The organism is Streptomyces sp. NPDC028910, assembly GCF_055564955.1.
The window spans coordinates 55,004-110,824 of the sequence record NZ_JBVHVF010000017.1; the positions used below are offsets into that span (position 1 = coordinate 55,004).

Sequence of the window (55,821 nt, forward strand, 5' to 3'; positions counted from 1 at the left end):
GGCCGAGGCGAGGGTGAACAGGGCCATTCCGGCGGTGAACACCGTCCGCCGTCCTATGCGGTCGGAAAGTGCCCCCGCCGTGAGCAGCAGCGCTCCGAAGGCCAGTGAGTACGCCGACACCGTCCACTGCACCCGGCCGAGACCGGCCTCCAGATCCCGGGCGATGTCGGAGAGCGCGACGTTCACGACGGTGACGTCAAGGGTCATCATCACGCCACCGGCGCTGACCAGGGCGAAAGTCCACCGGGGAGTGCGATGGCAGGAAGGCACCGCTGATCACCTCGAAGAAGAAGCCCGAAGGAGAAGGTTTGGTGAGCCTAGCCTAATCATATAAGTGACGAAGTGTCATGCCGCATCTCTGGCCGGAAGTTGCACTTGTGAGTTAGGTGAGCCTTACCTAATCTGTCTTCGCTCCGGTTGTTCCTGCCGGGGCGAGCCGATCCAGCCAGACATCGGAGCTCTTTGATGCGCATCCGCCCCGACCATCCCGTACCCGCGGTATCCGAAGTGGGCCCCGCCGCCTGGCGGGAAGCCAATCGACGGCTTCTCGCGAAGGCGATAGGCGAGTGGTGCTTCGAGGACATGCTCAAAGCGGTCGAGACCGGCGACGGCGGCTACCGCGTCGACCTCGAAAGCGGCACGACGTACGCCTTTTGCGCCGCGCCCGGCGCCTTCGGATGGCTGCGGGTCGACCCGGCCTCGATCACCCGCACGGCCACCAGCATGCTCGGCAACTCCGTGGCCGAACCGGCCTGGGACGCCCAGCAGTTCCTCCTCGAGGCCGCCTCCACCCTCGGCAGCGACGCCTCGACGATCGCCACGTACTTCACCGAACTGTCCGCCACGCTCGCCGTCGACGCCGCCCGCACCGCGCACGGCGGCGAGAGCGTCGCAGAGCTGCGCGGGCTCGGCCATACGGAGCTGGAGTGCCGCATGACAGGGCACAACCTCCTCGTCGCGAACAAGGGCCGCATCGGCTTCTCGGCCACCGACGTACGGCAGTACGCCCCCGAATCGGCCCAGTCGCTCCCGCTCCAGTGGGTGGCCGTGCACCGCGGTCTCGCCGAATTCCGGGGCACCTCGGAGCTGTCCGAACAGGAGATCCTGGCCCGCGAGCTCGACGAGGTGACCCGGGCCCGTTTCACCACGGTCCTGGAGGGGGCCGGAGTCGACCCGCAGGGCTACGTGTGGATGCCCGTGCACCCCTGGCAGTGGGACCACGCCGTCCAGATCCTGCACGCGGCCGACGTGGCGCAGCAGCGCATCATCCCGCTGGGCGACAGCCCGGACGCGTACCTCCCCGGCCAGTCCATCCGCACCATGGCCAACGTCACCACCCCCGACCGGTACGACGTCAAACTCCCGCTGAAGATCCTCAACACCCTCGTCTGGCGGGGCATACCACCGCACTGCACCATGGGCGCGCCCGTGGTCACGCAGTGGCTGCGCGGACTGGTGGAGCGCGACGCGTTCCTTACCACGGAGTGCCGCACGGTCTTCCTCGGCGAGGTCGCCTCCGTCACCGTCCGCCACCCCTACCTGTCCAAGCTCGAAGAAGCGCCGTACCAGCACCTGGAGACCCTGGGCTGCATCTGGCGCGACTCGGTCACCGCGCGCAAGGACCCCGACGAGAGGGTCCGTACCTTCGCCTCGCTGCTGCACGTCGACCACACCGGCGACGCCTTTGTGGCCGAACTCGTCCGCGCCTCGGGCCTCGACCCGCAGGAATGGCTGCGCCGGCTCTTCGACACCCTGCTCGTCCCGCTGCTGCACGTGCTGTACCGCTACGGGGTCACCTTCAACCCGCACGGACAGAACACCCTGATCGGGTACGACGAGAACGACGTCCCGACCCGCCTGTACCTGAAGGACTTCGTCGACGACGTGTGCGTGTCCTTCACCGACGTGCCCGAGCGCGGACCGGAGCCGGACGGACACGACCACGTCCTGCCCCGCAAGCACCCGTCGATCATCCGCCAGCACGTGATGGACCAGGTCTTCGTCGGCCACTTCCGCTACCTCGCGCCCCTGTGCGCCGACCAGCTCGGCGTGCCCGAGAAGACCTTCTGGCGCATGGTCCGCCAGTGCATCCTCGACTTCCAGAAGCGCTTCCCCGAACTGTCCGAGCGGTTCGCGGAGTACGACCTGCTCACCCCCCAGATCCCGCGCTACGGCCTGAACCGCGACCGGATCGTGGTGACCCGCTACGGCGACCGCGCCCTGCGCCACGCGCTGTATCCGAACGGCACGCACCCGAACCCGCTGGCAGAGGCCTGAGGAGGCAGGGCGTGATACCGCTCGTACCGCTCACCGAGGCACCACCCGTCACCGAGTCCTACCCTCCGTCCCTCCCCTTCCCCACGTCCCTCCTGGCCGGATCCCGAGAGGGCCTCGCCGAGGTCTCCGACGCGCTGGCCGAAGCGATCGACACCGCGCTGACCGCCCGCCGCCCCGACGGACCGTTACCGGCCGGCGCCCCCTCCGGCGTCCTCGCGGCGGCCGCCCGGGTCCTGGGACCCGCCCGCCTTCCCGCCGAGGGGCTCGGCGCCAAGGCCGCCCTCCAGCGGCTGGCCACCCTGCTGGTGGAGCAGGGCATCGACCTGTCCCACCCCCGGGCCGCGGCCCACCTGCAACCGCCGCCGCTGGCGGTCGCGGTCGCCGCGGACACCCTGGCGAGCGCGAGCAACGCCTCGCTGGACACCTACGATTCCGGCCCCTCGGCCATCGCCGTCGAACGCTGGCTCATCGGCGCACTGACCCGCCTGGCGGGACTGGGGGAGCGTGCCGACGGCGTCCTCACGCCCGGTGGCTCGCTGTCCAATCTGCTGGGCCTGCTGCTGGCCCGGGACGCCGCCGCCGCGCGGGCCGGTGTCAACGCCCGCCAGGAGGGGGTCGCCGCCCTGCCCGGCCCGGTCGTGTTCTGCTCCGAACTCGCCCACTTCTCCGTACAGCGGGCCTGCGCCGCCCTCGGGCTCGGCGAGGCGGCGGTCCACCTCCTGCCCACCGACGAGCGGCGGCGCATGAGGCCGCGGGCGCTGGCCGAGGCCCTGCGCGGACTCGGCCCCGGCCGGACGCCGCTGGCGGTCATCGCCACCGCCGGGACCACGGACTTCGGCTCCATCGACCCGCTCCCCGAGATCGCCGAGATCGCCACGGAGCACGGCCTCTGGATGCACGTGGACGCCGCCTACGGATTCGGCGCCCTGTTCTCCGAGCGGCTGGCCGACCGGCTGGCCGGGCTGGAACTCGCCGACTCCGTCACCCTCGACCTGCACAAGATCGGCTGGCAGCCCGCCGCCGCCAGTGCCCTCCTGGTGTCCGACACGTCGGCCTTCACCGCCCTCGACCGCGAAGTCGCCTACCTCAACCCGGTCGACGACTCGGAAGCGGGGTACGACGGACTGCTCGGCCGCAGCCTGCAGACCACCCGTCGCCCGGACGCGGTGAAAGCCGCCGCCACCCTGCTGACCTACGGCCGCACCGGAATGGGCCGCATGGTCGACGCCTGCCACGACCTCGCCCGGCACGCCGAGCGCCGCATCCTCGACGAACCGGAGCTCGAACTGGTCGCCCCGGCCGAACTGACCACCGTCGTCTTCCGCTACCGGGGCGCGGACTCCCGGTCCGGCGCGGACTCCCGGTCCGGCGCGGACCCCCGGGCCGCCGACAGCCTCAACGCCGCACTGCGCCGACGCCTGCTGGAGTCCGGCGACGCGCTCATCGGACGTACGGAGGCCGGCGTCGGCGGCGTACCCGGCTCCCCGAAACGGGTCTGCCTGAAATTCACCCTGCTCAACCCCACCGCCACCACCGACGACATCGACGGCCTCGTGGACCTCGTCCTCGACGCCGGCCGCACCTGTGAACGACAGATCGAGGAGGGCGCCGCATGAGCGTCACCGCCACGGTTTCCACCCCCGGCGCCCCGACCACCGTCCCCGCCGACCCGCTGCACACGCTCGACTCGCGCGGGGCCGCCGAACACGCCCACGTCGAGGCGCTGTTGCGCTGCTGGCTCCTGGAGACCGGAACGCCGGTCGCGCCCGGGCCGCTGCGGATCGAACTCCCCACCGCCGGCCTGGCCCTCGTCACCGAGGTGACCCACCGATCGCCGACCGGCCTGCACCGCTTCGGCCCCACCCGCCTGGAGGGGCCCGGAGGCCCGCTGGGCGCGAGCGCCGACCCCGTCACTGCCGTCGCGCTGCTGTCCACCGAGGCGGCCGTACGGGGCGGCAGCCGCCCCGGCGGCGTCCCGGCCGGCGAGGTCGCCGATCTGGTGGAGCGCACCGCGGAGTCCGTACGCCGCGTCGCCCGCTTCATCTCCGACCGCCGGGCGAACCCGCGGCCGCCGTCCGGGGTGGACGGCTTCCTCGACGCCGAACAGGCGCTGATCCTGGGCCACTTGAACCACCCCGCGCCCAAGAGCCGCGACGGCATCTCGGACAATGACGCGGCCGCCTTCTCACCCGAACTGCGCGGCTCCTTCCGGCTGCACTGGTTCGCCGCCGACGAGTCGGTGGTCTCCCACGACTCCGTGGACAAAGCGCCCGCCCTCGCCGGACGGGACACCGTCGCCCTCCTCGCAGACCTCGCCGAACGCCGTCCCGACGACGGCCGGGTGCTGGTGCCCGCCCACCCCTGGCAGGCCCGCGACCTGCTGCACCGCCCGCGCATCGCCGCCCTGATCGCCTCGGGCGCACTGGAACCGCTCGGCGAGCTGGGCCCCGAGTGGTGGCCCACCTCCAGCGTGCGCACCGTGTACCGGCCGGACGCCGACGTGATGCTGAAGCTCTCGCTGGGCCTGCGGCTGACCAACTCCCGGCGCGAGTCCACCCGTACCGAACTGCGCCGCGGCCTGGAGATCAACCGGCTCCTCGACGCCGGGTACGCGCGGAGCACCCTCGCGGCCCACCCGGGATTCGCCATCACCCGTGACCCCGCCTGGATCGCGGTGGACGAACCGGGCCGCGCGGACGGGCCGGCGGTGACCGGCCTCGACGTCGCCGTACGCGAAGTGCCCGACGGCATCGAAGACCTGCGCTGCCTGGTCGGCCTGGTCGCACCGCGCCCCGGACTCGGCCGCAGCGCCCTGGGCGAACTGGTCGGCGGCCTCGGCGCCGGAGCCGCCGAGCAGTGGACGGCCGACTACACCGACCGGGTGCTGGTCCCGATGCTGCACCTGTACGCCGCCACCGGCATCGGCCTGGAAGCCCACCAGCAGAACACCCTGGTCCGGCTGGACGCACGGGGCCGCGTCACCGGCGGCACGTTCCGCGACAACCAGGGCTACTACCTGGCCGCCTCGTACCTGCCCGGACTGCTGAAGCAGCTCGGAGCCGGCTCCTCCACCCTCGCCGTGGTGGACGACGCCCTCGTCGACGACCGGCTGTCGTACTACATGCTGCGCAACCAGGCCCTGTCGGTCGTCGGCTGTCTCGCGGTCGACGGCCTGGCGGACGAGCGCGCGCTGCTCTGCGTCCTCGCCGACCGGCTGCGGGCCGCGCTGCCGGCCCTCGCCGAAGCCGGCCCCGACGGCGACCGGCTCGCCCGCCGCTGGCTGGAGGCCGACACCCTGCCCTGCAAGGGCAACCTGCTGACCCGCCTGCACGGCATCGACGAGGTCCTCGCGCCCCTCGACGCCCAGTCCGTCTACCTCGACGCCCCCAACCCCCTCCAGGAGACGAGCGCATGACCCCGGCACAGCCGTTACATCAGGACGACGCGGCGCAGTTGAGCGGCACCGTCCCCGGTCCTCCCCTGCCCCGGCTGAGCAGTCCGTGGTCGGCCCGGGTGGCGCGGGCCGAAGGCGCCGACCTGGACGTGGTGCACGGCTGGATGCAGTCACCGCACATCGACGCGTTCTGGCACCAGGCGTGGCCCCGCGAGCGCTGGGCCGAGGAGATCGCCGGACACCTCGCGGGCGACGCCATCCTGCCCGTGGTGATCAGCCTGGACGGCCGCCCGTTCGCGTACGTCGAGGTGTACCGGGTGCTGCGCGACCGCCTCGCCGAGCACTACGCGCACCACCCGAGCGACCTGGGTCTGCACATCGCCATCGGCGACGTGAACCGCACCGGCAAGGGCCTGGGGCGGAGCCTGCTGCGCGCGCTCGCCGAGGGCCTGCTCGCCGCCGACCCGCGATGCCCGCGGGTGGTCGCCGAGCCGGACGTGACCAACCTCCCCTCGCTCAAGGCGTTCGCCGCCGCCGGGTTCCGGCACGTCAGGGAGGTCACCCTGCCCGAGAAGACGGCCGCCTTCGTGGTGCGCCCCCGCAGGGAGGAGGACATGCCCCGATGAGCGAACTCACGAGCGAGCACGACGTGGTGGCCATCGGCTGCGGCCCGTTCAACCTGGGGCTCGCCGCCCTGGCCTCGACCGTGGACGGTCTCGACCTGGTGGTGCTGGAGGAGCAGCCCGAACTCACCTGGCACCGCGGGATGATGTTCGGCGACGCCTCGATGCAGGTGAACTTCCTCGCGGACCTCGTCACCCTCGTCGCGCCCGGCCACCCCCTTTCGTTCCTCACCTACCTCCACGACATGGACCGGCTCTACACCTTCACCGTCCGCGAGAACTTCTTCCCCTCCCGGCGCGAGTACGAGGACTACCTGCGCTGGGCGGCGGCGAAGCTTCCCTCGGTGCACTTCTCGCACCGTGTCGAGGAAGTCCGCTGGGACGCCGCCGAGGAGCGGTTCACCGTGCTCGCCGCACGCGGTGACGGCGCCCGCCTGCGGATGCACGCCCGTGACCTCGTCCTGGGCATCGGCACCGCGCCGTACGTTCCGCAGGCCCTGGCGGGCCTGCCCCCGTCGAGGCTGCTGCACACCTCCGACTACCTGTACCGGGCGGCCGACGTGGCCGGGGCCGGGAAGGTCACGGTGGTCGGCTCCGGCCAGTCCGGGGCCGAGGTCACCGTGGACCTCCTCGGCCGCAACGTCGAGGGCGGCCCCGCCGTGAGCTGGCTGACCCGGACCTCGTCGTTCGCCCCGCTCGACTACACCAAGATGGTCCTGGAGATGACCACGCCGGCGTACATGCAGTACTTCCACTCGCTGCCGCAGGACGTACGGGACCGGCTGACCGGCGAGCAGTGGCAGTTCTACAAGGGCATCTCCACCGACACGCTCGAGGAGATCCACGAACTGCTCTACCGACGCCAGCTGGAACACGGGCTGGCCGAGGTGGAACTGCGGTTCGGCATCACGGTGCGGTCCGCGGCGCTGGACGCGCAGGGCCGGGCCGTCCTGACCTGCGTGCACCGCGACACCGGCCAGGTCTTCGAGCACACCACGGACCTCGTGGTCGCCGCGACGGGCTACCGCAATCGCCCGCCCGCGTTCCTGGAACCGGTCGAGCACCTGCTGCTGCGGGACGGACGCGGCCGCCACAGCGTGCGCCTGGACCACTCCGTGGAGCTCGCCGAAGGCGTCACCGGCCGCGTGTTCGTGGCCAACGCCGAGACCCACAGCCACGGCGTCTCGGCACCCAACCTGGACATCGGTGCGGTACGCAACGCCACGATCCTCAACGCGATCACGGGCCGTGAGACCTACCGCCTGCCGAAGCGGAGCGCCTTCACGAGCTTCGAGGCACCGCCCGGGCGGACGTCGTGACGGCAAGGCGTCGGTCGGCGCCGCTTGAGCGTTATGAACGTATAGAGCTATATGATTGATGGATCTTGACGATCGGAATCTGGCTCCCTAGAGTCGGCGCGGCCTCACTCAGCCGCAAGGAGCACCCAGATGCCCGTTCGCCGCCCGCGAACCCTGCTCGCGATGGTCCCCGAGCTCCGTCCCCGCCTGCTGGACGATGCCGCCGTCCACCGGCTCCGCGAAGTCGCCGAACTCGACCCGGAGTTCGTCGTCGACGACTTCGGCAGACCGGCGGTGGCGGCCGCGCTCGCGGAGGCGGAGGTCCTCCTCACCTTCTGGGGAGCGCCGACCGTCGACGCCCGGGTCCTCGCGGCCGCGCCCCGCCTCAAGGCCGTCGTGCACGCGGCCGGCTCCGTCAAGCGGCTGGTCACCGACGCCTGCTGGGAGCGCGGCATCGCCGTCTCCTCCGCCGCGCTGGCCAACTCCGTACCGGTGGCCGAGTACACCGTCGCCATGGTCCTGCTCTCCAACAAACGCGTGCTGCAGCTGCGCGAGGAGTACCGCAGCGTGCGCGGCACCCCGCACGACTGGCACCTCCGATACGGCCACGCGGGCAACTACCGCCGGACCGTCGGCATCGTCGGCGCCTCCCGGATCGGCCGCCGGGTGATGGAACTCCTGCGCCCGTACGACCTCGAACTGCTTGTCCACGACCCGTACCTGACGCATGATCAGGCTTGGATCCTCGGCGCCCGCGCCGTCGGGCTCGACGAGCTCTGCCGGATCTCCGACGTGGTCAGCCTGCACGCACCGGAACTGCCGGAGACCCGGTCGATGATCGACCGCCGGCGGCTGGCGCTGATGCGCGACGGCGCCACCCTGATCAACACGGCCCGCGGTTCCCTGGTCGACGCGGCCGCGGTCACGGACGAGCTGGCCTCCGGCCGATTGCAGGCGGTCATCGACGTCACCGAGCCGGAGGTGCTGCCGGCCGACTCCCCGCTGTACGACCTGCCGAACGTGCTGCTCACCCCGCACATCGCGGGCTCCCTCGGCAACGAACTCCACCGGATGGCCGACTCCGCGATCGAGGAGATCGCCCGTTACGCGGCGGGCTTGCCCTTCGCCCACGGGGTGCGGCGCGAGGACCTTGACCGAACGGCCTGAGAGCCGCGGCCGCCGGGGAGTCAGGTGGGAGTTGATCGTATTGATCAATAGTTCACATGGCCTTGACGTTCAAAGTCGCTGGAGCGAATGATTCGACTCGTTCAGCCCACTCGCCAAGGAGCAGTCCACATGAAGGTTCAGTCCTTGCGTGCCTACGGCGCGGTGGCCGCAGCGGTGTCCCTCGCCCTGCTGACCTCCGCCTGCGGTTCCGACTCCACCAACTCGTCCGCCGCCAAGGACGACGGGAAGCCCGTCACCCTCACGTACTGGACCTGGACCGGCGGCGCCGAGGCAGCGGCCGCCGCGTTCAACAAGACGCACACCGACATCCAGGTGCGGTTCTCCCAGATACCGGGCGGCGCCGACGGCTACAGCAAGATCAGCAACGCGATCAAGGCGGGTGACGCACCGGACGTGGCGACCATCGAGTACAGCATGGTCCCCGAGTTCGCGAGCCAGGGTTACCTGGAGGACCTCACCGCCTCGTCCGGCGAACTGGTCAAGAAGAGCTTCCCGGCGGGAGTCCAGAACCTGGTGACCTTCGGAGGCAAGACCTGGTCGGTCCCCTTCGACGCCACCCCACAGGTGTACTTCTACCGCAAGGACCTCTTCGAGAAGTACGGCGTGAGCGTGCCGAAGACCTGGGACGAGTACCGCGCCGCCGCCGAGAAGATCAAGGCCGCCGACCCCGAGGCGCGCATCGGCTCCTTCCCCACCGACGCCCCGCTGCAGGCGGCCCTGTCCTGGCAGGCCGGCGCGAAGTGGTTCCAGATCGAGGACGGCGCCTGGAAGCCCGAGATCGACGACGCCCCCTCGCGGAAGGTCGCCGACTTCTGGCAGGGCATGCTCAAGGACGACCTGGTCTTCAACTACGGCGCCGGCACCCCCGAGGAGAACAAGTCCAAGGCCGACGGTACGACCGTCAGCATCCTGGGCGCCTCCTGGAGCGCGGGAGCGATGATCTCCACCATGCCCGACCTCAAGGAGAAGTGGGGCGTCGCCCCCGTCCCCCACTGGGGCACTGCGGCCAGCGGCATGTACGGCGGCACCAGCTTCGCCGTGACCAAGGGCAGCAAGCACGCCGAGGCCGCAGCCGAGTTCATCAAGTGGGTCACCACGGACCCGGCCTCGATGGAGGCCCGGATCAGCGCCCTGAAGAACCCGAGCAGCGCCCTGCCCGCGAACCCGGCCATGGCCGCGGTGGCCGCGAAGGCCTTCGACACCTCCTACTTCGGCGGCCAGGACCTCTACAAGCTGACGGGTGAGCAGGTCGACACGATCCTCCCCGGATGGACCTGGGGCCCGGTCTGGGGCAAGGTCAACGCCGACTTCAAGGACGAGGCGGCCAAGAACGGCCTGGCCAGCGGCCTGGTGAAGGCCCAGGAGTCGGCCCGTACGGCGATCGAGAGCCGCGGTCTCAAACTCGCCAAGTGATCCGGCCGGGGGTGGCCGCCCGATCCGCCGGGCCGCGCCACCTCCCTGGGAACGGAACCACCCGCACCGCCAAGGAGTCTCCCGTGGCATCACCCCCCATCACCCCGCCGCGCACCGCCGGCACGTTGCGCCGCAACCAACGCGGCGCCGCGACCCTGTTCCTCACCCCGTTCTTCGCGCTCTTCGCCCTCGTCATGGTGGCGCCGGTCGGGTACGCGGCATGGATGAGCCTGTACCGGGAGCAGTCCTCGGGGCTCGGGTTCGGCGGCGTCGAGCGCACCTTCGCGGGCCTGGCGAACTATGCGGCGGTGCTGGCCGACCCGGCGTTCCGCGCGTCCTTCCTGAACGTCGCCGCGTACTGCCTCGCGTACATCCCGGTCGTGATCGGCGGGGCGCTGGGCCTGGCACTGCTGGTCGACTCGGCCTACGCCCGGGCCAGGCGCTTCTTCCAGCTCGCCTTCTTCCTGCCGCACGCCGTGCCCGGACTGATCGCCGCGATCGTCTGGATCTACCTCTACACCCCCGGACTCAGCCCGGTGATCGAATGGATCGAGGGCGCGGGCGGCGGCTGGAACTTCTTCTCACCCGGCAACTCCCTCTCCTCGATGGTCAACATCGCCGTCTGGCAGTGGGTCGGCTACAACATGGTGATCTTCTTCGCCGCGCTCCAGGCGGTGCCCCGCGAGGTCATCGAGGCGGCCACCGTCGACGCAGCCGGGGCCTGGCGCATCGCCCTCGGCATCAAGGTGCCGATCATCCGATCCTCGGTGGTCATGACCGTCCTGTTCACCAGTGTCGGAGCGATCCAGCTCTTCACCGAGCCCAAGCTGCTCTCCGACAAGGCGCAGGCCCTCGGGAACGACTGGTCGCCCACCATGTACATCGTCAGCAAGGCGTTCATCGACCAGGACTACGCGAGCGCGGCCGCCGCGTCCCTGCTGCTGGCCCTGGTGGCCGGAGCGCTGTCCTACGCGGTGACCCGGATCGGGAAGCGGTGGCAGGAAGCATGACCACGCAAGGCCTGCGACCCCGCGCCGCCGGGCGGACCGCCGCGACCCCCGCCGACCCCGCCGACCCCGCGGCGCCGAGCAGCCCGCGGCTCCGGCCCCGGCCCCGGGTCCCGCGCGCCTGGGCCTCCAAGGCCGCCGTCAACGCCGTACTCATCATGCTGACGCTCTACACGCTGATGCCGATCAGCTGGCTGCTCGTCGCCGCCACCAAGAACCGCCGAGACCTCTTCGGCACCAGCGGCTTCAGCTTCGGAGAGTTCAACCTCCTCTCCAACATCCACGAGGTCTTCACGCACGACGACGGCATCTATGGCCGCTGGCTGCTCAACACGGTCCTCTACGCCGTGGTCGGCTCCGCCCTCTCCTCCCTGATATCGGTCGCGGCGGGCTACGCCTTCGACAAGTACGCGTTCGCCGGCAAGGAGAAGCTCTTCGGCGTGGTCCTCGCGGGCGTGCTGGTACCGGGAGCGGTCCTGACCCTGCCCATGTACCTGCTGGCCTCCCAGGCCGGGCTGACCAACACCTACTGGGCGCTGCTGATCCCCTCGCTGGTCAACCCGTTCGGCGTCTACCTCGCCCGGGTCTTCTCCGAGGGCTACGTCCCGTACGAGGTCCTGGAGGCCGCCCGGGTCGACGGCGCCGGCGAGGTGCGGACCTTTCGCACCATCGCGCTGCCGATGCTCGCCCCCGGATTCATGACGCTGTTCCTGTTCTCCTTCACCGCGAGCTGGAACAACTTCTACGGCGCGCTGGTCATGCTGAACGACAAGGACCTGTACCCCGTCAACCTCGGCCTCCACATGTGGAACATCTCGACGACGGAGAGCCCCGAGATGTACTCGCTCGCGATCACCGGCTCGCTCATCGCCGTGATCCCGCTGGTGATCGCCTTCCTCTGCCTGCAGCGCTTCTGGCGCTCGGGGCTGACCGCCGGCGCGGTGAAGTAGAGGGGTGCGCGCCCAACACCCGCACCACTGGACGCCGTCGTCGCCGCCGGCCGACCCGCGATCACAGCGCGACTTTGATCCGCTGCGTCGCGCCCGCCTGACCGGTGAGGTCTCCGAAGGAGAGGGTGAGGGCGGAGCCCGTGGTGGCGGAGGTGACCGTGGCCGGCTTGGCCAGTACGGAGGTCACCGGACGGTGCCACGTGACCGTGAGGCCGGTCCGCATCCGCATCGGGTCGCTGACGCACAGCGTGGCCGTACCGTCGCCGTGCTCCCGTACGAGGACACAGGCCGGGTTGTCGGCGCTCAGGCCGCCCACCGTCCCGGCGAACCAGAAGGCGACGGCGGTGAAGCCGAGCGAGGAGACCCTGATGCCCTGCTGATCGTTGTCGTTGGCGAGGACGGTGAGCCAGCCGGTGTCGGCGGCCCGGGCCGCGGTGGCCGCGGTGGTGGCTCCCGGCATCAGGATGTAGGAGCAGGCGACGCCGGCCGGGTCCACGCCGTGGTCGAACCAGAGGGTCAGATAGCGGCGCGTGATCGGGTCGGTGGCGCCACCGGTGTTGATGTCGTGCCAGGACCCGGTCCGGGCCTCGCGCAGCGCCTTGAGCGTGGCTCCGCCGGGGAAGACGTACCCGCCGTGGCCGGCTATCCGCGCCCAACCCGCGCCGGCCAGGGTGGCCGACCAGCCGAGGGCGGTGGACTGCGCGGCGCCGTTCACGGTGAGCGCCTGGGAGCCGGTGGCGCCGAGGTTGCGGTTGTCGACCACGGTCTCGACCGCGACGCCGTCGGTGGCCCGGACCGCGCCCGCCAGGCAGACGATCGAGTCGGCCAGACAGAACCACGCCTTCTTGGCGTAGAGCGTGCTCGACAGACCGCGGACGAACTGGCCTATGGCCGCGTACTCCCCGTCCGTGGCGCCGCCGACCCAGTTCACGTCCGGCCTCGGCAGGCCCCAGGCACCGCCTTCGGCGTCGGCGAGCGTCTTCTTCGAGACGGTGACGCCCGGCAGCCGGTACGGGTCGACGGTGGGCCAGAAGGCGTCGGTGTACTGGCCGTTGCCGTACGTGTTCCCCCACCACTGGAGCATGCCAGCGCCCGCGTGCCAGCCGCGCAGGTTCTCCCCGTTGCCGGTCTCGTAGAGGCCCATCCGCTGGGAGGCCATGCTGATCGAGGCCGCCCAGCCGGGGCGGCGGTGGACGGCCCGGTCCATGCTGGGGAAGAGCCTGTGCCCGGTCGGCTCCGCGAGCGCCGTGACAGCGTTGTCGTCCTGTACGGCCTTGAGCCGGGCCAGAGCCGCGACGCTCAGGTCGGTGTCCGAGAGCACGGGGCTGTAGTAGTCCCGCTGGATCCAGCCCTTGACCAGGCCGCGCCAGCGCTGGTGCTCCGAGCTGCTCGCGGCGGTGCCCAACAGGGCGATGGAGGCGAGGACTCCGTGCCCTCGGCCGTGGTCGCCGCCCTGGAAGCCGTAGGAGTTGGTCCTTGGATTGCCCCGGCTGGTGGCGCGCCCGGACACCGCGTCCATCATCAGGCCGTTGTAGAGGAACGGCGCGAAGGACTGCTCCACCGAGTCGAGGATGATCTGCCGGTTGGGGTCGGTGACCGCCCACGTCGAACCACTGAGCAGGGAGAAGAGTCCGGCCAGGCCGCCGATCAGCACCGCGCCGTAGGAGCCCGTGTAGGACAGGTAGGTGTGCTGGACGAAGGAGCCGTCGGCGTAGAAGCCGTCTCCGGCGGTGACGAAGGGGAAGACGGGGGAGAGGGCGTCGCGGGCGAGCGAGATCTTGGCCGCGTTCTTGCCGAGGATGCCGCGCAGGGCGAGCGAGCGGCACAGGTCCACGCGGTTGGCGCCGGTGCTGGTGCCGGTGTAGCGGGAGACCGAGGAGTCGGGGACGAACCGGTCGACGGCCGCGAGGTGGTTGGCGAGCTGGGTGGCGGAGAGCTGCCCGTGGAGGATCGTGCTGATGTCCAGCAGGATCTGCGGGGAACCGATCTGGAAGTCCCACCAGTTGCCGAACTGGCTCTTCGCCGGGTTGTAGACCTGCTGGTAGAGGTGGTCGAGGCCGGTCCGGATGTCGGTGGCCAGCGAGCCGTCGCCGGTCAGACCCGTGCCGGGCTGGGCGTACGCCTGGGCCATGGTGCCCAGCCGTGCATAGCTGCCGGTGATCGAGCTGGAGAGCGTCAGGGGCAGGTCCGGCCAGAGCGACCCGGCGGCGGGCGCCATGGCCGAGCGGTGCTCGCCGGCCTGACGGCCCAGCAGCGCCAGCTTCCCGGCGAAGGGCGCGGCCGCGGGGTCGAACCCGCTGCCCAGCAGCATCTCGCGCCACGTGGCGCGGAGGGTGTCGTACTCATCGCCGGCGGCGGACGCGGCGGACGCCGCCCCGGCCGTCGGGAGCGCGCCCACCGGGAGTATCCCCGTCAGCAAGGCGGTGCTCCCGGAGAAGCGCAGGAAGGAACGGCGGGACCATGGGCGGGACATGGAGCCTCCAAGCTGGAGCGCGGACCGGCCCGTCGGACGGCACGCGTGCGCGCGCAGCAGGAGACGGCCTCACGCGGGGAGCGGGGTGGGAGGACGCCCCGCTGACCGTTTGTAGCATGCGTGCGAAATGGCGCTCAAGAGGCATGTAAGGATCGATCGTTCAAACGATCAGACCTGGCTCGACCTGCCCCCGCAGGAGTCGCGCACGCGGAGCTGGGGCAGCAGCTCGATGTGCTGTCGGGGTCCGTCCGCCTCCGCCCCGAGCCGGTCGAGCAGCAGCCTGGCGGCCTCCGCCCCCACCGCGCGCCTGGGCGGGGCCACGGCCGTGAGCGCGAGCTCGGACAGACCGGCCACCTCGTCGTCGTAGACGACCAGGGCGAGGTCCTCGGGGACGCGGATCCCGAGTGCCTGGAGGCGCGGCACCAGGACGACGGCATCGGCGTCGCTGTGCACGAAGGCGGCGGTGATCCCGTGCTCGCGCACACCGCGGTGCAGGAACTCCAGCGTGAGGTCGTAGCGTTCCGACTCGGAGGCGGGCCGGCCGGGATCGAAGTGGGGCGCGGGCGCCTCGGGAAGTCCGAGCGTGGTCAGGGCGTCCTCGAAGCCCGCCCTCAACTGCCGCGTGTGCGGGCTCCTCTGGAGCGCGAGCGCGATGTGGCGGTGGCCCAGCGCGGCCAGATGGTGGACGGCGGAGCCCGCGCCGTAGGCGGAGTCCGAGCGTACCCGGTCGAGGTGGTGGGCCGGGCTGCCGGGCGCGGTCCACCGCTCGACCAGCACGGTGGGCACGGAAGCCGCCAGGATCGGGCCGGTCTCACCGGAGCCGGGCGCGCCCTCCCCCCAACTGGGAGTCAGCAGCAGGCCGTTGACTCCCGCGGCGACGAGCCGTTCGACCTGGGCCTGGTCCTCCTCGATCAGGTAGCCGGACAGGCTGAGCACGAGCCGCGCTCCGCGCTGCGCCAGCACCTCGCGGGCGCCCTGGACGATCTCGGAGAACGAGTAGCCCATAGTGGGCACGATCATGCCGACCACGGTCCCCTCCCTGGCTGGCGGGGCGGCCGGGGCGGGTGCGAGCGCCGGCCGGCCGCTGCCCGGCCACACCAGCGAGCCGTGCACCCGGCCGAGCCGGCCCTCGGAGACGAGGAGTCCCGCGTCGCGCCGTACGGTGACCATGGAGACGCCCAGCTCGGCGGCGACATCGGCGATGCTCAGGCTGCCGTGTTCACGGACGAGCTCGATCACTCGCTCGTGGCGCGCATGGACATGGACCCGCACGGTGTCCCCCCTGGTATCGGCCGCTGTCTCTGCCTCTGCTCTCCTCGCGTGATTGTATGGAGCGATCGGTCTCGGTGCTCACCCGTCACGAGCCGATGGCCTGCCCGAAGGCGAAGAAGCGGTCGAGCCGCGCCGCGGGCCCGCGTCGTCACCGGCGGTTCGTTTGTTCCCTATTCGAAGAGACGGGCGGTGGCAACGTCCGGGCTACCTCCAAACGGAGGCGCGGGGGCACCTCTTCGAGGGAACCGACCGGTCCGAACCGTCTCTGGTGGCCGTCGCTGCCGATGAAGAGGGGGACGGCCCTCCTCGGGGCCGTGCGGTGCTCCGGCACCGCTGTGCAGTGACAAGGAGATGCCACGTGTCGCGTGTTTGGAAGAATGCGGGTCTTGCCCTGGTCATGGGCCTGGCGGTCATCGGCGGTGCCTCCTCGGCGTCCGCGGACTCCACCGCGGAGGGTGTCGCTGCCCTCTCGCCCGGTGTCCTGTCGGGCAACCTGATCCAGGTCCCGCTCCACGTTCCGATCAACGTGTGCGGTAACAGCATCAACGTGATCGGGCTGGTCAACCCGGCCGGCGGCGCCGTCTGCGTCAACACCTGAGGGTCGTGAATCCCGGCTCATCCCGGTCGCGCCCGCGACCGGGATGAGCCGCAGGTGCCACCGCTGTCAGGCGAGGGTGCGTACGTGCTGGTCGCTCAGTTCGTAGTGTTGCCGGCCGCCAGCCGGCGCAGCGCCTGCGCGGGGGTCGTGACGCGCTCGGCGGTCTCCGGATCCCACGAGGCGGCGGAGGCGGGGAAGGCCGCACCGAGCGTCAGGCCCGCTCCGGCGGCCGCCGTGCCCGCGACGGCGGTGCGCAGCAGGGCGCGGCGACTGCGGGGAACGGCGGCGGGGTCCGTGTGTTCGAAAGCATGGCCGGACCGTAACCCGGCCCACCGGCGCCGAAGGTGACCTCACGGACACCATGGCGGGATCCGCCCGCTCGGCAGGCGTGATGCGGACGGGATCGCACCGGACAACGCGGGCTCGACCGACAAGATCCGAAAGAGACGACCTAGCGGGCGGCGCCGCCGGCGGGGGGGGGCTACTTGAACGCCGCGAACGCCCTGGTGAAGGCCAGCGGCTGCTGGAGGATCGAACTGCACGTGGCATCGGCGTAGTTCACGGCGCCGGCCGCGCACTGCTTGTCGCGCGTCGAGGACCACACGGCCAGTCGGCCGATCCCCTTGGCCGCCGCGAACTCCACCAGCTGCGTCGCGTCAGCGACGGTGAAGATCTCGCTCGTGACGTCGTTCACGCCGATCATCGGCGTGACGGCCACGGCCTTCCACGCCGCCGCGTCGGAGAGCCCGAGCACGCCCTTGAGCTGAGCCTGCGTGGCGGTCGCGGCCTGGATCGCGTACTGCCCCATGTCCCCGCTGTACGCCGGCCCGTAATCCATCGCCATGATGTTGACGGCGTCGATCCGCACGCCGTTCTTCCTGGCATCGGCCAGCAGTGCCACGCCGGGCTGGGTCAGCCCCTCGGGCATGACGGGCAGGGTGAAGGCCACGTCCAGGCCGGGGTGGGACTTCTGCAGCCGGGCGATGGCCTGCGCGCGGCGCGCGTTGGCCGCGGTGTCCGGCAGGGCCGCACCCTCGATGTCGAAGTCGACCTTGGTGAGCCGGTACTGGTCGATGACCTTCCCGTACGCGGCGGCGAGATCGTCCACGGTGGCGCAGTTCAGGGCCAGTTCGTGTCCGGCGGCCCCGCCGAACGACACCCGGACGTCGCCGCCCTTGGCGCGCAGCGCGCCGATCTGGGCGGCGACCTTGTCGCTCCCGAGATCGGTGACACCGCCCCACAGCGGTGCGCAACCGCCGCCGGAGGTGATGAAGGCGAGGTGGAACTCCTTCACTCCCGTCTTGGCCGCGGTGTCGAGGAGGTCGTACGCGGGATACAGCGAGGTGTCCACGTACGGTGCGAAGCGGGCGCCGCCGCCACCGGGGACGGTGGCGGTCGCCGTGGGGGAGGGTGACGCGGTCCCGGTCGGCGCGGAGGACGTGACGGGCGCGGTCGGAGCCGGGGTCGCGGTGACGGTGGGGCGGGCGGTGGGGCGGCCGCTCGGCTGGGCCGTCGCGCCCGGGTCGACCGAGCACTTCGTCCCGTTGATCAGACACCCGGTCGGGTCGCCCGGGGAGCCGGACCCGCTCGTGACGAACCCCACGGTGACGGAGGCCCCGGGCGCCAGCTGCCGGTTCCAGCTCGCCGGCTTCACGGTGACGCGCTGACCGGCGACCGTGTGGGCGCCGTTCCAGAGGGAGTCGATCCTCGTGCCCGCCGGCAGGTCGAACTGGAGCGTCCAGTCCGACTGGACCTGACCGGTGTGGTTGGTGATGACGTACTGGCCGGTGTAACCACCGCTCCAGGAACTGGACTTCGTGTACGCGGCGCCGACGGAGGTCGCCTGCGCGGTCCCGGTGAAGGCGAAGGCCGCACCGCCGATCACCGCCGCCGCCACGACCGCGCCCGTGACCTTGGCCGTACGACTCGTCCTGCGCCGGTGACCGACTGTGCTGCCCATGGCGTGCCTGCCTCTGTGGTTACTGGGGAGTTGGTGATGCGGCAGCACGCTAGCCGCACCGAAACGGACAATCGTTCGTTTCGGTGCGGCACTCATGAGTCTTAGGCTCCGCTTAAGGAAGCGGTAAGCGAGGCCTCAGGAAGCGAGCTCGGGGGTCCGAAGACGTCCAAAGCGGTGACGAGGACCGAGGAACTTCCCGCACGCGGTCGGGAGGTCAGCCGTGGGTGGTGTCGATGACGCAGAAGCGGTTGCCCTCGGGGTCGGCGAGGACCACGAAATCGGGGTCCTCGGGGTAGGAGTCCCAGTCGACGTGCCGGGCACCCAGGGACACCAGACGAGCCACCTCCGCCTCCTGCTCCGCCGCGTCCGCCACGTACAGGTCGAGGTGGACGCGGGGTTGTTCCTGTACGGGCGTGACGCTGCGGCCGAGCGCCAGGCCGGGACCGCCGCCGTCGGCGGGGACCAGGACGGTCCAGCCGTCCTCCACCTCGCCGCCGCGCGGGACGTAGCCCAGCGCCCGGCCCCAGAATTCCGCGGCCCGCCGCACGTCCGCGGCGCCCATGACGATCGTTCCGATGGTCAGCATGGGCCGATTCTGACAAATCCCGCCGGGTGCTACGCGGTTCGCTCGATCGCCACCATCGCGGCGTCATCGTCCAGGGTGTTGCCGGTCGCGTGGGCGAGCAGGTCCTCGCACAACTGGTCCAGCAGGGCCTGCGGGCGCAGGCCGGACCAGGCGACCACGCGCTGCGCGAGGGGATAGAAGGTGCCCGTCCGGTCGCGCGCTTCCAGAACCCCGTCCGTGTAGAGGAGCAGGACGTCACCCGCCGCGAAGGCGAAGGTCTGAGCGGTGACGGCCGACGCCACGAGCCCGGCGAGCCCCAGGGGCGGCGCGGGACGGGCCACCTCCAGGGGAACGGCCCCGCCGTCGCGGAGCAGGAGCAGTGGCGGCGGATGGCCGCAGCTGACCACGTGCATCACCGGCTCGTCGTCGGGGATCTCCAGGACGGCCGCGGTCACGAAGCTCTCGCCCTGGTCCCCGGCGCCGTCCAGGTCCGTGGAGACCGCCGCCTCCAGGTAGTCCACGAGCCCCGGCAGCTCGGCCTCCTGGTGCGCGGCGGCCCGGAAGGCGCCGAGTACGAGAGCGGCGTCCCCGACCGCCTCCAGGCCCTTGCCGCGGACGTCGCCGATGATCAGCCGCGTCCCCGTGGACGTACGGGCGGCGGCGTACAGGTCGCCGCCGATCTGGGCCTCCGCCGCCGCGGCCAGGTACACGGAGGCGACGCCCAGCGGACCGATCCGGTCGGGCAGCGGCCGCAGGACCACCTGCTGGGCCGTCTCCGCCACCGAGCGCAGCTGGACCAGTTCCTTCTCGTGCACCTCGCGCAAGTGGGCGAAGAAGGTCACGAACACCGAGATCATGATGAGCGCGGTGATCTGGAAGGTGTGGTTCAGATCGGTCAGGCTGGTGCGCGCCACGGCGACCACCGCCTGGGCCAGCACGGCGACCAGCCCCACGAAGCCCGTCATCCGCGGCCCCGCGAACGAGGCGGTCACGGCCGGCGCCGCGACCAGGAAGGGCCCGAGGTGGACCTCCGGCGGAGCCAGGATGTCGACCACCGTCACGAGGGCGATCAGCGCGAACGGGACCGCCAGCTGCGCGTGGCCTACCCGCCCGGACCGGTGGTGACGTGTGAGCGACAGCCGGAAATCCATCCCTCCTGCATACACCGCCAGGCGACGCGGAGCGCCGAGGCCATGCCGTCGCGGGGCCCGGCCGCCTACGGGCGACGGCGGGGCTTGCCGCTCTTGCCGCCCTTGGAGCCGCCGGAACCGCCGCGCGGGTTCTTGCCCGCGGACTTGCCGGACGCCGACTTTCCGGACGCCGATTTCCCGGACGCGGGCTTCCGCTGCGTGCCGGCGCCGGCGCCGGTGTCCGGGCGCTTGCGCTTCGTCTTGGGCTGCGCCGGCGTCGGGGGGCGGCCCCGGGTGCTGTTCACGGTCCGGCCGCGGACGATGCCGATGAACTCCTCCACCAGGTCGGTGGTCTCGTCCTGCGGCCACGACAGCGCCACCCGCGACTCGGGCGCGTCCGAGACCGGCCGGTAGGTGAGGTCCCTGCGGTGGTGCAGACGGGCGAGCGACTGCGGGACGACGAGGACGCCCACCCCCGCCGCCACCAGCTCGATCGCGTCCGCCGTCGTCTCGGGGCGCTCGATCGCGGGCTGCCCCGGCAGCTGCTCCCAGTCGAGGGTGTCGTCGAGGGGGTGCAGCACGATCTCGTCGGCGAGATCCTCGGTGGACACCTCGTCGGCCGTCGCCACGAGGTGGTCCTTGGGGATCACGACCACCGTGGTCTCGGTGTAGAGGGGGATCGCGCTGAGGTCCGTACGGTCGACCGGCAGCCGGACGAACCCCGCGTCGGCGCCGCCGGCCCGCAGTACGCCGAACGCCTCGGCGGGGGACACCGCGACGAGGGTCAGCGGGACGTCGGGCAGCCGCTCGTTCCAGATCCGCACCCACTTGGTGGGTGTCACCCCGGGGACATAAGCGAGCCGGAACGAATGGGGTACTTCCGAGCCTGTCACCCCGCCAGGTTACCGGTCGTGGTCGGAGGTAGCGCACACGCTCGATACTCTTGACACCATGACGTCGCACCAGAGCACCCAGACGATGAAGCCCGCGACCGCGGCGAAGAAGCTGGGCGTGTACCTCGAGGCCACCCCCGCTGAGTTCCAGGAGGGTGTCGTCTCGCGCAGCGAATTGAGTGCGCTCCAGGCAGATCCGCCCGAGTGGCTGCAGGAGCTGCGCCGCAACGGTCCGCACCCCCGACCGGTGGTCGCGGCCAAGCTGGGCGTCTCCATCGCGGGCCTCGCCCGTGGCGGAGTCACCGAGCCCCTCACGACCGAGCAGATCGAAGCGCTGAAGAAGGAATCTCCCGAGTGGCTGCAGCGCGAGCGCGCCACCCAGGCCGAGGTCCGGAAGGAAGCGGTGCGGATCAAGGAGAAGAACGCGGAGCGGGCCGAGAAGGCCCGCGAACAGAACGCCTGAGCCGAGGCTCCGCGTCCCGTCGGGCCTGGCTTCCCCTGGGGAGGCCGGGCCCGACGTCTTTTCTCCGCGCCGCCGACGGGTGATCGCAGCCGCCCCGGAACCTGTGCGCCCGTGCCGATCGGGCCGGGCCCGCGTCGACCGGATCATCCCGGTGTTCCGCCCGCCGTCAGCAGTCGCAGGGCCTTGTCGAGCCGAGCCTGCCTGGCCTCCGGTGTGACCGCTTGGAGCAGCGGCAGGATCACCAGGTAGCGCCCGGTCTTGTCGAGCGCCTCGAACGCCTTCCCGGCCTCGCGGTTCGCATCGAGCGCCACCGCGAGATCGGGTGGCACCGTCGCCGTCTTCTGCGACTCGTAGGCGCGCGCCCATCGCCCGTCCGCCTGCGCCCTGCGCACCTCGGCGAGCCCGGGCTCGCGCATCCGCCCCTCGGCCATCAGCACCGCGACCTTGTCCACGTTCACCTGTGACCACAGGCTCTTGGGCCGGCGCGGCACGTACTTCTGCAGGTAGTACCGCTCGTCGAGGGCGCGCCGTTGCCCGGAGATCCAGCCGTAGCACAGTCCGATGTCGACCAACTCGTCATCGGTGACCGACGCGATGCCGGACTTCTTCTTGGCCAGTTTGATCCACACACCCTCATGGCGCGTGTGGTGCTCGGCAAGCCAGCCCTCGAACGCCGCCGCGTCCGCGAAGCCGACGATCTCCACCCCGTTGAGTTCGTCCATCCCGTCAGGCTATCTCCCGAGGACCCGGTCGTACGGCGCAAGCCGCAAGCCGCAAGCCGCAAGCCCCGGGCGCCGGGGGCATCGGCGCGGAATCGATTCCTCAGGCGGTGACGGTCTCCGTGCGGGCTTCCTCCCGGCCTGCGGAGGAGGCGGAGCCGGAGGCACGGGAGGTGAACAGCCCGTCCACCGAGAAGGCCCCGGGTCCGGTGAACACCATCAGGAGGAAGGCCCAGCAGAACATCGCGGAGGCCTCGCCGCCGTTCTGGAGCGGCCACAGCGCCTCGGGCTGGTGCACGGTGAAGTACGCGTACGCCATCGAGCCGGAGGCGACGAAGGCGGCCGCCCGGGTGCCGAGACCCAGGAGGATCAGGGCGCCGGCGAGCAGCTGGATGGCGGCGGCGTACCACCCCGGCCAGGTGCCGGCAGCGATGGTTCCTCCGCCGTGCGCACCGCCGAGGACACCGAAGAGGGAGGCGGCTCCGTGCGAGGCGAAGAGCAGTCCGGTGACGATCCGGAACAGGCCGACGGCATAGGGCTGGGCATGGTCGAGACGTGCGTTCATGGGGGGAGGCTCCTTCGGTCGGGGACGGATCCCGAAGTCGTGCCGAGGTTCTCGGGCGCGGGCGAGCCACAGGTTAGGTAGGCCTAATCGGCCTGGCAAGCGCGAGTTCCGGCCACCGGTCTGATGAACAGGACGGCTCCTAGGCGGTCCGACGCTACCCGGCGGCCGGTGGGCCGCGCCGACGGCGCGCACGGGGATTCGGGACCCGCCGGTCCGTTCCCCTGTGACGGACCGGCAGGTCCTCGTCTCACCCAGAGCCTAGGACCGGGCCGCACCCCTGCGTGTGCATCGCGCGCAAGCTCTGTTGATCTTGCGTGCAAAAGGTTTGCGCGGCCCGGGCGCGCAGCTCTCCGGCTGACCCTGGAACAGCAGGTGCAGCCGTCGCGGGAGATGTGGTGCTGGGCGGCGACGGCCTTCTCGACGGGCCGCGGCAGCACGGCCTGGGGGAGCTGGAGGATCACGGCCCGCACCATGCTGCCCTCGTCCCGTGCGCCGGCCCCGGAGGTTCCCAGCGCGCCGGTCGGCCCTGTGCGCTGGCGGCCCGCGGACCGGTGGGGTCCGCTGGAGGGATGAGCATCCTCCCTGGCCGTGGCTGGTGGGCCGGACTGCCGCCGGCGGCGGGAGCCGCCGTCATGGCCACCGGCATCATCTCCGTCGGCCTGCGCCTGACCGGGCACGAGGTGCCGTCACTGGCAGCGCTGGCCGTCGCCGGGGCGCTGTGGCTCGTACTCGCCGCCGACTTCACCTCCCGGCTGCTGGGCGACCGCGGGCGGTTCCGCGCCGAGGCCGACACCCCGGCCGCGCTGACGGCCGTCGCCGCGACCACCGTTATCGGCACCCGGCTCTCCCTGCTCGGGTGGCAGACCGCGGCCGCCGCCCTGCTCGCGCTGGCCGCGGCGCTCTGGCCCGGGCTGCTGTTCAACGTCCGGCACTGGCGGCGGCGCATGCCGGGGGTGGCGTTCCTCGGCTGCGTGGCCACCCAGGGGCTGGCCGTCCTCGCGGCGGTCCTCGCCGCCGCCGGCCTACACGACTGGCTGGCCCGGGCGGCGCTGGCCGCCTTCTGCCTCGGGCTGCTGCTCTACGGGGCGACCCTCCTGCGCTTCGACCTGCGCGAGGTGGTGGGCGGGGCGGGCGACCACTGGGTGGCGGGCGGGGCGCTCGCCATCACCGCCCTGGCCGGGTCCAAGCTCACGGCGTCACCCGTATGGACGGGTCCGGCGCACACGGCCCTGCGTACCGTCACACTGGCGACGCTCGCCCTCTCCCTCGTCTGGTACGTCGTCCTGCTCGCCGCCGAGCTGCGCCACCCCCGGCCGCGCTACGACATCCGGCGCTGGGCCACCGTCTTCCCGCTCGGCATGACCGCCGCCGCCTGCCTCTCCGTGGCGGACCCGGCCGGTATCGCCTGGCTGCGCCCCCTGGGCGAAGTCCTGCTCTGGATCGCCGTGACCGCCTGGCTGCTGACCTTCGCCGCCCTGGTCGCCTCCCGCCTCACCGCCCACCCCACCGCCCGGCGCGCACCCGGCTCCGGCTCCGGCCCCCGCGCCGGCCCCCGCGCCGGCCCCCGCTCGGGCCCCGGCGCCGGGACGCCGGACCGATGACGAAGCACGCCGGCCCCGTCCCCACGGGGCAGCCGGCCGCCGCCTCCTGCGCGCGCCCGCTCCTGTGGCGACGGCAGTGCCTCCTCAGTAGGGTCCCTGCATGGCGTACACGTTCCAGGTGGTCATCGACTCGGCCGATCCGCATCCGCTCGCCGACTGGTGGGCGGACGCCCTCGGCTGGGAAGTGGAGCCGAGCGACGAGGAGTTCATCCGCGGCGCGATCGAAGCGGGTCAGGCGACCGAGGCCGACACCACCACCCACCGCGGCACCCTCGTCTGGAAGGCGGGCACCGGCATCCGCCACCCGGAGGGCCTGGAGCGCGCGCCCCGCGTCCTCTTCCAGTACGTCCTCGACCCCAAGACGGTCAAGAACCGGGTCCACCTCGACGTCCAGATCGGCTCCGACGACCCGCACGCCCTGGTCGAGCGGCTCATCGCCAAGGGCGCCCGGCACCTCCACGACGGCCAGCAGGGCCCCTTCAAGTGGACGACACTCGCCGACCCGCAGGGCAACGAGTTCTGCGTCTGCCACTAGTCACTAGGCTGCCTCCCGTGAACGTGATCCTCTTCGGCGCGACCGGAATGCTCGGCCGGGGCGTCCTGCGCGAGTGCCTGCGCGACGATTCCGTCGAGAGCGTCCTGGCCGTCGGACGCACCCCGCTCGGCGTCAGCCACCCCAAGCTGCGTGAGCGCGTCCAGGAGGACCCGTCCGACCTGGCCGCCGCGGAGATCGACCCGGCCGCGTACGACGCCTGCTTCTTCTGCCTCGGGGTCTCCTCCCTCGGCATGAAGGAGGAAGCGTACCGGCGCGTCACCCACGACCTGACGCTCGCGGTGGCCCGGCCGCTGGCCGCCGCCAATCCCGGCCTGACCTTCGTCTACGTGTCCGGGGTGGGTACGGACAGCACCGAACGGGGCCGTTCCATGTGGGCCCGGGTGAAGGGGAAGACCGAGAACGACCTGCTCGAACTCCCCTTCAGGGCCTACATGTTCCGCCCCGGGATCGTCCAGCCGGTGCGCGGCGTGCCCTCCAAGACCCGGCTCTACCGCCTGCTCTACGCGCTTACCGCACCGCTGGTCCCGCTGCTGCGGCGGGTCGCGCCGAACCTCGTCATCACCTCCGAGGCCTTCGGCCGGGCCATGATCGCCGTCGCCACGCCCGGCACCGAGGTCCCCGGCCACATCCTGCGGCCCGCGGACATCAACCGGCTGGGAAGTGCCCGGACCAGGCATAATTGAGTACCCGGCACAGCCTCCCGCACGTGAGAATGAGCCATCTCAATCCGGGAGGAACCCATGAGCCAGGAGACCCTGACTCTGCATGACCTGCTGCCCGCACAGGCGCTGGCGGACTCGATCGACGCCGGGTACGTGACCCGCAAGTCGCACCCCGAACTGCCGCTGTCCATCTACACGTACACACGGACGGCCCAGTACGAGCGCGTCTGGAACGAGGTCACCACGCGCTGCCGGGGACTCGTCGCCGACGACACCACCGGCGCGATCGTCGCGCTGCCCCTGCCGAAGTTCTTCAACGTCGGCGAGCACGAGTCGGGTCAGCCGTACGCTCCCGCACTCCCGGACGAGCCGTTCGAGGTGTACGACAAGGTCGACGGCAGCCTCGCGGTCGTCTTCCACTACGCGGGCCGCTGGCGGGTCGCCTCCAAGGGGTCCTTCATCAGCGCCCAGGCCACCTGGGCCCAGCGCCGGCTCGACGCCAAGGACACCGCCGGCCTGCGCCCTGGCACCACCTACCTCGCGGAGATCCTGTACCCGCAGAACCGCATCGTCGTCGACTACGGCGACCGCCGGGACCTCGTCCTCCTCGCGGCCTTCGGCCAGGACGGTAAGGAGGTCCCGCTCGCCGAGGCCGCGTCCCACTGGGAGGGGATCGGTTCCGTCGTCACGGTGTGGCCCGCCATGCCCATCGACGAGCTGATCGCGCTGACCGAGTCCAATACCCTGCCCGGCGGCGCCACCGCCACCGGGACCGACGCGGAGGGCTTCGTGCTGCGGTTCGCCTCCGGCGTGCGCGCGAAGGCCAAACTGTCGGAGTACGTACGGCTCCACCGGGTGCTGACCAAGGTCACCGAGCGGGACATCTGGCGCGCCCACGGCATCCAGCGGTTCGCCGGCGTGCCCGCCAAGCAGCTCGCGCAGGGCCTGAACTGCACGGTCGCCGAGGTCGAAGCGTCGGGCGGCAAGCCGCTCGACGCCCTGCTGGAGCAGGTGCCCGACGAGTTCGACCTCTGGGTGCGCGAGGTGATCGCGCGCCTGGAGGACGAGGCCGCGCGGCACGAGCGTGCGATCGACGAGGCCTACGCGGGCCTCGAACACCTGGCCGCCGACCGCGGCGCCTTCGCCCGCGCCGTCAAGGAGCTGGACGACCGGGGGGTCCGCCCCGCGATGTTCCTGCGGCTCGACGGCAGGCCGACCGCACTCACCAGCTGGCGTCAGGTCCGCCCGGAGACGACCGACCCCTACATCACCGACGAGGAGAACCCCGCAGTGCCCGATGAGGCGCGCCCGCCCGCGCGCAAGCCCGCTCCCGCGCCCGCGCCTGTGGTCGCTCCCGCGCCCGCGCCTGTGGTCGCCCCGCGCGTTCCCGTACCGTCCGCCGGCGTCACGGCGGAAGCCGAAGCGCAGGAGCCCGCGCTGCCCGTCGTGCACGTCATGACGGGCCTGCCGGCCTCCGGCAAGACGACCGCGGCGCGCGCCCTCCAGGCGCGCTCCGGCGGCCGCATGCGCCGCGTGAACCTCGATGACCTGCGCGCCATGCTCGACCTGCCGGACCCCGAGCGGGGCCGCAGCTTCGCGCACGAGCAGACCGTACTGGCCGTCCAGGACGCGGCGGTCCGCGCCGCGGTCGAGGGGGGTTTCGACGTGGTCGTCGACAACACCCACCTGACCAAGCACATCCCCAAGCGGCTCAAGGCGGCGGTCGGCGGTCTCGCGACCTTCGTCGTGCACGACTTCACCGACGTCCCGCTGGAGGAGTGCCTGCGCCGGGACGCCGCCCGGGAGCGGCAGGTCGGCGAGGAGATCATCCGCGTCCTGGCCGACAAGCACCAGAAGGCGCGCAAGGGCGGCTGGCGGCTGACGGAGCAGTGGATGAACGGCGGGTCCGGCGCCGGAGCCGCGCCGCCCGTGACGCCCTACGTCCCCGACCCGGCGCTGCCGGCGGCGGTGATGTGCGACATCGACGGCACCCTCGCGCTGACCGGCGACCGGGGACCGTACGACTTCTCGCGGTGCGAGCTCGACCTGCTCAACGAGCCGGTACGGCACGCGCTGGACGCCTTCCGGCGCGCCGACGGTGACGTGATCGTGCTGCTGTCGGGGCGCAGCGAGGAACACCGTCCGCAGACCGAGTCCTGGCTCCGGCGCCACCAGGTGCCCTACGACGAGCTGTGGATGCGCGCGGCGGGCGACACGCGCCGCGACGACGTGGTGAAGGCCGAGCTGTTCGACGCGCACGTCCGCCACCGGTACGCGATACGGGTGTCGCTCGACGACCGGGACCGGGTGGTCGCGGTCTGGCGCCGGATGGGCCTGCCCACCTGGCAGGTCAACTACGGCGACTTCTAGGGAGAGCTGCTGTGACGACAGGAACCGGGGGACGGCCGCCGTGGCGGGCGTGTTGATCGTCGACGCCGCGAACGTCGTCGGCTCGGTGCCGGACGGCTGGTGGCGCGACCGGCGGGGCGCGGCCGAGCGGCTGCGCGACCGGCTGGCCGGGCGGGGCGCAGGCGAAGAGATCATCCTCGTCGTCGAAGGCGAGGCCCGGGGCGTCGAGTCCGTTCCCGGTGTACGGGTGGACTCGGCGCCCGGGAGCGGCGACGACCGGATCGTGGAGCTGGCCGCGGCCCACGCGGAGCGCGGCTGCGTCGTGGTCACGGCCGACCGCGAACTGCGCGAGCGGGTCCGGGCGTACGGGGTGCGGTGCGTGGGACCGCGTACGGTACGCCCGGCGGACTGACCGCCCGGCCCGGCCCCGGGTCAGCGGCAGTACCTTACCTGGGTGAGGTTCTTGACGTAGCGGGCGGAGACCCAGCGCTCCTCGTGGTACGCCGCGCGGTCGGGCCAGGTGGTGTCGTTGTGCCCGTCGTCGTAGCGCTCGGCCAGGCGGTACCAGAGGCGGTTCCCGTCGACCGTCTCGCCGGACTTCTTGCACGAGATCTCGAGCTTGCTCTTCGGGTACACCTGGCCGACGATCCGCGCGTGGGTGCTCGGCTTGCTGCGGACCTTCAGCGGACCCTTCGAGACGACCCGGCCGGTGGCGTACCTCTCATAGGGGTACCCATCGGGCTGACCGGAGGGCCTCTCGCCGACGATGATCTCCCGCGGGGGCGTGTGGTCCGCCGGACCATCGTCCGCGACGGCCGTGCCCGCTCCGACCAGACCGAGAACCAGGCTTCCGGTGGCGAGAGCGAGGGTGGTTCTGGTGGGCTTCAGCATGAGCCGGCTCCTCTACGAAGACTTCCGCCCGGCCGCGGCGCGCGGCGCGGGGCGGCAACCACGTGGTTGCCACGGACGACTATGACCAGGGCGGGGCCCGTCGCTCCGGTGGCTCACCGTCGCTTAGCCCGATATGACCAATTCGCTCCGCCGGTGTGCGGCGGCCGTGCCCGCCCCCGAACGGGCACGGCCGCACAGCGGGGCCCCGGGGGGACAGGGCCGATGCCGGCCGGTGAACCGGCGGAGCCAAATCTAGGGGCGGACCCCTGCCGGCCGCGCCCATCCACGGGTTGAGACCGGCCTACCACCTCGGGGAGTGACCCTATACAACCAGGGGTGTACACAAGGGGGTTGACGTGCGCTTTGCCACACACCCGGCGGCGGCCCGGCTCCGCGCCGGGCTTCCGGTCGTCGGCGAGATCGTGTATGCCGTCGGCTCGCTCTGGATCTCGTCGACGATGCTCCGCAACTGGCCGGACCCGAACGGATACTGGCGGGACACCGACGCGCTCGCCTACGCCCTGCTGGCCGCGGTCTACCTGCCCCTCGCGCTGCGCCGCCGCTTCCCCGTCGCCGTCCTGACCAGCACCGCGCTCTGCGTCGCCACCTACTTCACCCTGGGCTACTACCACGTCGTCGCCGTCTGCGGGCTGGCCCTCGCCCTCTACACCGTGGCCTCCCTGCGCCCCCGCGAGGTCTCGGCCCGGTGCGCGGTGGGGACACTGGCCGTACTCCTGTGGGGCACGCGGCTCGCCGAGCCGGGCATCGGCGCCCTCAGCGTGGGCTTCGTGACGGTGACCACCATCGTCTGCTGGATCACCGGCGACGGATCCCGCCGACTGCGCGAACTCACCCGCCAACTCCGCGTCGAACAGGAGGAGAAGGCCCGCCGGGCCGTGACGGAGGAACGCATCCGGATCGCCCGCGAGCTGCACGACGTCATCGCCCACCACGTCTCGGTGATCTCCGTCCAGACCGGACTCGCCGCCTACGTGTTCTCCGCGGACCCGCCGACCGCCCGCAAGGCCCTGGACACCGTCGGGGACAGCGCCCGCGAGGCGCTGGCCGAGATGCGCCGGATGCTGGTGGTCCTCCGCGCGGAGGGCCCCGCGCCCGACGCCGAGCCGGGCGACGCCCGGGTGTCCGGGCTCGGGCGGCTGGAGGAGCTGGTCAAGCGGGTCGGGGAGGCCGGGGTCCCCGTCGACGTACGGATCACGGGAACGGCGTACGAGCTGCCGCCCGGGATCGACCTGTGCGCGTACCGCGTGGTCCAGGAGGCCCTCACGAACGTGATCAAGCACGCCCCCGAGGCGCGCGCCACCGTCCGGGTCCACTACGGCGGCGACGAGGTCCACGTACGGGTCAAGGACGACGGAAGCGGGCGCCCGCCGCTGCGCGCGACGGCGCCCGCGGGGGCCGCCGCTCAGAAGACGGCCGGTCAGGGCTTGATCGGCATGCGCGAGCGGGCGACGATCTACCACGGCACGGTCACCGCCGAGCCCGTCCCCGAGGGCGGCTTCGAGGTCAGGCTGCGGGTCCCCGTGCCGCGACCGGGAGGGGATGACGCGGATGCCGTCCGTACTCGTCGTCGATGACCAGTTCCTGATCCGGTCCGGACTGACCGCTTTGCTGACCGCCGCACCCGGCTACGAGGTCGTCGGCGAGGCGGGCGACGGCGAGGAGGCGGTCCGGCTCGCCGCCGAGACCCGGCCCGACGTCATCCTCATGGACATCCGGATGCCCGGCACGGACGGGATCGCCGCCACCGAGCGGATCCTGGCCGGCCGGGAGGATCCCGCCAACGGCGGGCCGAAGGTGCTCGTCCTGACCACCTTCGACTCCGACGAGCACGTCTTCCGCGCGCTGCGGGTCGGCGCCAGCGGGTTCCTCGTCAAGGACACCCCGCCCGACCGCCTGCTCGCCGCCATCGCCACCGTGCACGCCGGCGAGATGCTGTTCAGCCCCCGGGCCCTGCGCGGGCTGATCGACACCTACGCCGCCCCGGTCGCCCGCGAACCGCACCCCGGCCTGGACACCCTGACACCGCGCGAGCGCGAGGTGCTCGCCCTGGTCGGCGCCGGCCTGTCCAACGCCGACATCGCCGGCCGGCTCGTGCTCAGCGCCGCCACCGTCAAGACGCACGTCCACCGCTGCATGAGCAAACTGGCCCTGTCCAGCCGCGCCCAGGCCGTGGTCGTGGCCCACGAGTTCGGCCTCGCCGCCCGAATGCCCTGAGCGCGCGCTCGGACGCCCTGGTCGCGCGGCTCCCCGGATGCGGGCGGCGCCGGGCCGGGCCAGAGTGGGTGCCATGGGTATCGAAGACTACGGCGGCGGGTCGGGGGCGCAGGAGACCGGCGTCCTCGTGGTGACGACCAACGACGTCCCCGGCTACCGGGTCGAGCAGGTCATCGGTGAGGTCTTCGGCCTCACCGTGCGCTCCCGCCATCTGGGCAGCCAGATCGGCGCGGGCCTGAAGTCGATGATCGGCGGCGAGCTGAAGGGCCTCACCAAGACCCTGGTGCAGACCCGCAACCAGGCCATGGAGCGGCTCATCGAACAGGCGAAGGCGCGCGGCGCGAACGCCGTGCTGATGATGCGCTTCGACGTCACCGACGCCGCCGACGCCGGCACCGAGGTGTGCGCGTACGGGACGGCCGTGGTCCTGGTCCCCGCCTCCGCCTGACCTTCGTCGGCAACCTTCGGCCATCTGTGGCCACCTTCAGCCGTCTGTGGCCACCTTCGGCCACCTCCGGCCGCCTCCCGTCACGTAAGTCCAGGACGGCGCTCCGCTTTGTCCATGGGCCTGCCCGGCCCCCGGTCCGCAAGCTGTCAGGTCAGTGAGCGGACCGTTCGGGACTGCGTGCCGAGCGGTCTTCCGCCGAGGAAGCCGACTCCCGGAGGTCCGATGCGCACCCCCCTCTGGCCGGCCGCAGCCGCGGTGGCCGGCCTGGTCGCCACCCTGGTCGTGGCCGCGCCCACCGCCCCCGCCGCGGCGGCGGCACCCGTGACGATCACTTCGCCCGAGCTGTCCGTCAGCGTGGACAGCGGCTTCCCCCGGGTCATCAGCTACACCCGGCGCGCCACCGGCGACGTGCTGCACGGCAACGAGGACCCGCTGAGCACCATCCTTGTCAACGGGACGGCCTTCACCCCCACCGTGACCGCAACCCCCTCCGCCTCCGGCGTGGACTACGCGCTCGCCTTCTCCGGCGTGACCATCAGGTCCCGGCTCTCGGTGACCGGTTCGACCGTGGAGTTCAAGGTCACCGCGATCGAGGACACCGCCTCCTTGCGCGTACGCAGCCTCGCGATCCCCGACCACCACCTCGTCAGCGTCCGCAGCGACCAGCCGGGCGCCGCGCTCTCCACGGCGAACATGCACACCGCCACCACCGGCACGGGGGACACCTTCACCCCCATCACCGCGAGCACCCCCGTCGACCCGGCCGCGACCACCGTGATGTACGGCCTGGCCAACACCGGCAAGCTGGCCGCCGCCATCGACTCCAACTCCCTCTACGACACGCCCTCGGGCGGCACCGCACGGGAGAACGGCCGGATCAGCAAACGGGTCACCGACAAGGGCTCCTACCGCCGAGCCGGGCTGTGGAGCGGCGCCTGGCTCCACCGGGCCGCCGGCGCGGCCGACTCCGACACCGAGCCGCTCCCGTACGCCCGTATCGCGATCACCGCCGACCGCAACGCGGACTCCGTCGTGGACTGGCAGGACGCCGCCATCGCGCACCGGGACATCTGGACCCCGCCCACCGGCTGGCAGGACACCGCCGACCGGGTGGTGCAGCGGATCCCCTTCAACTTCGCCTCCCAGGCCACGCACCCCTTCGCGCAGACCCTCGACGAGACCAAGCGGGTCAGCCTCGCCACGGACGGGCTCGGACAGTTCGTCCTCCTCAAGGGATACGCCTCCGAGGGCCACGACTCCGCGCACATGGACTACAAGAACATCGGGTCCAAGCTGGGCGGCGCCACCGACCTGAACACTCTCACCACCGCCGGCCAGGCCTACAACGCCGACTTCGGGGTGCACGTCAACGCCACCGAGGAGTACCCGGTCTCCGCGACCTTCGACCCGGCCCACCAGAGCGGCGGACTCGGCTGGGACTGGCTCGACCAGTCGTACTACGTGGACACGAGGAAGGACGGCCAGTCCGGCGAGCGCCTCAGGCGCCTCCAGGACCTCAAGGCCGCCGCTCCCGGACTCGACTTCCTCTACGTGGACGTCTGGTACGGCGACGGCTACGTCTCGCGCAGGCTCCAGCGCGAGATCTCCGGCCTCGGTCTCCAACTGGCGACGGAGTTCCCCCAGACCCTCACCGAGCAGTCCCTGTGGCACCACTGGGCCGCCGACGTCAACTACGGCGGCAGCGACCTGAAGGGCATCAACTCCACCATCGCCCGGTTCATCGCCAACCACACCAAGGACGACTGGATCGCCCGCAACCCGCTGCTCGGCGGCGCCGAGATCACCGCCCACGAGGGCTGGCAGGGCAAGAAGGACTTCACCGCCTTCCTGAACACCACCTTCGCCGTCAACCTGCCGACCAAGTACCTCCAGGAATCCCCGATCGTGAAGTGGACCGCAGACACGGTCACCCTCGCGAACGGCACCACCGTCACCACCGCCGGCAACAAGCGCCGGATCACCACCGCCGGCCGCACCGTCCTGTCCGGGGACAGCTATCTGCTGCCCCGCGGCGGCAAGCTCTACCACTGGAACGACAAGGCGGGCTCCACCACCTGGACCCTGCCCGCCGGCTGGACCGCGCCCAAGCTCCACCAACTGACCGACGCCGGCCGCCGGTTCGTCGGTGACCTCGCCGTCGGAGCGGGCAACCAGATCACCATCAACGCCGCCGCCCGCACCGCCTACGTGGTCACCGACGGCGCCTCGCCCGCCCAGGCCGACCCGAGGTGGGGCGAGGGCACCCCGGTCAAGGACCCCTCCTTCTACGCGGGCGACCTCAAGGCCTGGACCGTCACCGGAACCGGCGCCGCCGTCACCCGCAACGCCCAGGGCCAGAGCGAGCTCACCTTCGCCCCCGGCACCACCCCCACCGTCTCCCAGCAGCTCACCGGCCTCGCCCCCGGCACCCACGCCGCCTCCGTCTGGGTCTCCACCCCGGCCGGCCGGGCCGCCACCCTCACCGTCACCCCGGCCGGCGGCGCCGCAGCCTCCGTGTACGCGGACTCCTCGCCGCTGACGAACAGCCTCGGCGGCAGCGAGAAGAACGGCACCAGGATGCAGCGCATGAAGGTGTTCTTCGACGTCCCGGCCGGACAGTCCACCGCCACCCTCAAGCTGTCGGCGGCCGCCGGATCCGGCACCGGCACGGTCCATCTGGACGACGTGCGGGTGGTCCGCTCCGCCCGCACCCCGCTCGGCGGCCACTTCTTCGCCGAGGACTTCGAGAACGTCGACGCCGGCTGGGGCCCCTTCGCCTTCGGCGGCGCGGGCGGCTCGGCCACCGACCCGCGCACGCACATCGCCCAGCGCAACGCCCCGTACACGCAGGCGGGCTGGAGCGGGAAGCTGGTCGACGACGTGATCAACGGGCAGAACTCCCTCAAGTCGCACGAGGAGCGGACCGGCCTGGTCTACCGCACCCTGCCGAAGACCCTGCGCCTGACCCAGGGACGCGCGTACAAGGTCACCTTCTCCTACGAGGCAGGCTTCAGCGGCGACTACCAGTTCGTCACGGGCTCCGGCACGACCGAGACCACCACCGCCCTGAACCAGGCCCGTACCCCGACCACGTTCACCAAGACCTTCACCGCCGGGGCCGACGCCTGGATCGGCGTACGGAAGGTCACCCCCGAGAGCTCGCACAACGAGGCCGACCTCATCCTCGACGACCTGATCGTGGACGACCTCGGGCCGGCCGACGGGGGCGAACTGCTCGTCCCGCAGAGCCAGATGAGCGTGAAGGCGGTCGACAGCCAGGAGACCACCGGGGAGAACGGCGCCGCCGCCAACGTCCTGGACGGCGACGCCTCCACCATCTGGCACACCCAGTGGTACGCCGCGACCGCGCCCATGCCGCACGAGATCACCCTCGACCTCGGCGCCACGTACGACGTCTCGGCCCTGCACTACCTGCCCCGGCAGTCGCAGAGCAACGGACGCGTCGCCGGCTACCAGGTGTTCACCTCCACCGACGCGCTCACCTGGGGGCCGGCCGCGGCCGCCGGAACCTTCCCGAACACGACGGCTCAGCAGGACGTCACCTTCGCGGCGCGCACCGCGCGCTACGTCCGGCTCAAGGCCACGAGCGAGGTGGCGGGCAACCCGTGGACCTCGATCGCGGAACTCAACATCGGCCACCGTCCCTAGGGGTGTCCGGCGCCCCGCTCGTACGGTGGTGGCCCGAAGACGAAAGGACGGGCCCGATGCGTCAACGCAAGTCAGCGGCAGAGGTGTTCGACGAGCTGGGGGAGCGCTACGAGGAGGTGTTCGGGCAGGTGCCCGGGCAGCTGGACGCACTCGACTGGCTCACCGCGCGGCTGCCCCGCGGGGCCCGGGTGCTGGACGTGGGCAGCGGCACCGGGCGGCCCACCGCCGAGGCACTGGTCCGGGCCGGCTGCGCCGTGACCGGCATCGACGTCTCGTCGGCCATGGTGGCCCTCGCCCGCGCCCGGGTCCCGCGGGCGCGCTTCGAACAGGCCGACGTGCGCACGTACGAGCCCGAACCGGGCGGGTTCGACGCGGTGTGCAGCTTCTTCCCGCTGCTGGTGATGGACCAGCCGGAGGTCGCGGCGGCACTGGACCGCATGGCGTCGTGGGTCGCGCCGGGCGGGTACTTCGTCATGGCCACGGTGCCGGGGGACATCCGGGGCCTGGACATCGAGTGGATGGGCCACGAGGTCACCGTCAGCAGCCTCTCCACCGCGGACCACCTGGCCAGGCTCGCGGACCGGGGCCTGGAGGTGCTGCACCACCACACCGCGCACTTCCGGCCCGCCGACGCCCAGGCGGGCCCCGAGGAGCACCTCTTCTGCTACGCGCGGCGCGCGATCCGGCCGGTCAGCGGACCGGGCCCCGAACCGACTGCTGGGCGCGGAAGCGGACCGGAGCCATGCCCACCCGGCGGCTGAAGAGCCGGCTGAAGTAGGCCGGATCCTCGTAACCGACCCGCCGGGCGACTGCGGCGACCGGCAGGTCGGTGCGGGCCAGCAGCTCCTTCGCCCGGCTCAGCCTGATACCGAGGAGGTACTCCTTGACCCCCTCCCCGGTACTGCGCCGCACCGCCCGGCGCAGCTGGGGCAGCGGCATCCCGAGCCGGGCGGCGTGCTCGGCCACCGGTATGGGCAGCAGTGCGTCCCGCGCCAGGGTGTCCATCACGGCGTCCCCGTGCCGGGAGGCCTCGGCGCGGGCGTAGCGCAGGGCCACCAGCAGCCCGTGCACGGCCGCCGCGGCCTCGACCTCCAGCAGCGGGCCGCCGCGCCGGGCGGCCCGTACGATCCCGTCGACGACGTGCTGCACCCCGGCCGTCCCGCCGAGCGGCACCAGCGGGCGGTCCGGGGTGACGTAGCCCAGATCGGTGTACGCCTCCACGCCGGGCCCGGCGAAGTCCACGAAGCACTCGTCCCAGCCGGTCAGCGGGTCGGGCCCGTAGTGGTGTTCCACGCCCGGCACCAGCCACAGCAGCGCGGGCGCGGTCACCGGCTGCGGCGGCCGGCCGCCGTGGCTGAACCAGCCCCGGCCGCGGGTGACGACCACGGCGACGTGGTGGTCGAGGGTGCGGGGACCGACGACCGGCAGCACGCCCTGCTGCACGCCCACCCCGAGGCAGACCAGGCCGAGTCTGCGGTGGTTGGCGGTGGGGGAGAAGTACCGCATCCAACTGCTGCACGGGGGTGTGGCCATCTGCGGATTGTGATCCACAAGGCCGGGCACCCTCAAGAGGATGCGGCCGCCCGGTCGGTACGAGGCGCCGACGGTGCCGAGTGCGGCGCGGAGTGCGGCGCGGAGTGCGATGCGGAGTGCGGCTCGGTCCCGGGTGCGGCGAGGGGCGCGGGCGTACGCGGCTCCGGGCCCGGGCGGAGCCCCACCGCCAGCCCGGCGATCACTACGAGCAGACCCAGCCACACCGCCGGGCCCGGGACCCCGCTGCCGGCGAGCGTTCCGGCACCCGCCGCGGCGAGGGGCGCGACCCCGGTGAGCAGCCCGGCCCGCCCGGAGCCCACGGCGGCCACCGTGCGGTACCAGAGCACGAACGCCACCGCCGTGACCATGACGGCGAGGTACCCGGCGGCCGCCCACTGGGCCGGTCCGAGCGACGCCAGGTCGGAGGGGCGCTCGAAGAGCAAGGTGAGCACCACCAGCATCAGGGCCCCCAGCCACACCGCGTGCACGGACACCCCCCAGGGGCCGTGCCGCCGCAGCACCGGCACGGCGAGCAGGGTGAACCCGGCCTCGCAGGCCAGCGCGAGCGCGGCCCAGGCCACCCCGGCGGCGTCCGTCCGGCCCGTTCCCTCGACCAGTACGGCCCCGCCCACCACGACGGGAGCGGCGAGCAGCACCTGACGGCTGGGCCGCCTGCCCTCCAGGAACGGGCCGATCAGACCGAGCACGATCGGTACGGAGGCCACCGCCACGGCGATGACCGCCGGTTCGGCATGCGCGACCCCGCGGACGACGGCCACGTTGAACAGCACCAGCCCGGTCGCCGCGATCCCGGCCAGCCACAGCCACTCCCGCCCGCGCGGCCGCAGGACCGGCACCCGGGCGACCCGGGCCAGGGCGAGCAGCAACAGCGCGGCGGCCACGTACCGGACGGCCTGGGTGGCGAACAGCGGGGCGTCGACGAGGGCACGGGAAACGCTGACGCTGCTGCCGACCAGCGCCATGCCGGCGATACCGGGCACCAGGTCCCGGAAGGTGGTGGATGGTGTCTTCATGACGTCCAGCCTGGCGGCACAATGGACCGATGAGCAGGTCCAAAGATGTGGTGCCCGAGGGGTCCAAAACGCAGGAGTCCAACGGGACCACCCGGCCGGAAGCCGCCGGCGGTGCCGTGGGCTCGGACTTCCTCCAGCTCGACGTCGGCCAGGCCCCGCCGGGCGGCCGCACCGACTGGCTGGCCGGCCGGCTCCGCGCCGCCATCGCCGACGGCACGCTGCCGGTCGGCAGCCGGCTCCCGGCCAGCCGCGTCCTCGCCGCCGAACTGCGCGTCTCCCGGGGGCTGGTCACCGAGGCCTACCAGCGGCTGGCGGAGACCGGCCAGGTCTCGGGACGGGGCCGGGGCGGCACGGTGGTCGTCGCCGCCCCGCCACCGGTGGCCACACCCTCCGCCGCACCCGCGCGCGGCGGGCTCGTCGACGCCCTGCGCGCCGTACCCTGCCGGATCGACCTCTCGCCCGGCGTGCCCGACCTGACCGCCTTCCCGCGTACGGCCTGGCTGCAGGCCGAGCGCCGGGTGCTCGCCGCGCTCACCCCGGCCGACTTCGGCTACGGGAACCCCCAGGGCGCGCCCGCGCTGCGCGAGGCGGTCGTGGGCTGGCTGGCCCGCAACCGCGGGATCCGCGCCGACCCCCACGAGGTCGTGATCGTCGCGGGCGTCGCCCAGGCCCTGGGGCTGCTGGCGCAGGTCCTGCGGGAGGAGGGTGTGCACCGGGTCGCGGTGGAGGACCCCGGTTCGCTCGGGGCCCGGCAGCAGCTGGAGCACGGGCGGCTGGAGACGGTTCCCGTACGGGTGGACGAGGCCGGGCTGGACGTGGCCGAGCTCCGGGCGAGCGGGGCCGGGGCCGTCCTGCTCACCCCGGCGCACCAGTTCCCGACCGGGGTCGTGCTGGACGGCGAGCGGCGCCGGGACCTGCTCGGCTGGGCGGCCGCCGGGGGACTGGTCATCGAGGACGACTACGACGCCGAGCACCGCTACGACCGCGCCCCCGTCCCCGCGCTGCGCGCCCTGCTGCCCGAGGCGGTCTGTTACGCCGGGAGCGTGTCCAAACTCCTCGCCCCCGCCCTGCGCCTGGGCTGGCTGCTGGTCCCGCCGCGCCTGCGCGACGCCGTGACCGCCGCCAAGCGCTACGCCGACCTCGGCAATCCGGTCCTCGCCCAGCTGGTCCTCGCCAGGCTGATGGACTCAGGCGAACTGGAGCGGCACCTGCGCTTCGTCCGGCGCCGCCACCGCCGCCGCCGCGATGCCATGCTCCGCGCCGTCGCCGACCGGCTGCCGGGGGCCCGGGTGCACGGGGCGGCCGCCGGACTGCACCTGATGGTCACCTTCGACGGCGCCGGCTTCGACGACACGGACCTGGCCTCGGCGGCCCTGGCCCTGGGGGTCAAGACCCACCCGCTGTCCTGGCACCGCGTCCGGCCGGGCCCACCCGGCCTGATCCTCGGCTACGCGGCGGGCTCGGCCGGCGAGATCGAGGAGGGCATCGCCCTCCTCGGCACGGCACTGGGCGGACTGCCGGAGGCCGGGCGAAAAGTTTTTCCGGAACGGCGGCAACCTCCCGGAGGGTCGCGCGTCGTGCGGGGGTGAAGGGCGTGGTCCCACGCCCTCGACCCGACCGTGGAGAACCACCGTGAAGAACCTGAAGCGTGTCCCCCTGGCCGTCCGCCGCACGGCCGCCACCGCCGGCGCCGCCGGGGCGGTCGCCGGGATGGTCGTCGGCCTCGCGGGGCCGGCCTCCGCCGCGGGCGGCAGTTCGGCCACGCCCTCCCCGGCGGTCAGCGTTCCGGCCAGTGCCGCTCCCACCGCGGGCGGGGGCAAGCCCGTTCCGTCGGTCAGCACCCCGCCGACCGCGGGAACGGACACGAGGAGCGTCGCTCCCAGCGCCGCTCCGACCACCCCTGCGAGCGCCGCTCCGAGTGCCGCTCCGACCGCCGCTCCGAGTGCCTTCCCGACGACCCCGGGGACCGGTCCCAGGCCCAGCGCGTCCCCGTCCGAGGCCGCCGCCGCACCCGAGGGGTCCGAGCTCGCGCATACTGGCTCCTCGGCGACCACCATCGCCATGGGGGCGGGAGCCACCGGTCTGGTCCTCGCCGGCGCCGGAGCCCTGTACGCCGTGCGGCGCCGCGCCAACAGCTGAGGAATCCCGTGCTCCACCTCGCACCACCCGTCGGCCCCCTCACGCCCGGCTTCGGCCGGGCGTGGCGGGGCCTGTGGTCGTTGCTGCGCAGGGAGCGTTCCGCCCAGCCGGCCTCCCCGCGGTCGTACGGCTCCTCGTACGGCTCCTCTTCCAGCTCCCCGTCCAGCTCCTCGCCCGGCTCCCCGTACGGGTCCTCGTACGGGTACGACCACACGGGCCGCGGCGACCCGCGGCCGCCCACCGTCACGGAGCTCTATCACGCGCACCGGCTGCGGATGGTCCGGCTGGCGGTGCTGCTCGTCGATGACCTGGCCACCGCCGAGGACGTGGTCCAGGACGCCTTCACCGCCCTCTACCGCCGCCACGGGGAGCAGATCACCGAGGTCGACAACGCCCTCGGCTACCTGCGTACCGCGGTCGTCAACACCTCGCGCTCCGTGCTGCGCCGCAGGCGCACCGCGCGGGCCTGGACCCCGTCGGCGGAGGCCGACGTACCGTCCGCCGAGGACCACGTGGTCCTGGACGAGGCGCACCGCGAGGTGCTCGCCGCGCTCGGCCGGCTGACGCCGCGCCGTCGGCAGGTCCTGGTGCTGCGGTACTGGGCCGACCTCAGCGAGGCGGAGATCGCGGCCACCCTCGGGATCAGCCGGGGAGCGGTGAAGTCCAACGCGAGCCGCGGCCTGGACGCCCTGGAACGGATTCTGGAGGGACGGATATGACGCGTGACGGCGAACTCCTCGTCGAACGCCCCGTCGAGCGCCGGCTGCGGCAGGCCCTCGACGCGCGCGCGGACAGCATCGACGTCCGCCGGCTGCGGCCCGCGGATCCGCCGGGACCGCACGTGGGACGGCTGTCCGTGGACAGGCTGCGGCGCTTCGCGCTGCCCCTCGCGGGCCTGGCCGCGGCCGCGGCCGCGGGGATCGGATACCTGCTGCTCGCCCCGGATCCGGCGCCCCGCCCGGTGCCGCCCGCCACCCCGCCGAGCATCACGGCCCCCGGACCGTCCCCGGAGCCCCCAGAGCCCGAGGCGTCACCCACCCCGCGGTCATCCGGACCGCTGAAGCCGACCCCGGGTGTGGACGCGTCGGGAAGCCCGGTCGCGTCCTCGCACCCCACCGGGTCGGTGACCCCGTCCGCGCCGCTCTCGCCGAAACCGTCGGGATCGGTGCCGCCGTCGACGAGTCCGTCCGCCGCGGCGGGAGGCGTCGCGACGTCCTCGCCGCCGAGGAACGCCGGTCCGCGTTAGGGCCTGCTAGCGCCTGCTAGGACGTGCGGAGGTTCTCCACCGCCGCTACCAGCGGGGCGAGTTCCGGGTTGCGCGCGGCCTCGTCGAGGGCCTCGCGCAGGGCGGTGTCGTTCGTGGGCCGGGCCGCGGCCAGGAGGGCCAGGCCGGCCTCGCTCACGTCGGTGTAGATGCCCCGCCGGTCGGTGTCACAGAGGTACCGGTTCAGCAGGCCGCGGTCCTCCAGCCGGCTGACCAGGCGGGTCGTGGCGCTCTGGCTGAGCACCACCGAGTCGGCGACCTGGTGCATCCGCAGGTGGCCACCCGGCCCGTTGTGCTGGCGGCTGAGGACGTCGAGGAGCGAGTACTCGCGCACGCTGAGGCCGTGCCCCGCCTGCAGGGCCCGTTCGATGTGCGCCTCGATCCGCCCGTGCAGGAGGGAGAGGGCGCACCAGCCCTGGGAGAGGGCGGTGAGGGCGCTGTCCGTGGCCGTCATTGGCTCCTCCGTCGAAGCGTGCCGTGTGCCGTGTGCCGTGTGCGGGGTGCGAGTGCGCGTGCGAGTGCCGTGCGAGGCGTGTGACCCCAGGATAGGACACGTCTGCAATAGCCCGCGCTTGCAAATAACCCGCGTCTGCAACTAACCTCGACGCATGTAAGCGGCGCCGGCAACCTTGGGCGACCCCGCCTCCCCTCGCCGCACCCCGCACCCCGCACCTCCCCCTCCCCTGAAGGGCACCTCCCCCATGCCTCTCGCTCTCCTCGCCCTCGCCGTCGGGGCCTTCGGGATCGGCACTACCGAATTCGTGATCATGGGCCTGCTCCCCGAGGTCGCCGGCGAGTACGGCGTCTCGATCCCCACCGCGGGCTTCCTGGTCACCGGCTACGCCCTCGGCGTCGTCCTCGGTGCGCCGCTCATGACCGTGCTCGGCACCCGCATCCCCCGCAAGCGCATGCTGATGCTGCTCATGGGCCTCTTCATCGCGGGCAACGTCCTCTCCGCACTCGCCCCCGCCTTCGGCGTCATGCTCTCCGGCCGTGTCGTCGCCTCGCTCGCCCACGGCGCCTTCTTCGGCATCGGCGCCGTCGTCGCCGCCGAACTCGTCGCCCCCGAGAAGAAGGCCGGAGCCATCGCCATGATGTTCACCGGCCTGACGGTGGCCAATGTGGTCGGCGTCCCGCTGGGCACGCTCGTCGGACAGACCCTCGGCTGGCGCGTCACCTTCCTGATCGTCGCCGCGCTCGGTGTCGCCGGTCTGCTCGGCATCGCCCGGCTGGTCCCCGAGCTGCCCCGGCCCGCGGGCGGCGTACGGATCCGCCGCGAGCTCGCCGCCTTCCGCAACGTCCAGGTGCTGCTCGCGATGGCGATGACCGTCCTCGGCTTCGGCGGCGTCTTCGCCGCGATCACCTACATCACCCCGATGATGACCGACGTCGCCGGCTTCGCCGACTCCTCCGTCACCTGGCTCCTCGTCCTCTTCGGCCTGGGCATGGTCGGCGGCAACCTGATCGGCGGCCGGTACGCCGACCGCGCGCTGATGCCGATGCTGTACGTGTCCCTGGGCGCGCTCGCCGTCACGCTGGCCGTCTTCACGCTCACCGCCCACAGCAAGGCCGGCGCCGCCGTCACCATCGTGCTGATCGGCGCCCTCGGCTTCGCCACCGTGCCGCCGCTCCAGAAGCGGGTCCTCGACCAGGCCGCCGGGGCCCCCACCCTGGCCTCCGCCGTCAACATCGGCGCCTTCAATCTCGGCAACGCCCTCGCCGCCTGGCTCGGCGGGCTCGTGATCGCCTCCGGCCTCGGCTGGACCGCCCCCAACTGGGTCGGCGCGGCGCTGGCCGCCTCCGCCCTGGTGCTCGCCCTCATCTCCGGCGCACTGGAACGCCGTACGGCCGGACGTCCGGACGGCCGGGGCCTGGTCGTCACGGGCGGAGCTCCCGAGGTCTCCGCGGCCGTCCCCGCCCACCACTGATCCCCTCAACTCCCCGGGTCGCGCGCCCGTGTCCCGCGTGCCACGTTGGTACGGGGGACACGGGTGCATGATGCGGAATCCGAAGCGGTACAGGAGGATCCACGTCATCGCGACGGCAACGGTCGCCGCGCTGGTCACCCTCGCCGTCCCGGGCTGCACGGCCTCCTCGGACCAGGCCCGCGCCCCCGCCCCCACCGCCCCGGACAGCGCGACGACGGCGGCCGGCCCGCCCGCAGCCGCCCCCTCGGCCGCCCCCGCGCCGACGCCGCCGTCGCCCCTGTCCACCGCCCCGCGCACGATCCCGGCCGTACGGGAGCACGTGCCCGCCAGCGGCCCCGGCTGGAAGCCCACCCCCGAGGCCCGCGTGGTCGTCGCGCCGGGCGACGCGGCCGCGCTGTCGGACGAGGCCACACTGCTCGCCGGTGAACTGCGCATCGGATACGGCGAGGAAGCGGCCCCGCGCTCCGGCGACGTGGAACTGTCCCTGGACGCCGGGGGCGCGGGCTCGCCCGAGTCGTACACCCTTGCCGTCCAGGACGGCCGCGTCCGGATCAACGGCCCCGACGAGGCCGGGGTGTTCTACGGAACCCGCACCCTCAAACAGGCCGTGCGGAGCGCCGGTTCGGCCCCCGAAGGCACCGTGCGCGACGGCCCGGCCAAGCCCCAGCGGGGCCTCAACCTCGACATCGCGCGCAAGCACTTCACGCCCGACTGGATCGAGGACCGGCTGCGCGAGATGGCCGACCTCAAGCTCAACCAGCTCGGCCTGCACTTCTCCGACGACCAGGCCTTCCGGATCGAGTCCGACAGCCACCCCGAGATCGTCTCCACCCCGCACCTCACCAAGGCGCAGGTCCGCGCCATCACGGCACTCGCCGCCCGGCTGCACATCACCGTGGTTCCGGAGATCGACTCGCCCGGACACCTCGGCGCGGTGCTGCGCGCCCACCCCGACCTGCAACTGCGCGACGTACAGGGCAGGGCGGTCAAGGGAGCGGTGGACATATCCGACCCGGCGGCCGCCACGCTCATCGACGAACTGCTGCGCGAGTACCTGCCACTGTTCCCCGGCGGGGCCTGGCACCTGGGCGCCGACGAGTACCAGGCGCTGGTCTACCGGGATCCGCAGACCTCCTTCCCGCAGCTCGCGAACGCGGCGCGCCAGCGGTACGGGCCCACGGCCCGCGTGCAGGACCTGGCGACGGGCTGGCTCGACGACCGCGCGGACGTGGTCCGTCCGTCGGGCAAGGCGCTCAAGGCGTGGAACGACGGCTTCTTCGCCGGCGGGGTGGTGAGCGCGGCCAAGGACATCCAGGTCGAGTACTGGACCGGCAAGGAAATCGGCGCCCGCCCACCGCTGGAGTACCTGCGCGAGGGCCGCAAGCTCGTGAACCTCAACGACGAGTACCTGTACTACGTGCTCGGCGAGCCGAACCAGTTCACGTACCCCACCGGCCGGCGGATCTACGAGCAGTGGACCCCGCTGGTACTGCGCGGCACCACCGCCGTCCCGGCCACGTACACGCAGCAGATCCTGGGCGGACGCCTCGCGGTCTGGTGCGACCTGGCCGGCGCGCAGACCCAGGCCCAGGTGGCGGCGGGCATCCGGCTGCCGCTGGCCGCGCTCTCCCAGAAGGTGTGGGACGCCCGCGCGCCCGAGCTGCCCTGGTCCGGCTTCCAGACCCTCGCCGACCGGCTGGACCCGCCCGGCCCCTGAGGCTCCCGGCCCCTGAGGCTAGGGGGTGTCCCTGTCCATGTCCCTGTTCTGCCAGCGGCGGCGGGCCCATCGGCCGAGCGGCGGCAGCGCGGTGACCACTGTCAGGGTCCAGGCGGCTGCGAAGCCCCAGAGCAGGGGCTGTGACACGGTGACCGAGGCGGCGATGAACAGCGTCACCGTCACCGCACCGAGCAGACAGGCCCCCACGGTGCGGTGACGCCGGTGCGCGGAACTCAGCATCCGGTCGAGCGAACGGTCACCCTTGAGCTGTGCCTCGATCGCGGAGAGGGCGCGCTGCTCGCGATCGGAGAGTCCGGCTCCGTCCATCACGACGTACCTCCGTCGGCTGCCGCCGTCGGGCGCGGACCGCAGCCTTTGGCCTGCGAATACCCGGCCTGGCGCCGCCCAATCCCCGGAGGCCGTGATGGCTGCCCGGCCTCGGTCACCAGATGGAGTCGACCCACTCCGGGTGGTCGATGAACGGGTTGCGGTTGTGCTGGTACGTGTCGAATATGACCTGGTTGCGGCGCTGCTCGAAGGCGTCCGGCGGGTCCATCTGGTTCCACTGCTTCAGCACGCTGATCCGGCCGTGGGCCGGGGCGGTGCCGTTGTTGACCCGGTCGTTCATCTCCAGGTCCGCGAAGCCGTCACCGCCGTCGTAGCGGACGGCCATGTAGAGCAGCATCCGCGCCACGTCGCCCTTGACCGCGTCGCGCGGCTCGAAGGAGTCGGCGTCGGTCAGACTGCCGGGCGCCTCGCTGACGGGGCCGCCGCCCATGTCGAAGTCCTTGTTGCCCCGGGTGCTGTTGACGGTGACGTCCTCGGGGCGCAGGTGGTGCAGGTCGGTGCCCGGGCCGGTGGCGGTGCCGAAGTCGCCGTGGCTCTTGGCCCAGACGTGCTCGCGGTTCCAGTCGTTGACCCCGCCGCCGTTCGTCGCCTTGGACTGGGAGCGGCCGGAGTAGAGCAGGATGACGTTGTTGGGGTTCGCCGGGTCCTGGTCGGTCACCTTCAGGGCGTTCCACACGCCGTCGTAGCTCACCTTGGACTGGCTCTTGATGATGGTGTGCAGGGCGCTCTTGAGTGCGGCCCCGGTCTTGCCCTCGGCGGTCGCGTAGTACGAGTCCACCACGGTGGAGTCCGTGGCGGCCGCGGCAGCCGCGGAATCCGCGGTGGCAGTGGACGCGGAGGCCTGCGGGGCTGCCGCCCGCTGCTGGCCGGCGGACGCCGACGCCGGTACGGCGAACAGGGCGGCCGAGGCGAGGCCGGCCGCCCAGGGAGTCAGGTGCGAGATTCTCATCGGGTGGGGGGTACCTCTCCATACGCACAGTCCCCGCCCGGGGAATTGGCGGGGTGTCAGTGGCAGTGCGAGGTTCACATTGTCATGTGCCGAACAGGTAAAAACCACGTGTCCGGAGTGCGGATCCTGGGGTGTGCCGTGGGCCCGTCGCGGGCAGGGTAGCGATGGCCCCAGCGGGGCCCGACCGGACCATGAACAGCCCTATCGGGAGCAGCCATGGCAGTGAAGATCCTCATCGTGACCGGCGACGCGGCCGAGTCGCTGGAGGTCCTGTATCCGTACCAGCGCCTGCGCGAGGAGGGGTACGAGGTCCACATCGCGGCGCCGCAGGCGAAGAAACTGCGGTTCGTGGTCCACGACTTCGAGGACGGCTTCGACACTTACACCGAGAAGCCCGGCTACACCTGGCCGGCCGATCTGGCCTTCGTGGACGTGGTCACGGAGGACTACGCGGCCGTGGTCGTCCCGGGCGGCCGGGCACCGGAGTACTTGCGCAACGATCCCGAAGTGCGGCGGATCCTGGCCGCCTTCGCGGAGTCCGACAAGCCGATCGCCCAGATCTGCCACGGCCCGCTCATCACCGCCGCGGCCGGGGGCCTGAGCGGCCGCCGGGTGACCGCGTATCCGGCGCTGGAGCTGGACATGAAGGCGGCCGGGGCCGCCTTCGAGGACTCCGAGACCGTGGTCGACGGCACGCTGGTCTCGGCCAGGGCCTGGCCCGACCATGCGCGCTGGATGCGGGAGTTCCTGACCGTGCTGCGGAGCAAGGCCCCGGTGGTCTGAGCGGGTCGAACAGGACAGGCCACGCGGCCGGGCCCCGTGTTCGGGTCCCGGCCACAGTGGCCGCTACGTGGTCAACGCCCGCTTCGGCTGCGACCGGTCGGACCCGGCCACCGCCTGGACGATCCTCAGCCGACCGCTGTGATGGCCGGCGCCGGCTCGTACTTGTAGTCCGCCCCGAAGTTCTTCTTCACGGCCGCCTCCCAGGAGCCGTCCGCGACCATCTTCTTCAGCGCGTCGTTGATCTTGCGCTGGAGTTCCTTGTCGCCCTTCTTGAGGCCGATGCCGTAGTTCTCGTTGCTCAGGTTCTGGCCTAGCAGCTTGAACTTGCCCTCGTTGCCCTTCCGGGCGGCGTACCCGGCCAGGATGGCGTTGTCCGTCGTCATGGCGTCGACGCGGCCCTCCTGAAGGGCGACGAGGCAGTCCGAGTAACCGCTCTGCTCCAGCAGGCCCGCCTTGGGGGCGAGGTTCTTCCTGAGGTTCTCGGCCGAGGTGGAGCCGGTCACCGAGCACATGGTCTTCGAGTTGAGGTCCTCGGGCTTGGTGATGGAGGTGTCGGAGGCGCGGGTCAGCAGGTCCTGGTGCGCGACGAAGTACGGGCCGGCGAAGTCGACCTTCTCCTTGCGCTTCTCGTTGATCGAGTAGCTCGCGACGACGAACTGCACCTCGTTGTACTGGAGCAGCAGTTCGCGGTCGTTGCTGTAGACCTGCTTGAACTCGATCCGGTCCGGCTTGTAGCCGAGCTCCTTGGCCACGTAGGTGGCGACGTCCACGTCGAAACCGCTGAACGTGCCACCGGTCTCGCGCATTCCGATGCCCGGCTGGTCGAACTTGATGCCGATGGAGAGGGTCCCCTGGTCCTCGTCGTCACCAACGCACCCGGAGGCGGTCAGGGCGAGGGCGATCACTGCGGCGACCGCACCGGCCTGGGGAACCTTCATGCTGCACTCTTTCCTGGAACGCGGGACGCGTCACCGCGATCTCCGGGACGTGTGGAACCGCGAGAACGTACGGGGACGTCGAGACATGTGTACGAGGAAGCTAGGAAGCTCACGGGCGCAGCGTCACTAGATTTGAGCAAAACTTGAGCATAACGATCCGGATCTGCCGCAGATCCTGCGGTGGATCCGGACTGGAGCAGGAGAAAGGGGCGGGCGTGGGGACAGGTTCCGTACGGGTGGACGGGAATGCGCTGCTTTTGGGCGAAGGGGTGCAGATCCGGTTCATCCGGACCCTGCGGCTGCCCGAGTCGGGTACGCACGCGCTGCCGCCGGGGCTCGGGGAGTTCCCGCTGCGGCGGGTCGAGGACTATCCGGACACGGTGCCGCCGGAGTGGCTGGCGAAGGGCGGCGTGATGCTGCCCGTGTACCTGCGCGAGGCGATGTGGCTGAGCTTCGGCGGGACCCGGGAGCCCGCCGCGCTCCAGGTCGGCGTCGGCAAGGTGTGCGCCGTCTCCGGCAAGCGCTGGACGGGAAGTCTGGCGCGCACCCCGCAGAACTACCTGGTGCTGCCCCGGCAACCCTGGCTGGACGGAATCAACTCCGGGGACGGGACGGTGCGCCAGTTCGTCGCCGTACCGCTGGGACTCGGCGCCACGGTCGAGGGCCAGGTCACCGGGGAGGAGACCACCGGCGGCGTACAGCTCCAGGCGTTCGCGCTGGGGGCGGCGGCGCTGGAGGAGTGGCGGCGGGCGGAGCGGGCCCGGCTGGCACCTCCGCGCCCGGGCACGGGCGAGGGGACCTACGGGGCTCCGCCCGCGCCCGGCGCGCCCGGCGCCGTCGGCGGTTTCGGCGGCTACGGCGGCCCGGTGCCCGCGCCGATGATGGCGGCCCCGGGCGGCGCTCCCGGCTCGGCTGCCCGCGCGCGCGGCAGGTCGGGTCCGCCCGCGGCTCCGGCGATGGGGCTCGGCGTCGGCGGTGCCATGCGCCAGGAGGTCTACCGGGACGAACGCCCGCTGTCCGACTGGGCCGCGGAGCCGGCCGCACGGGTCTTCGTCCACCTGGTGCCCCCGCCCGCGTGGCGCCGTATCACCAGGGAGGACGCCCCGCCCTCGCCGATCGACCGGGCCGCCTACACCCGGGCCGGGCTGCCCTGGTTCGACTACTACGACGAGTCCGCCGCCGACCTCGCACCGGCCGACTCCCTGAATCAGGTCAAACCGGTGGGGGAGTGGCTGGGCGACGACCACACCCCGTGGGCGGAGCCGGCACCCGGGCAGGTCAAGCCGCTCGGAAACGCCCCGAGGCCGGGCAAACCCGTACAGGACGGCGACTGGTAACCCGCAGGGGGTCGCCTCGGGTCCCGGCCGGACTGGCCGGGAACGTACGGTCGTTCGGACCGCGGCGGGCGTGGCGTGGGATCATGAGCGGGCAATACCCGTGAGCGAAGGGGGAGTTCGGTGACCGGTGTACGCAAGGGCCTGGCCAAAGTGGAGGTCGCGCTGCGGTGGGACCCCAGCCCGGCCGGCACGCCCGCGAACGACCTCGACCTCGTGGCCGCGGTCTACGGCGCCGCGGACCTGCGCGGGACGCCCGTCCAGCTGGTGCACTTCGGCAGCCGGTCGCCCGACGGAACCATCACCCTGAACCGGGACAGCCACACGGGCCAGGGCTTCGGCTTCGACGAGGTGATGACCATCGAACTGGACCGGATGGCACCGGAGCTGAGCCGCGTGGTCGTCGGCGTGGTCATTCAGAACACCGGGGCGGCCACGGGGCCGGTAGCGGGCGGCGCGGGCGCGGCCGCGGGCCGCGCGAAGACCTTCGCCGACATCGCCGGCACCGGGTTCCGGATCCGCGAGGGCCACGTCGACCTCGCCCAGGACGACTTCGCGGCGGTGCCCTTCGCCACCGCGGCCACCGTCGCCGAGTTCACCCGCGACGCCTCGGGCGCCTGGTCGCTCGACGCGCGGCTGCACGGATTCGACGCCGACCCGGAGGAATTCACCCGGACCATGGGCGGTGTCCGCTGAAGGCGGCCGCCGGGTCCGGCGCGGAGCCGCACAGATCGGGCGGCGGCCACTCCTCGAGTGAGTGGCCGCCGCCCGGTCCGGGTGGCGCGCTGCCGCCGTCCCCACGAGGCAGCGCGGGCAGGTCGCCGTCAGGTCATCAGGACGGCGGCCCGCCGGTTCAGGGGGTCCGGCCGGCCGGGGGCCGGGGGGGCCGGAAGGGTGCGAGACCCAGGGACGGGAGCATGACCGCGTCGACGAACCGGACCAGGTAGTCGGCGTCCGCGTAGCGGCCTTCCAGTACCGGACGGATGCGGAGCACTCCCATCAGCTGCGCCGGCAGGAACTCCACGGCCGGATGGTCCGCGGCGATCTCGCCGCGTTCCACGGCCCGCCCCACCATCACGTCGAACGCGGCCAGCTCCGGCTCGACCAGCGCCTCGCGCAGGGCTGCCTGGAGCTCCTCGTCACTCAGCACGGCGTGTCCGAGGGCCTGCATCAGCCGGGTGTCCCGTCCCGAGGTGCCGGCCGCGATCCGGGCCGCCTCGCGCAGATCGCCCGCCAGCGTCCCGGTGTCCACCGCGACGAGCGTGCCCCGCCGGCCGGCGCGCAGGGCGGCGGCGACCAGCTGGGGTTTCGTCTTCCACTGCCGGTAGAGCGTGGACTTGCCGCAGCTGGCCGCGGCGGCGATGCCCTCCATGGTCAGGGCCTCGTACCCGTGTTCGCGCAGCTGCTCCAGAACGGCGTCGTAGAACTCCTGCTCCCGCTCCGGGGTGATCTTGGAGCGGCGCGCGGGGGTCGGCGTCGACGTCATGGGGTGCGGCTCTCTTCGGGGGGCGCTGCGGTGGCAAGTTCCACAAGAAGTGTACGGGAACGCAACCGTATCGGTACACCAACGTATCGATACGCTCATGTATCGATACACTGGCGTGTCGCTGTGCGCGTCAACAGGAAAGAGAGACCGGGGGATGACCGCCCACACCACACCTGCCGGGCCGGCAGCCGGACCGAGAGCCGCGCGTCGTCGCCTCATACGCGAGCTGCTGCTCGTCGCGGGTTTCTTCGCCGTCTACAAGGCGGGCCGGCTGCTCTCGACCGACCGCACCGGCGAGGCCTTCCGCAACGCGGTACGGATCTGGGACGCCGAGCGCGCCCTGCACCTGCCCGGCGAAGGCGCGATACAGCGGCTGCTCCTGCACGGGGACGCCCTCGTACACACCGCGAACACCTACTACGCGGGCGTCCACTTCCCCGCCACCGCGCTCTTCCTGATCTGGCTCTACCTGCGCCGCCCCGGCCATTACCTGTGGACGCGCCGCGTACTCGCCGTGCTCACCGGAGCCGCCCTCGTCCTGCACCTGGCCTTTCCGCTCGCGCCCCCGAGGATGCTCCCCGCCGCGCGGCTCGTCGACACCGGACAGGTCTACGGGCCCACCGTCTACCGGGCCGCGCCGGACGCCGACACCCTGGCCAACCAGTTCGCCGCGATGCCCTCGCTGCACTTCGGCTGGGCGCTGATGCTCGCGCTCGGCATGATCGCCGCCACCCGGTCACGATGGCGCGCGCTGTGGCTGCTGCACCCGCTGCTGACCCTCCTCGTGATAGTGGGCACCGCCAACCACTACTGGCTCGACGCGGTCGTGGCCGCCGTCCTGCTCGGGGTGGCCCTGCTGCTGATCCCGCGGCCTCGCGCGAGCGCCCCGTACATCGACACCGACCCGGACGCGTCCTCGGCCACCGACGACGCGTCCTCGGCCACCGACCCGGATGCCGCCGTACGCCGGCTGCCGCGCCCGGAGAGCACCACCGCCGCCGTAGGGGCAGGGGCCGGGCAGTGAACGACACCGCCCTCGCCGTCGGGCTCTGCCTCGCCTCGGCCGTGGCCTACGCGGCCGCAGCCGTCGCCCAGGAGCGGCTCGCCCGCGCCGCAGCCGCGCGCAGCGCCACAGCCCTGCTGGGCTCCGGCACCTGGTGGTGGTCGGCCGGGCTTAACGCGGCCGCCGCGCTGCTGCACGCGGCAGCCCTGCGGTACGGGCCCCTCACCCTGGTGCAGCCGCTCGGCGCGCTCACCCTCGTGGCCGCCGTCCCGCTGGGAGCGCGCCGAGCCGGTCGCCGGGTGGCGGCGACCGAATGGCGGGGCACCCTGGCCACCGTCACCGGGCTGGGCCTGCTGCTGCTCCCGGCCTCCGGGCCGGCCCCCGACGACACCCTCACGCTGGTCGAGGCGCTGGCCGTCTCCGGGGCGACGGCCGGCGCGATCCTGATGCTGACCGCGGTCAAGGACCCGCGCTCGGGGCTCAGGCACGCGACGGCGTCCGGGCTGGCCTCCGCGGCGGCCTCCGCACTGACCCAGACCGTGGCCGTGGCGGGCGCCCGCGGCGGAGCCCTGCTCAGCGGCCGCGTCGTCGCCGTGGCCCTGCTCGTCGTGGTGTTCGCGGTCGGCGGGATGCTCCTGTCGCAGCGGGCCTACCGGGGCGGGCTCGGCGCCCCGCTCGCCGTGGTGAACCTGGCCAACCCCCTCGCCGCGGCCGCCATCGGCATGATCCTGCTCGGCGAGCGGCTCCAGGGCGGCGTGGCGGGGCTGCTGCTGGCGGGGGCCGGAGCCTTCATCGCGGCGCGCGGGGTGGTCCTGCTGACCCGGGCGCCCGCCGTCGAGGAGGTCGTCCCGAGCACGGTGCCCGCCGTGGCCCCCGCCGTGGCCGAACCGGCCGTGTCGATCGGCCGCGTAGCGGTCTGAGCCGATCCGAGCCACGGGGAACCGCTCATGGGCGTCGCCGCAGACGCCCGACACAGCCCGGCCGCCCGTCATGTTCCAGCCGATGTGCGCCTCCAACGTCCAGATCGCCGCCCTCTGGGGGTGAGCGGCCGCGCACGCCTGCGGGCGCCGCGCTGAACCGGTGGCCCACTACCCTGGCCGGACCAGCGACGTACGAGAACGAGCAGCGAGGAAACCGGTACCGAGATGAGCGTGACCCCCGTCCCCACGGCCGACCTGTACGACGAGCACGGCGAAGCCCTCGGCATCTGCGCCACCGCGTTCCGCCAGTTCGGCGGCCGCCGGCTCTTCGCCGGCCCCGTACGGACCCTCCACTGCCACGAGGACAACGCCCTGCTGCGCGGCCTCGTCCACACGCCGGGCGAGGGCGCCGTCCTGATCGTGGACGGCGGCGGCTCGCTGCGCACCGCCCTGGTCGGCGACCTCCTCGCCGGGGCGGCCCAGCAGAACGGCTGGGCGGGCCTGATCATCAACGGCGCGGTCCGCGACAGCGTCGCCCTCGGCGGACTCGACCTCGGCGTCAAGGCGCTGGGTACGGTCCCCCGCAAGAGCGGCAAGGCCGGCGCGGGCGCGGTGGACGGGCCCCTCACCATCGGCGGCGTCACCTTCCGCACGGGGGACATCGTCCACGCGGACGACGACGGCGTGGTGGTCCTGCCGGCCTAGTGCTGTGACCGGAAAGGTTCACCGGGTCACGGCGCCCGGCACGGCACCTCGCGGCGTTGTCGGACCGCGCAAGTACGTCCAGTGCGAGACGCGATCCTCCGCCTTGCGATGCTTCCCCTAGCTAGGTCCGCCGACGAGAACCGGCCAGGGCCGGTGCGCCGGCCCTGGCACGGCCACGGCGGGGCGGGTTTCACTGCGGGTCCATGAGACGACACAGGATCATGAGCCTGCTCGGCGCGATCGCGCTGACCGCCGGCACCCTGGCCGCCGCGGGACCCGCGCACGGCCTGACCCCGACCGACCCGCCGCCCGCCGAGTTCGGCACCGACTGGCACGACCCCCTCACCGCCGCCCCGCCCGTCACCCGGCCCGCGACCCGGTCCTGTCAAGTGACCCTCGCCGAGGCGCAGTTCCGGGACTTCACCCCGTACCACGGCAGCTACACGCCGCCCGCCGCCTGCGGCGCGGGCGAGTGGGCGAAGGTGGTGCTGCGCCTCGACGGCAAGGTCAAGGGCCGCCAGTACGACCGCCTCGGCCACCTCTCCCTCGGCGGCGTGGAGATCCTGCGCACCTCCACGCCCCAGCCCTCGCCCGACGGCATCACCTGGTCCGTGGAGAAGGACGTCACCCGCTACCGCGACACCCTCGCCCGCCCGCAGCCCGTCGAGATGCTCATCGGCAACGTCGTCAACGACACCTACACCGGCGTCATCGACGTCAAGGTGACCTTGACCTTCTACGCCGCCGAGGGACGCACCACGGCCCCCGACACCCCCGACCGGGTCCTGCCCCTCACCTCCCCCTCGGTCACCACCCCGCGCAACACCGAGCGCCTCATCGCCGAGGTGTACGCCACTGGCTCCGGCGGCGGCTGCGAGGAGTACTGGTACATGACCACCCCGGAGGCGGCCCCGTACTCCTGCAAGGCGGCCGACGGCCCCCACCGCGAGGTCCGCGTCTCCGTCGACGGGCAGCTCGCGGGCATCGCCGCGCCCTTCCCCACCGTCTGGACGGGCGGCTGGTCCAACCCCTTCCTCTGGTACGTCACCCCCGGCCCGCGCGCCTTCGACGTCCAGCCGATCCGCTACGACCTCACCCCCTACGCCGCCCTCCTCAACGACGGCCGCCCGCACCGGATCGAGGTGTCCGTCGCCGGGGTGCCGGCCGGGCAGAGCGGCTGGAGCACCCCCACCAATCTGCTGCTGTGGCAGGACGAGGGCCGGGAGGTGGTCACCGGCGCCCTGACCCGGCACGAGCAGAGCGATCCGACGGGCCACTCCCGCTGGACGCCCGCCGCGCCCGGCGAACAGCACCGCCTGGACACCGAGGGCGGACACCGGCTGACCGTCGCCGGGCACCTGGACACCTCCCACGGCCGGGTGGCCACCACCGTCACCCGTGCCGTGCGGGGCACCTCCGTCCACCGCTGGACCGACGGCGAGAACCAGGACGCGCTCACCGCCACATGGACGGACGAGGAGAGCGTGACGCGCGGACCGACCACCACCCGGACCGCCCGCACGTACACGATGGACGGCGAGACCACCCTCGGCGCCGGTGACCGGCTGCGCACCGTCCTCTCGCTCGGCGACCGCGCGGACACCGTGACCCTGCGCGGTGGGCGGAGCGTCGACGTCTCCCGGCTCGACGACCGGTACACGGGCGACGCCACCTACACCGCGAACGTCCCCCGCGACCAGCGGCACGCGGTCGCCACCACCTCCGCCCGCTACCGGCTGTACGGGTCCCCGGCGCCGGGCGGGTGCTACGACCGCACGGTGGCCACCGTCCAGGGCACGGTCACGGAGGACCGCCGCCGCTGCTGACACCGGCGGCGCCTACGATGACCGGCCATGGACACGAGTGAGGCCGGCAGACGGCTGATCGACGGGCGCTTCGAACTGGTCGCGCCCCTGGGCAGCGGCGGCATGGGTACGGTGTGGCGTGCCCGCGACATCGCCCTGCACCGCGAGGTCGCCCTCAAGGAGGTGCGCCCGCCGGACCCGGCGACCGCCGCCGCCCAGCCCGGCCTCGCCGACCAGCTGCGCGAACGGGCCGTACGCGAGGCCCGCGCGCTCGCCCGCCTCGCCCACCCCCACGTGGTGACCATCCATCACATCGTCGAACCGGCCCAGGGTGCGGACGGGCACCCGTGGATCGTCATGGAGCTGGTCAAGGGCGGCTCCCTGCACGACCGGCTGGGGTCCGGCCCGCTGCCGCCCGCGGACGTGCTGCGGCTCGGCCTCGACGTGCTGTCCGCGCTGCGCGCCGCCCACGCCGAGGGTGTCCTCCACCGGGATGTGAAACCGGCCAACGTGCTGCTGCGCCCCGACGGGGCGGCGGTGCTCACCGATTTCGGCATCGCGGCGTTGCACGGGTCGACCGGGCTGACCTCGACGGGGGTCCTGATCGGCTCCCCGGAGTACATCGCGCCCGAACGCGTCCGCGGGGAGGAGGGCTTGACCGCCTCCGACCTGTGGTCGCTGGGCATGCTGCTGTACGTGGCCGCGGAGGGGGTCCATCCGCTGCGCCGGGCCACCA

The 55,821-nt window shown here is 72.5% G+C and carries 52 protein-coding genes (2 of these 52 only partly in view); 35 read left to right on the top strand and 17 right to left on the bottom strand.

The genetic code is table 11. The annotated features are described in order from the left end of the window. Positions 1-210 carry the 5' portion of an MFS transporter gene (locus ACZ4TV_RS21005; RefSeq protein ID WP_468136206.1) on the bottom strand. Its footprint begins 1,248 nt before the window's first position, so 210 of the gene's 1,458 nt are visible here — the first part of the coding sequence; it begins with the start codon at positions 208-210; its stop codon lies beyond the left edge, outside the window. A 255-nt stretch (positions 211-465) separates the two neighbouring features. Here ACZ4TV_RS21005 and ACZ4TV_RS21010 point away from each other — a divergent pair, with 255 nt between their 5' ends. The 9 genes from ACZ4TV_RS21010 to ACZ4TV_RS21050 all read left to right on the top strand — a co-directional run bounded on the left by ACZ4TV_RS21010 (position 466) and on the right by ACZ4TV_RS21050 (position 12,150). Beyond that, positions 466-2,277, top strand: coding sequence for an IucA/IucC family protein (locus tag ACZ4TV_RS21010; protein WP_468136207.1), 1,812 nt, complete (start codon positions 466-468; stop codon positions 2,275-2,277). Positions 2,278-2,288: 11 nt separating this feature from the next. Then, positions 2,289-3,893: a pyridoxal phosphate-dependent decarboxylase family protein gene (locus ACZ4TV_RS21015; RefSeq protein ID WP_468136208.1), complete on the top strand. Its 1,605-nt coding sequence runs from the start codon at positions 2,289-2,291 to the stop codon at positions 3,891-3,893. Continuing rightward, the gene (locus tag ACZ4TV_RS21020; RefSeq protein ID WP_468136209.1) at positions 3,890-5,692 is read left to right on the top strand and encodes an IucA/IucC family protein; all 1,803 of its coding nucleotides are present in this window, start codon (positions 3,890-3,892) and stop codon (positions 5,690-5,692) included. The genes ACZ4TV_RS21015 and ACZ4TV_RS21020 overlap by 4 nt, the downstream gene beginning before the upstream one ends. Further along, positions 5,689-6,297 (top strand): GNAT family N-acetyltransferase, encoded by a 609-nt coding sequence (locus tag ACZ4TV_RS21025; RefSeq protein WP_468136210.1) that lies wholly within the window; start codon positions 5,689-5,691, stop codon positions 6,295-6,297. Before ACZ4TV_RS21020 ends, ACZ4TV_RS21025 begins: the two co-directional genes overlap by 4 nt. Beyond that, complete coding sequence (locus ACZ4TV_RS21030; RefSeq protein WP_468136211.1) at positions 6,294-7,613, top strand: lysine N(6)-hydroxylase/L-ornithine N(5)-oxygenase family protein; 1,320 nt, start codon at positions 6,294-6,296, stop codon at positions 7,611-7,613. Before ACZ4TV_RS21025 ends, ACZ4TV_RS21030 begins: the two co-directional genes overlap by 4 nt. A gap of 129 nt (positions 7,614-7,742) precedes the next feature. Further along, positions 7,743-8,759 (top strand): hydroxyacid dehydrogenase, encoded by a 1,017-nt coding sequence (locus ACZ4TV_RS21035; RefSeq protein WP_468136212.1) that lies wholly within the window; start codon positions 7,743-7,745, stop codon positions 8,757-8,759. Positions 8,760-8,888: 129 nt separating this feature from the next. Further along, positions 8,889-10,193, top strand: coding sequence for an ABC transporter substrate-binding protein (locus tag ACZ4TV_RS21040; RefSeq protein WP_468136213.1), 1,305 nt, complete (start codon positions 8,889-8,891; stop codon positions 10,191-10,193). A 194-nt stretch (positions 10,194-10,387) separates the two neighbouring features. Beyond that, positions 10,388-11,203, top strand: coding sequence for a carbohydrate ABC transporter permease (locus ACZ4TV_RS21045; RefSeq protein WP_468136318.1), 816 nt, complete (start codon positions 10,388-10,390; stop codon positions 11,201-11,203). Beyond that, positions 11,200-12,150, top strand: a complete 951-nt coding sequence (locus tag ACZ4TV_RS21050; RefSeq protein WP_468136214.1) for a carbohydrate ABC transporter permease — start codon at positions 11,200-11,202, stop codon at positions 12,148-12,150. The genes ACZ4TV_RS21045 and ACZ4TV_RS21050 overlap by 4 nt, the downstream gene beginning before the upstream one ends. Before the next feature lie 61 nt (positions 12,151-12,211). Here ACZ4TV_RS21050 and ACZ4TV_RS21055 read toward each other — a convergent pair whose 3' ends face one another. After that, positions 12,212-14,623 (bottom strand): polysaccharide lyase 8 family protein, encoded by a 2,412-nt coding sequence (locus ACZ4TV_RS21055; RefSeq protein WP_468136215.1) that lies wholly within the window; start codon positions 14,621-14,623, stop codon positions 12,212-12,214. A 168-nt stretch (positions 14,624-14,791) separates the two neighbouring features. Beyond that, complete coding sequence (locus ACZ4TV_RS21060; RefSeq protein ID WP_468136216.1) at positions 14,792-15,895, bottom strand: LacI family DNA-binding transcriptional regulator; 1,104 nt, start codon at positions 15,893-15,895, stop codon at positions 14,792-14,794. Between the two features lie 358 nt (positions 15,896-16,253). Here ACZ4TV_RS21060 and ACZ4TV_RS21065 point away from each other — a divergent pair, with 358 nt between their 5' ends. After that, positions 16,254-16,493 carry a chaplin gene (locus ACZ4TV_RS21065; protein ID WP_468136217.1) on the top strand — a complete coding sequence of 80 codons (240 nt, stop codon included), beginning with the start codon at positions 16,254-16,256 and terminating at the stop codon, positions 16,491-16,493. Positions 16,494-16,974: 481 nt separating this feature from the next. On the opposite strand, the gene ACZ4TV_RS21070 is transcribed toward ACZ4TV_RS21065, so the two are convergent. The 4 genes from ACZ4TV_RS21070 to ACZ4TV_RS21085 form a co-directional block, all read right to left on the bottom strand. Then, entirely contained in the window at positions 16,975-18,453 is a 1,479-nt protein-coding gene (locus ACZ4TV_RS21070) for a cellulose binding domain-containing protein (protein ID WP_468136218.1), read from the bottom strand. Positions 18,454-18,667: 214 nt separating this feature from the next. Then, positions 18,668-19,039, bottom strand: coding sequence for a VOC family protein (locus tag ACZ4TV_RS21075; RefSeq protein ID WP_468136219.1), 372 nt, complete (start codon positions 19,037-19,039; stop codon positions 18,668-18,670). Between the two features lie 29 nt (positions 19,040-19,068). Continuing rightward, entirely contained in the window at positions 19,069-20,169 is a 1,101-nt protein-coding gene (locus ACZ4TV_RS21080; RefSeq protein ID WP_468136220.1) for a PP2C family protein-serine/threonine phosphatase, read from the bottom strand. A gap of 65 nt (positions 20,170-20,234) precedes the next feature. Beyond that, a complete protein-coding gene (locus ACZ4TV_RS21085; protein ID WP_468136221.1) occupies positions 20,235-21,041 on the bottom strand; it encodes a LysR substrate-binding domain-containing protein in 807 nt (268 codons plus the stop codon). 58 nt (positions 21,042-21,099) lie between these two features. Between ACZ4TV_RS21085 and ACZ4TV_RS21090 the strand changes: the two genes are divergently transcribed. Next, the gene (locus tag ACZ4TV_RS21090) at positions 21,100-21,504 is read left to right on the top strand and encodes a DUF5997 family protein (protein WP_468136222.1); all 405 of its coding nucleotides are present in this window, start codon (positions 21,100-21,102) and stop codon (positions 21,502-21,504) included. A gap of 143 nt (positions 21,505-21,647) precedes the next feature. On the opposite strand, the gene ACZ4TV_RS21095 is transcribed toward ACZ4TV_RS21090, so the two are convergent. Beyond that, positions 21,648-22,226, bottom strand: a complete 579-nt coding sequence (locus ACZ4TV_RS21095) for a YdeI/OmpD-associated family protein (RefSeq protein ID WP_468136223.1) — start codon at positions 22,224-22,226, stop codon at positions 21,648-21,650. Between the two features lie 100 nt (positions 22,227-22,326). Next, positions 22,327-22,788: a DoxX family protein gene (locus ACZ4TV_RS21100; RefSeq protein WP_468136224.1), complete on the bottom strand. Its 462-nt coding sequence runs from the start codon at positions 22,786-22,788 to the stop codon at positions 22,327-22,329. A 569-nt stretch (positions 22,789-23,357) separates the two neighbouring features. Between ACZ4TV_RS21100 and ACZ4TV_RS21105 the strand changes: the two genes are divergently transcribed. From ACZ4TV_RS21105 to ACZ4TV_RS21125, 5 genes are all read left to right on the top strand, one after another. After that, positions 23,358-24,389 (top strand): tellurite resistance/C4-dicarboxylate transporter family protein, encoded by a 1,032-nt coding sequence (locus ACZ4TV_RS21105; RefSeq protein WP_468136225.1) that lies wholly within the window; start codon positions 23,358-23,360, stop codon positions 24,387-24,389. 100 nt (positions 24,390-24,489) lie between these two features. Beyond that, positions 24,490-24,924: a VOC family protein gene (locus ACZ4TV_RS21110; protein ID WP_468136226.1), complete on the top strand. Its 435-nt coding sequence runs from the start codon at positions 24,490-24,492 to the stop codon at positions 24,922-24,924. A 17-nt stretch (positions 24,925-24,941) separates the two neighbouring features. After that, positions 24,942-25,628 carry a Rossmann-fold NAD(P)-binding domain-containing protein gene (locus tag ACZ4TV_RS21115; RefSeq protein ID WP_468136227.1) on the top strand — a complete coding sequence of 229 codons (687 nt, stop codon included), beginning with the start codon at positions 24,942-24,944 and terminating at the stop codon, positions 25,626-25,628. 57 nt (positions 25,629-25,685) lie between these two features. Next, positions 25,686-27,977: a phosphatase domain-containing protein gene (locus tag ACZ4TV_RS21120; RefSeq protein WP_468136228.1), complete on the top strand. Its 2,292-nt coding sequence runs from the start codon at positions 25,686-25,688 to the stop codon at positions 27,975-27,977. A 40-nt stretch (positions 27,978-28,017) separates the two neighbouring features. Continuing rightward, a complete protein-coding gene (locus tag ACZ4TV_RS21125; protein WP_468136229.1) occupies positions 28,018-28,368 on the top strand; it encodes an NTP pyrophosphohydrolase in 351 nt (116 codons plus the stop codon). Between the two features lie 20 nt (positions 28,369-28,388). Here the strand turns inward: ACZ4TV_RS21125 and ACZ4TV_RS21130 are convergent, their stop codons facing one another. Then, a complete protein-coding gene (locus ACZ4TV_RS21130) occupies positions 28,389-28,847 on the bottom strand; it encodes an SH3 domain-containing protein (protein ID WP_468136230.1) in 459 nt (152 codons plus the stop codon). 356 nt (positions 28,848-29,203) lie between these two features. Here ACZ4TV_RS21130 and ACZ4TV_RS21135 point away from each other — a divergent pair, with 356 nt between their 5' ends. From ACZ4TV_RS21135 to ACZ4TV_RS21155, 5 genes are all read left to right on the top strand, one after another. Next, on the top strand, positions 29,204-30,442 hold the full coding sequence (locus tag ACZ4TV_RS21135) for a sensor histidine kinase (protein WP_468136231.1): 1,239 nt from the start codon (positions 29,204-29,206) through the stop codon (positions 30,440-30,442). Then, on the top strand, positions 30,417-31,082 hold the full coding sequence (locus ACZ4TV_RS21140) for a response regulator (protein ID WP_468136232.1): 666 nt from the start codon (positions 30,417-30,419) through the stop codon (positions 31,080-31,082). The genes ACZ4TV_RS21135 and ACZ4TV_RS21140 overlap by 26 nt, the downstream gene beginning before the upstream one ends. 73 nt (positions 31,083-31,155) lie before the next feature. Next, positions 31,156-31,530 carry a YbjQ family protein gene (locus ACZ4TV_RS21145; protein ID WP_468136233.1) on the top strand — a complete coding sequence of 125 codons (375 nt, stop codon included), beginning with the start codon at positions 31,156-31,158 and terminating at the stop codon, positions 31,528-31,530. 222 nt (positions 31,531-31,752) lie between these two features. Further along, the gene (locus ACZ4TV_RS21150; RefSeq protein ID WP_468136234.1) at positions 31,753-35,199 is read left to right on the top strand and encodes an endo-alpha-N-acetylgalactosaminidase family protein; all 3,447 of its coding nucleotides are present in this window, start codon (positions 31,753-31,755) and stop codon (positions 35,197-35,199) included. Between the two features lie 56 nt (positions 35,200-35,255). Then, positions 35,256-35,960 (top strand): class I SAM-dependent methyltransferase, encoded by a 705-nt coding sequence (locus ACZ4TV_RS21155; protein WP_468136235.1) that lies wholly within the window; start codon positions 35,256-35,258, stop codon positions 35,958-35,960. Here ACZ4TV_RS21155 and ACZ4TV_RS21160 read toward each other — a convergent pair. Together ACZ4TV_RS21160 and ACZ4TV_RS21165 are read right to left on the bottom strand one after the other, a co-directional pair. After that, the gene (locus ACZ4TV_RS21160; protein WP_468136236.1) at positions 35,890-36,732 is read right to left on the bottom strand and encodes a helix-turn-helix domain-containing protein; all 843 of its coding nucleotides are present in this window, start codon (positions 36,730-36,732) and stop codon (positions 35,890-35,892) included. The two genes, ACZ4TV_RS21155 and ACZ4TV_RS21160, sit on opposite strands and share 71 nt — an antisense overlap. 32 nt (positions 36,733-36,764) lie before the next feature. After that, the gene (locus tag ACZ4TV_RS21165; RefSeq protein ID WP_468136237.1) at positions 36,765-37,766 is read right to left on the bottom strand and encodes a DMT family transporter; all 1,002 of its coding nucleotides are present in this window, start codon (positions 37,764-37,766) and stop codon (positions 36,765-36,767) included. Between the two features lie 29 nt (positions 37,767-37,795). Between ACZ4TV_RS21165 and pdxR the strand changes: the two genes are divergently transcribed. The 4 genes from pdxR to ACZ4TV_RS21185 are packed head-to-tail and all read left to right on the top strand — an operon-like array spanning position 37,796 to position 41,151. Continuing rightward, the gene (gene pdxR / locus ACZ4TV_RS21170) at positions 37,796-39,355 is read left to right on the top strand and encodes a MocR-like pyridoxine biosynthesis transcription factor PdxR (RefSeq protein ID WP_468136238.1); all 1,560 of its coding nucleotides are present in this window, start codon (positions 37,796-37,798) and stop codon (positions 39,353-39,355) included. Positions 39,356-39,398: 43 nt separating this feature from the next. Beyond that, a complete protein-coding gene (locus tag ACZ4TV_RS21175) occupies positions 39,399-39,905 on the top strand; it encodes an LPXTG cell wall anchor domain-containing protein (protein WP_468136239.1) in 507 nt (168 codons plus the stop codon). 8 nt (positions 39,906-39,913) lie between these two features. Then, positions 39,914-40,624: an RNA polymerase sigma factor gene (locus ACZ4TV_RS21180; RefSeq protein ID WP_468136240.1), complete on the top strand. Its 711-nt coding sequence runs from the start codon at positions 39,914-39,916 to the stop codon at positions 40,622-40,624. Continuing rightward, a complete protein-coding gene (locus ACZ4TV_RS21185) occupies positions 40,621-41,151 on the top strand; it encodes a hypothetical protein (RefSeq protein ID WP_468136241.1) in 531 nt (176 codons plus the stop codon). The genes ACZ4TV_RS21180 and ACZ4TV_RS21185 overlap by 4 nt, the downstream gene beginning before the upstream one ends. A gap of 16 nt (positions 41,152-41,167) precedes the next feature. Here the strand turns inward: ACZ4TV_RS21185 and ACZ4TV_RS21190 are convergent, their stop codons facing one another. Further along, on the bottom strand, positions 41,168-41,623 hold the full coding sequence (locus ACZ4TV_RS21190; RefSeq protein WP_468136242.1) for a MarR family winged helix-turn-helix transcriptional regulator: 456 nt from the start codon (positions 41,621-41,623) through the stop codon (positions 41,168-41,170). 247 nt (positions 41,624-41,870) lie between these two features. Between ACZ4TV_RS21190 and ACZ4TV_RS21195 the strand changes: the two genes are divergently transcribed. Continuing rightward, entirely contained in the window at positions 41,871-43,097 is a 1,227-nt protein-coding gene (locus ACZ4TV_RS21195) for an MFS transporter (protein ID WP_468136243.1), read from the top strand. 67 nt (positions 43,098-43,164) lie between these two features. After that, positions 43,165-44,814, top strand: coding sequence for a beta-N-acetylhexosaminidase (locus ACZ4TV_RS21200; protein ID WP_468136244.1), 1,650 nt, complete (start codon positions 43,165-43,167; stop codon positions 44,812-44,814). Between the two features lie 18 nt (positions 44,815-44,832). On the opposite strand, the gene ACZ4TV_RS21205 is transcribed toward ACZ4TV_RS21200, so the two are convergent. Both ACZ4TV_RS21205 and ACZ4TV_RS21210 read right to left on the bottom strand, forming a co-directional pair. After that, positions 44,833-45,141, bottom strand: coding sequence for a DUF3040 domain-containing protein (locus ACZ4TV_RS21205; RefSeq protein ID WP_468136245.1), 309 nt, complete (start codon positions 45,139-45,141; stop codon positions 44,833-44,835). A 115-nt stretch (positions 45,142-45,256) separates the two neighbouring features. Beyond that, positions 45,257-46,111: an endonuclease I family protein gene (locus ACZ4TV_RS21210; RefSeq protein WP_468136246.1), complete on the bottom strand. Its 855-nt coding sequence runs from the start codon at positions 46,109-46,111 to the stop codon at positions 45,257-45,259. A 216-nt stretch (positions 46,112-46,327) separates the two neighbouring features. Between ACZ4TV_RS21210 and ACZ4TV_RS21215 the strand changes: the two genes are divergently transcribed. Beyond that, positions 46,328-46,894, top strand: coding sequence for a DJ-1/PfpI family protein (locus tag ACZ4TV_RS21215; protein ID WP_468136247.1), 567 nt, complete (start codon positions 46,328-46,330; stop codon positions 46,892-46,894). A gap of 125 nt (positions 46,895-47,019) precedes the next feature. On the opposite strand, the gene ACZ4TV_RS21220 is transcribed toward ACZ4TV_RS21215, so the two are convergent. Continuing rightward, positions 47,020-47,832 carry a glutamate ABC transporter substrate-binding protein gene (locus tag ACZ4TV_RS21220; RefSeq protein ID WP_468136248.1) on the bottom strand — a complete coding sequence of 271 codons (813 nt, stop codon included), beginning with the start codon at positions 47,830-47,832 and terminating at the stop codon, positions 47,020-47,022. Between the two features lie 215 nt (positions 47,833-48,047). On the opposite strand from ACZ4TV_RS21220, the gene ACZ4TV_RS21225 reads away from it, so the two are divergent. Continuing rightward, the gene (locus tag ACZ4TV_RS21225) at positions 48,048-49,169 is read left to right on the top strand and encodes a hypothetical protein (RefSeq protein ID WP_468136249.1); all 1,122 of its coding nucleotides are present in this window, start codon (positions 48,048-48,050) and stop codon (positions 49,167-49,169) included. 120 nt (positions 49,170-49,289) lie between these two features. Beyond that, positions 49,290-49,862 carry a TerD family protein gene (locus tag ACZ4TV_RS21230; protein WP_468136250.1) on the top strand — a complete coding sequence of 191 codons (573 nt, stop codon included), beginning with the start codon at positions 49,290-49,292 and terminating at the stop codon, positions 49,860-49,862. A gap of 157 nt (positions 49,863-50,019) precedes the next feature. On the opposite strand, the gene ACZ4TV_RS21235 is transcribed toward ACZ4TV_RS21230, so the two are convergent. Next, complete coding sequence (locus ACZ4TV_RS21235) at positions 50,020-50,652, bottom strand: TetR/AcrR family transcriptional regulator (RefSeq protein WP_468136251.1); 633 nt, start codon at positions 50,650-50,652, stop codon at positions 50,020-50,022. A gap of 154 nt (positions 50,653-50,806) precedes the next feature. Between ACZ4TV_RS21235 and ACZ4TV_RS21240 the strand changes: the two genes are divergently transcribed. The 5 genes from ACZ4TV_RS21240 to ACZ4TV_RS21260 form a co-directional block, all read left to right on the top strand. Then, on the top strand, positions 50,807-51,676 hold the full coding sequence (locus ACZ4TV_RS21240; protein ID WP_468136252.1) for a phosphatase PAP2 family protein: 870 nt from the start codon (positions 50,807-50,809) through the stop codon (positions 51,674-51,676). Continuing rightward, positions 51,673-52,575 carry a hypothetical protein gene (locus ACZ4TV_RS21245; protein WP_468136253.1) on the top strand — a complete coding sequence of 301 codons (903 nt, stop codon included), beginning with the start codon at positions 51,673-51,675 and terminating at the stop codon, positions 52,573-52,575. Before ACZ4TV_RS21240 ends, ACZ4TV_RS21245 begins: the two co-directional genes overlap by 4 nt. Positions 52,576-52,800: 225 nt before the next feature. Continuing rightward, positions 52,801-53,280, top strand: a complete 480-nt coding sequence (gene rraA / locus ACZ4TV_RS21250; protein ID WP_468136254.1) for a ribonuclease E activity regulator RraA — start codon at positions 52,801-52,803, stop codon at positions 53,278-53,280. Positions 53,281-53,483: 203 nt separating this feature from the next. Beyond that, positions 53,484-55,106: a peptide-N4-asparagine amidase gene (locus tag ACZ4TV_RS21255; protein ID WP_468136255.1), complete on the top strand. Its 1,623-nt coding sequence runs from the start codon at positions 53,484-53,486 to the stop codon at positions 55,104-55,106. Positions 55,107-55,133: 27 nt separating this feature from the next. Beyond that, on the top strand, positions 55,134-55,821 hold the start of the coding sequence (locus ACZ4TV_RS21260; protein WP_468136256.1) for a serine/threonine-protein kinase. It continues 1,022 nt past the right edge of the window; 688 of the gene's 1,710 nt are visible here — the first part of the coding sequence; the start codon lies at positions 55,134-55,136; its stop codon lies off the right edge, out of view.

Bases quoted from the DNA above. Each gene is read 5' to 3' on its own strand.
- ACZ4TV_RS21010 (WP_468136207.1), top strand. From the start codon at position 466: ATGCGCATCCGCCCCGACCATCCCGTACCCGCGGTATCCGAAGTGGGC.
- ACZ4TV_RS21020 (WP_468136209.1), top strand. From the start codon at position 3,890: ATGAGCGTCACCGCCACGGTTTCCACCCCCGGCGCCCCGACCACCGTC.
- ACZ4TV_RS21025 (WP_468136210.1), top strand. From the start codon at position 5,689: ATGACCCCGGCACAGCCGTTACATCAGGACGACGCGGCGCAGTTGAGC.
- ACZ4TV_RS21030 (WP_468136211.1), top strand. From the start codon at position 6,294: ATGAGCGAACTCACGAGCGAGCACGACGTGGTGGCCATCGGCTGCGGC.
- ACZ4TV_RS21035 (WP_468136212.1), top strand. From the start codon at position 7,743: ATGCCCGTTCGCCGCCCGCGAACCCTGCTCGCGATGGTCCCCGAGCTC.
- ACZ4TV_RS21040 (WP_468136213.1), top strand. From the start codon at position 8,889: ATGAAGGTTCAGTCCTTGCGTGCCTACGGCGCGGTGGCCGCAGCGGTG.
- ACZ4TV_RS21045 (WP_468136318.1), top strand. From the start codon at position 10,388: ATGGTGGCGCCGGTCGGGTACGCGGCATGGATGAGCCTGTACCGGGAG.
- ACZ4TV_RS21050 (WP_468136214.1), top strand. From the start codon at position 11,200: ATGACCACGCAAGGCCTGCGACCCCGCGCCGCCGGGCGGACCGCCGCG.
- ACZ4TV_RS21055 (WP_468136215.1), bottom strand. From the start codon at position 14,623: ATGTCCCGCCCATGGTCCCGCCGTTCCTTCCTGCGCTTCTCCGGGAGC.
- ACZ4TV_RS21070 (WP_468136218.1), bottom strand. From the start codon at position 18,453: ATGGGCAGCACAGTCGGTCACCGGCGCAGGACGAGTCGTACGGCCAAG.
- ACZ4TV_RS21075 (WP_468136219.1), bottom strand. From the start codon at position 19,039: ATGCTGACCATCGGAACGATCGTCATGGGCGCCGCGGACGTGCGGCGG.
- ACZ4TV_RS21080 (WP_468136220.1), bottom strand. From the start codon at position 20,169: ATGGATTTCCGGCTGTCGCTCACACGTCACCACCGGTCCGGGCGGGTA.
- ACZ4TV_RS21090 (WP_468136222.1), top strand. From the start codon at position 21,100: ATGACGTCGCACCAGAGCACCCAGACGATGAAGCCCGCGACCGCGGCG.
- ACZ4TV_RS21095 (WP_468136223.1), bottom strand. From the start codon at position 22,226: ATGGACGAACTCAACGGGGTGGAGATCGTCGGCTTCGCGGACGCGGCG.
- ACZ4TV_RS21100 (WP_468136224.1), bottom strand. From the start codon at position 22,788: ATGAACGCACGTCTCGACCATGCCCAGCCCTATGCCGTCGGCCTGTTC.
- ACZ4TV_RS21105 (WP_468136225.1), top strand. From the start codon at position 23,358: ATGAGCATCCTCCCTGGCCGTGGCTGGTGGGCCGGACTGCCGCCGGCG.
- ACZ4TV_RS21110 (WP_468136226.1), top strand. From the start codon at position 24,490: ATGGCGTACACGTTCCAGGTGGTCATCGACTCGGCCGATCCGCATCCG.
- ACZ4TV_RS21120 (WP_468136228.1), top strand. From the start codon at position 25,686: ATGAGCCAGGAGACCCTGACTCTGCATGACCTGCTGCCCGCACAGGCG.
- ACZ4TV_RS21130 (WP_468136230.1), bottom strand. From the start codon at position 28,847: ATGCTGAAGCCCACCAGAACCACCCTCGCTCTCGCCACCGGAAGCCTG.
- ACZ4TV_RS21140 (WP_468136232.1), top strand. From the start codon at position 30,417: ATGCCGTCCGTACTCGTCGTCGATGACCAGTTCCTGATCCGGTCCGGA.
- ACZ4TV_RS21145 (WP_468136233.1), top strand. From the start codon at position 31,156: ATGGGTATCGAAGACTACGGCGGCGGGTCGGGGGCGCAGGAGACCGGC.
- ACZ4TV_RS21150 (WP_468136234.1), top strand. From the start codon at position 31,753: ATGCGCACCCCCCTCTGGCCGGCCGCAGCCGCGGTGGCCGGCCTGGTC.
- ACZ4TV_RS21155 (WP_468136235.1), top strand. From the start codon at position 35,256: ATGCGTCAACGCAAGTCAGCGGCAGAGGTGTTCGACGAGCTGGGGGAG.
- ACZ4TV_RS21160 (WP_468136236.1), bottom strand. From the start codon at position 36,732: ATGGCCACACCCCCGTGCAGCAGTTGGATGCGGTACTTCTCCCCCACC.
- ACZ4TV_RS21165 (WP_468136237.1), bottom strand. From the start codon at position 37,766: ATGAAGACACCATCCACCACCTTCCGGGACCTGGTGCCCGGTATCGCC.
- pdxR (WP_468136238.1), top strand. From the start codon at position 37,796: ATGAGCAGGTCCAAAGATGTGGTGCCCGAGGGGTCCAAAACGCAGGAG.
- ACZ4TV_RS21185 (WP_468136241.1), top strand. From the start codon at position 40,621: ATGACGCGTGACGGCGAACTCCTCGTCGAACGCCCCGTCGAGCGCCGG.
- ACZ4TV_RS21190 (WP_468136242.1), bottom strand. From the start codon at position 41,623: ATGACGGCCACGGACAGCGCCCTCACCGCCCTCTCCCAGGGCTGGTGC.
- ACZ4TV_RS21195 (WP_468136243.1), top strand. From the start codon at position 41,871: ATGCCTCTCGCTCTCCTCGCCCTCGCCGTCGGGGCCTTCGGGATCGGC.
- ACZ4TV_RS21200 (WP_468136244.1), top strand. From the start codon at position 43,165: ATGATGCGGAATCCGAAGCGGTACAGGAGGATCCACGTCATCGCGACG.
- ACZ4TV_RS21205 (WP_468136245.1), bottom strand. From the start codon at position 45,141: ATGGACGGAGCCGGACTCTCCGATCGCGAGCAGCGCGCCCTCTCCGCG.
- ACZ4TV_RS21210 (WP_468136246.1), bottom strand. From the start codon at position 46,111: ATGAGAATCTCGCACCTGACTCCCTGGGCGGCCGGCCTCGCCTCGGCC.
- ACZ4TV_RS21215 (WP_468136247.1), top strand. From the start codon at position 46,328: ATGGCAGTGAAGATCCTCATCGTGACCGGCGACGCGGCCGAGTCGCTG.
- ACZ4TV_RS21220 (WP_468136248.1), bottom strand. From the start codon at position 47,832: ATGAAGGTTCCCCAGGCCGGTGCGGTCGCCGCAGTGATCGCCCTCGCC.
- ACZ4TV_RS21235 (WP_468136251.1), bottom strand. From the start codon at position 50,652: ATGACGTCGACGCCGACCCCCGCGCGCCGCTCCAAGATCACCCCGGAG.
- ACZ4TV_RS21240 (WP_468136252.1), top strand. From the start codon at position 50,807: ATGACCGCCCACACCACACCTGCCGGGCCGGCAGCCGGACCGAGAGCC.
- rraA (WP_468136254.1), top strand. From the start codon at position 52,801: ATGAGCGTGACCCCCGTCCCCACGGCCGACCTGTACGACGAGCACGGC.
- ACZ4TV_RS21255 (WP_468136255.1), top strand. From the start codon at position 53,484: ATGAGACGACACAGGATCATGAGCCTGCTCGGCGCGATCGCGCTGACC.